The sequence below is a fragment of the Streptomyces sp. NPDC048295 genome, assembly GCF_040652135.1.
In the GTDB taxonomy this organism is placed as follows: Bacteria; Actinomycetota; Actinomycetes; order Streptomycetales; family Streptomycetaceae; genus Streptomyces.
On record NZ_JBEZLL010000003.1, the window covers coordinates 390,574 to 439,370 of the forward strand.

44 protein-coding genes and 1 riboswitch (1 of these 45 running past the window's edge) are annotated in these 48,797 nt (G+C 72.5%); of the genes, 27 read left to right on the forward strand and 17 right to left on the reverse strand.

Features of this window, described 5'->3' with window-relative positions; translation table 11 throughout:
• Nucleotides 1-208: the 5' portion of a chorismate mutase gene (locus AB0D53_RS06415; RefSeq protein ID WP_362440851.1), read on the reverse strand. The gene continues 110 nt to the left of window position 1, outside the view; the window shows 208 of its 318 coding nt (coding positions 1-208); it begins with the start codon at nt 206-208; the stop codon falls past the left edge of the window.
• A gap of 365 nt (nt 209-573) precedes the next feature.
• On the opposite strand from AB0D53_RS06415, the gene guaA reads away from it, so the two are divergent.
• The 5 genes from guaA to AB0D53_RS06440 all read left to right on the forward strand — a co-directional run bounded on the left by guaA (nt 574) and on the right by AB0D53_RS06440 (nt 5,772).
• Nucleotides 574-2,169 (forward strand): glutamine-hydrolyzing GMP synthase, encoded by a 1,596-nt coding sequence (guaA, locus tag AB0D53_RS06420; protein ID WP_362440854.1) that lies wholly within the window; start codon nt 574-576, stop codon nt 2,167-2,169.
• A 114-nt stretch (nt 2,170-2,283) separates the two neighbouring features.
• On the forward strand, nt 2,284-2,889 hold the full coding sequence (locus tag AB0D53_RS06425; RefSeq protein WP_362440857.1) for a Uma2 family endonuclease: 606 nt from the start codon (nt 2,284-2,286) through the stop codon (nt 2,887-2,889).
• 101 nt (nt 2,890-2,990) lie between these two features.
• The gene (locus AB0D53_RS06430) at nt 2,991-3,773 is read left to right on the forward strand and encodes a class II aldolase/adducin family protein (protein ID WP_362440860.1); all 783 of its coding nucleotides are present in this window, start codon (nt 2,991-2,993) and stop codon (nt 3,771-3,773) included.
• Between the two features lie 112 nt (nt 3,774-3,885).
• Nucleotides 3,886-5,154 carry a hypothetical protein gene (locus AB0D53_RS06435; RefSeq protein WP_362440863.1) on the forward strand — a complete coding sequence of 423 codons (1,269 nt, stop codon included), beginning with the start codon at nt 3,886-3,888 and terminating at the stop codon, nt 5,152-5,154.
• Nucleotides 5,155-5,262: 108 nt separating this feature from the next.
• Nucleotides 5,263-5,772 carry a DoxX family protein gene (locus AB0D53_RS06440; protein WP_362440866.1) on the forward strand — a complete coding sequence of 170 codons (510 nt, stop codon included), beginning with the start codon at nt 5,263-5,265 and terminating at the stop codon, nt 5,770-5,772.
• Here the strand turns inward: AB0D53_RS06440 and AB0D53_RS06445 are convergent.
• Together AB0D53_RS06445 and AB0D53_RS06450 are read right to left on the reverse strand one after the other, a co-directional pair.
• Nucleotides 5,679-5,942 (reverse strand): hypothetical protein, encoded by a 264-nt coding sequence (locus AB0D53_RS06445; RefSeq protein WP_362440869.1) that lies wholly within the window; start codon nt 5,940-5,942, stop codon nt 5,679-5,681. The two genes, AB0D53_RS06440 and AB0D53_RS06445, sit on opposite strands and share 94 nt — an antisense overlap.
• On the reverse strand, nt 5,929-7,263 hold the full coding sequence (locus AB0D53_RS06450; RefSeq protein ID WP_362440872.1) for a PspC domain-containing protein: 1,335 nt from the start codon (nt 7,261-7,263) through the stop codon (nt 5,929-5,931). Before AB0D53_RS06450 ends, AB0D53_RS06445 begins: the two co-directional genes overlap by 14 nt.
• Before the next feature lie 192 nt (nt 7,264-7,455).
• Here AB0D53_RS06450 and AB0D53_RS06455 point away from each other — a divergent pair, with 192 nt between their 5' ends.
• On the forward strand, nt 7,456-8,754 hold the full coding sequence (locus tag AB0D53_RS06455; protein ID WP_362440875.1) for a PspC domain-containing protein: 1,299 nt from the start codon (nt 7,456-7,458) through the stop codon (nt 8,752-8,754).
• The gene (locus AB0D53_RS06460) at nt 8,738-9,433 is read left to right on the forward strand and encodes a response regulator transcription factor (RefSeq protein WP_362440878.1); all 696 of its coding nucleotides are present in this window, start codon (nt 8,738-8,740) and stop codon (nt 9,431-9,433) included. The genes AB0D53_RS06455 and AB0D53_RS06460 overlap by 17 nt, the downstream gene beginning before the upstream one ends.
• A gap of 62 nt (nt 9,434-9,495) precedes the next feature.
• Here AB0D53_RS06460 and AB0D53_RS06465 read toward each other — a convergent pair whose 3' ends face one another.
• Both AB0D53_RS06465 and AB0D53_RS06470 read right to left on the reverse strand, forming a co-directional pair.
• Nucleotides 9,496-10,257, reverse strand: a complete 762-nt coding sequence (locus AB0D53_RS06465; protein WP_362440881.1) for a GNAT family N-acetyltransferase — start codon at nt 10,255-10,257, stop codon at nt 9,496-9,498.
• 75 nt (nt 10,258-10,332) lie between these two features.
• On the reverse strand, nt 10,333-11,394 hold the full coding sequence (locus tag AB0D53_RS06470) for a C40 family peptidase (RefSeq protein WP_362440884.1): 1,062 nt from the start codon (nt 11,392-11,394) through the stop codon (nt 10,333-10,335).
• Between the two features lie 314 nt (nt 11,395-11,708).
• Between AB0D53_RS06470 and AB0D53_RS06475 the strand changes: the two genes are divergently transcribed.
• Entirely contained in the window at nt 11,709-12,062 is a 354-nt protein-coding gene (locus tag AB0D53_RS06475; protein ID WP_362440887.1) for a hypothetical protein, read from the forward strand.
• A gap of 55 nt (nt 12,063-12,117) precedes the next feature.
• Here the strand turns inward: AB0D53_RS06475 and AB0D53_RS06480 are convergent, their stop codons facing one another.
• Complete coding sequence (locus tag AB0D53_RS06480) at nt 12,118-13,263, reverse strand: NlpC/P60 family protein (RefSeq protein WP_362440890.1); 1,146 nt, start codon at nt 13,261-13,263, stop codon at nt 12,118-12,120.
• Nucleotides 13,262-13,426: riboswitch (cyclic di-AMP (ydaO/yuaA leader) on the reverse strand. Its footprint overlaps the gene before it by 2 nt.
• A 247-nt stretch (nt 13,427-13,673) precedes the next feature.
• Between AB0D53_RS06480 and pcrA the strand changes: the two genes are divergently transcribed.
• Nucleotides 13,674-16,136 (forward strand): DNA helicase PcrA, encoded by a 2,463-nt coding sequence (pcrA, locus tag AB0D53_RS06485; protein ID WP_362440894.1) that lies wholly within the window; start codon nt 13,674-13,676, stop codon nt 16,134-16,136.
• A 39-nt stretch (nt 16,137-16,175) separates the two neighbouring features.
• Here the strand turns inward: pcrA and AB0D53_RS06490 are convergent, their stop codons facing one another.
• Both AB0D53_RS06490 and AB0D53_RS06495 read right to left on the reverse strand, forming a co-directional pair.
• Nucleotides 16,176-17,699: a M23 family metallopeptidase gene (locus tag AB0D53_RS06490; RefSeq protein ID WP_362440897.1), complete on the reverse strand. Its 1,524-nt coding sequence runs from the start codon at nt 17,697-17,699 to the stop codon at nt 16,176-16,178.
• A 233-nt stretch (nt 17,700-17,932) separates the two neighbouring features.
• Nucleotides 17,933-18,853, reverse strand: a complete 921-nt coding sequence (locus tag AB0D53_RS06495; RefSeq protein ID WP_362440900.1) for an alpha/beta fold hydrolase — start codon at nt 18,851-18,853, stop codon at nt 17,933-17,935.
• 321 nt (nt 18,854-19,174) lie between these two features.
• Between AB0D53_RS06495 and AB0D53_RS06500 the strand changes: the two genes are divergently transcribed.
• The gene (locus AB0D53_RS06500; protein ID WP_329818731.1) at nt 19,175-19,588 is read left to right on the forward strand and encodes a cobalamin B12-binding domain-containing protein; all 414 of its coding nucleotides are present in this window, start codon (nt 19,175-19,177) and stop codon (nt 19,586-19,588) included.
• Between the two features lie 45 nt (nt 19,589-19,633).
• Here AB0D53_RS06500 and AB0D53_RS06505 read toward each other — a convergent pair whose 3' ends face one another.
• Both AB0D53_RS06505 and AB0D53_RS06510 read right to left on the reverse strand, forming a co-directional pair.
• Nucleotides 19,634-21,241, reverse strand: a complete 1,608-nt coding sequence (locus tag AB0D53_RS06505) for a DUF5691 domain-containing protein (RefSeq protein WP_362440903.1) — start codon at nt 21,239-21,241, stop codon at nt 19,634-19,636.
• A 22-nt stretch (nt 21,242-21,263) separates the two neighbouring features.
• Entirely contained in the window at nt 21,264-22,673 is a 1,410-nt protein-coding gene (locus tag AB0D53_RS06510; protein WP_362440906.1) for an SWIM zinc finger family protein, read from the reverse strand.
• A 154-nt stretch (nt 22,674-22,827) separates the two neighbouring features.
• Here AB0D53_RS06510 and AB0D53_RS06515 point away from each other — a divergent pair, with 154 nt between their 5' ends.
• The 6 genes from AB0D53_RS06515 (at nt 22,828) to sucD (ending at nt 30,341) form a co-directional block, all read left to right on the forward strand.
• Nucleotides 22,828-23,052 (forward strand): hypothetical protein, encoded by a 225-nt coding sequence (locus AB0D53_RS06515; protein ID WP_362440909.1) that lies wholly within the window; start codon nt 22,828-22,830, stop codon nt 23,050-23,052.
• 111 nt (nt 23,053-23,163) lie between these two features.
• Nucleotides 23,164-24,276 carry an AAA family ATPase gene (locus AB0D53_RS06520; protein ID WP_362440912.1) on the forward strand — a complete coding sequence of 371 codons (1,113 nt, stop codon included), beginning with the start codon at nt 23,164-23,166 and terminating at the stop codon, nt 24,274-24,276.
• Nucleotides 24,273-26,741 (forward strand): DUF5682 family protein, encoded by a 2,469-nt coding sequence (locus AB0D53_RS06525; RefSeq protein WP_362440915.1) that lies wholly within the window; start codon nt 24,273-24,275, stop codon nt 26,739-26,741. Before AB0D53_RS06520 ends, AB0D53_RS06525 begins: the two co-directional genes overlap by 4 nt.
• Nucleotides 26,738-28,012 (forward strand): VWA domain-containing protein, encoded by a 1,275-nt coding sequence (locus AB0D53_RS06530; protein ID WP_362440918.1) that lies wholly within the window; start codon nt 26,738-26,740, stop codon nt 28,010-28,012. The genes AB0D53_RS06525 and AB0D53_RS06530 overlap by 4 nt, the downstream gene beginning before the upstream one ends.
• A 241-nt stretch (nt 28,013-28,253) precedes the next feature.
• Nucleotides 28,254-29,435 (forward strand): ADP-forming succinate--CoA ligase subunit beta, encoded by a 1,182-nt coding sequence (gene sucC, locus AB0D53_RS06535; protein WP_072486624.1) that lies wholly within the window; start codon nt 28,254-28,256, stop codon nt 29,433-29,435.
• Between the two features lie 21 nt (nt 29,436-29,456).
• Nucleotides 29,457-30,341, forward strand: a complete 885-nt coding sequence (gene sucD / locus AB0D53_RS06540) for a succinate--CoA ligase subunit alpha (protein WP_093544207.1) — start codon at nt 29,457-29,459, stop codon at nt 30,339-30,341.
• 125 nt (nt 30,342-30,466) lie between these two features.
• On the opposite strand, the gene AB0D53_RS06545 is transcribed toward sucD, so the two are convergent.
• Entirely contained in the window at nt 30,467-31,804 is a 1,338-nt protein-coding gene (locus AB0D53_RS06545; RefSeq protein ID WP_362440921.1) for a helix-turn-helix domain-containing protein, read from the reverse strand.
• Nucleotides 31,805-31,929: 125 nt separating this feature from the next.
• Here AB0D53_RS06545 and AB0D53_RS06550 point away from each other — a divergent pair, with 125 nt between their 5' ends.
• Nucleotides 31,930-33,528, forward strand: coding sequence for a DUF6350 family protein (locus AB0D53_RS06550; protein WP_362441061.1), 1,599 nt, complete (start codon nt 31,930-31,932; stop codon nt 33,526-33,528).
• Here AB0D53_RS06550 and AB0D53_RS06555 read toward each other — a convergent pair.
• Nucleotides 33,525-34,412: a hypothetical protein gene (locus AB0D53_RS06555; protein ID WP_362440924.1), complete on the reverse strand. Its 888-nt coding sequence runs from the start codon at nt 34,410-34,412 to the stop codon at nt 33,525-33,527. The two genes, AB0D53_RS06550 and AB0D53_RS06555, sit on opposite strands and share 4 nt — an antisense overlap.
• A 319-nt stretch (nt 34,413-34,731) precedes the next feature.
• On the opposite strand from AB0D53_RS06555, the gene purN reads away from it, so the two are divergent.
• Both purN and purH read left to right on the forward strand, forming a co-directional pair.
• Nucleotides 34,732-35,388, forward strand: coding sequence for a phosphoribosylglycinamide formyltransferase (gene purN / locus AB0D53_RS06560; protein WP_362440927.1), 657 nt, complete (start codon nt 34,732-34,734; stop codon nt 35,386-35,388).
• Nucleotides 35,375-36,928 (forward strand): bifunctional phosphoribosylaminoimidazolecarboxamide formyltransferase/IMP cyclohydrolase, encoded by a 1,554-nt coding sequence (purH, locus tag AB0D53_RS06565; RefSeq protein WP_362440930.1) that lies wholly within the window; start codon nt 35,375-35,377, stop codon nt 36,926-36,928. The genes purN and purH overlap by 14 nt, the downstream gene beginning before the upstream one ends.
• A gap of 69 nt (nt 36,929-36,997) precedes the next feature.
• On the opposite strand, the gene AB0D53_RS06570 is transcribed toward purH, so the two are convergent.
• Entirely contained in the window at nt 36,998-37,738 is a 741-nt protein-coding gene (locus AB0D53_RS06570; RefSeq protein ID WP_362440933.1) for an RDD family protein, read from the reverse strand.
• A 225-nt stretch (nt 37,739-37,963) separates the two neighbouring features.
• Between AB0D53_RS06570 and AB0D53_RS06575 the strand changes: the two genes are divergently transcribed.
• The 5 genes from AB0D53_RS06575 (at nt 37,964) to AB0D53_RS06595 (ending at nt 42,669) form a co-directional block, all read left to right on the forward strand.
• Nucleotides 37,964-38,824, forward strand: coding sequence for a bifunctional methylenetetrahydrofolate dehydrogenase/methenyltetrahydrofolate cyclohydrolase (locus AB0D53_RS06575; protein WP_362440937.1), 861 nt, complete (start codon nt 37,964-37,966; stop codon nt 38,822-38,824).
• Nucleotides 38,825-38,853: 29 nt separating this feature from the next.
• The gene (locus AB0D53_RS06580) at nt 38,854-39,459 is read left to right on the forward strand and encodes a DUF3017 domain-containing protein (protein ID WP_362440940.1); all 606 of its coding nucleotides are present in this window, start codon (nt 38,854-38,856) and stop codon (nt 39,457-39,459) included.
• Nucleotides 39,460-39,887: 428 nt separating this feature from the next.
• Nucleotides 39,888-40,019 carry a hypothetical protein gene (locus AB0D53_RS06585; RefSeq protein ID WP_362440943.1) on the forward strand — a complete coding sequence of 44 codons (132 nt, stop codon included), beginning with the start codon at nt 39,888-39,890 and terminating at the stop codon, nt 40,017-40,019.
• A 162-nt stretch (nt 40,020-40,181) separates the two neighbouring features.
• Nucleotides 40,182-41,171 (forward strand): malate dehydrogenase, encoded by a 990-nt coding sequence (locus AB0D53_RS06590; RefSeq protein WP_362440946.1) that lies wholly within the window; start codon nt 40,182-40,184, stop codon nt 41,169-41,171.
• Nucleotides 41,172-41,292: 121 nt separating this feature from the next.
• On the forward strand, nt 41,293-42,669 hold the full coding sequence (locus AB0D53_RS06595) for a radical SAM protein (RefSeq protein ID WP_362440949.1): 1,377 nt from the start codon (nt 41,293-41,295) through the stop codon (nt 42,667-42,669).
• 4 nt (nt 42,670-42,673) lie between these two features.
• Here AB0D53_RS06595 and AB0D53_RS06600 read toward each other — a convergent pair whose 3' ends face one another.
• Both AB0D53_RS06600 and AB0D53_RS06605 read right to left on the reverse strand, forming a co-directional pair.
• Nucleotides 42,674-43,408: an isocitrate lyase/phosphoenolpyruvate mutase family protein gene (locus AB0D53_RS06600; RefSeq protein ID WP_362440952.1), complete on the reverse strand. Its 735-nt coding sequence runs from the start codon at nt 43,406-43,408 to the stop codon at nt 42,674-42,676.
• An 84-nt stretch (nt 43,409-43,492) separates the two neighbouring features.
• Entirely contained in the window at nt 43,493-44,008 is a 516-nt protein-coding gene (locus AB0D53_RS06605; RefSeq protein WP_362440954.1) for a carboxymuconolactone decarboxylase family protein, read from the reverse strand.
• A 47-nt stretch (nt 44,009-44,055) separates the two neighbouring features.
• Between AB0D53_RS06605 and AB0D53_RS06610 the strand changes: the two genes are divergently transcribed.
• Nucleotides 44,056-45,459 carry a PLP-dependent aminotransferase family protein gene (locus AB0D53_RS06610; RefSeq protein ID WP_362440957.1) on the forward strand — a complete coding sequence of 468 codons (1,404 nt, stop codon included), beginning with the start codon at nt 44,056-44,058 and terminating at the stop codon, nt 45,457-45,459.
• Here AB0D53_RS06610 and AB0D53_RS06615 read toward each other — a convergent pair.
• Nucleotides 45,456-46,307 (reverse strand): hypothetical protein, encoded by an 852-nt coding sequence (locus AB0D53_RS06615; RefSeq protein WP_362441064.1) that lies wholly within the window; start codon nt 46,305-46,307, stop codon nt 45,456-45,458. The two genes, AB0D53_RS06610 and AB0D53_RS06615, sit on opposite strands and share 4 nt — an antisense overlap.
• Before the next feature lie 126 nt (nt 46,308-46,433).
• On the opposite strand from AB0D53_RS06615, the gene AB0D53_RS06620 reads away from it, so the two are divergent.
• Nucleotides 46,434-46,709, forward strand: coding sequence for a hypothetical protein (locus AB0D53_RS06620; RefSeq protein WP_362440960.1), 276 nt, complete (start codon nt 46,434-46,436; stop codon nt 46,707-46,709).
• Between the two features lie 5 nt (nt 46,710-46,714).
• Nucleotides 46,715-47,896, forward strand: coding sequence for a glutathionylspermidine synthase family protein (locus AB0D53_RS06625; RefSeq protein ID WP_362440963.1), 1,182 nt, complete (start codon nt 46,715-46,717; stop codon nt 47,894-47,896).
• Nucleotides 47,897-47,918: 22 nt separating this feature from the next.
• On the opposite strand, the gene AB0D53_RS06630 is transcribed toward AB0D53_RS06625, so the two are convergent.
• Entirely contained in the window at nt 47,919-48,704 is a 786-nt protein-coding gene (locus tag AB0D53_RS06630; protein WP_362440966.1) for an SMI1/KNR4 family protein, read from the reverse strand.
• Nucleotides 48,705-48,797: the final 93 nt, after the last annotated feature.

The following is a 48,797-nucleotide window of genomic DNA, read 5'->3' on the forward strand; positions in this document are numbered from 1 at the left end:
TCCGGCGGCCGCCGGAGGTGATCCGGGCCTCCTGGATGACCGCCGAGACGGCCATCCGCTCCTGGACGAGCCCGATGATCCGGTCGTCGAGCGTGTCGATGCGGGCCCGCGCGTCGTCGATGAGCACGGCGGCCTCCTCGGTGCGCGCACCGGTCTTCTCGGCGGTGGTCTTCGCGGCGGTGCTCTTCGCGGGGACGGTGCTGGTCATGGTGGTGACTCCTCGTGGGGTGCGGTCCCCGAGGCCGGCCGGTCCGTGAACGCCAAGACGCCCCGGGCCTTTCGGCCCGGGGCGCCTGGAACGTTGCTTGTCAGTGGATCAAGCAGCACGACCATGGCAGCCGGCGGGCCGGATGCCATAGGTAAAGACGAAGGTCGTGTGCTGACGCATGGAACCCAGTATGGCCCCGGCGCCGGGGACGGACCAACACGGGGCCCGGATGCTGAGACGCCGGTTCCGGGCCGGCCCGGACGCGGTCCGCCCCCGTACCCCTGTACGGGCGGGACGACGGCCGACTCCGCAACCCCGGTAGAATCGACAAAACAGACCCCCCCTTCACCGCCGGAAGGCCGCCCGTGCCAGCAGCACCCCTCGCCGCCCCCGACGCCACCACAGACGTGGTTCTCGTCGTCGACTTCGGCGCGCAGTACGCCCAGCTCATCGCCCGACGCGTCCGTGAGGCCCGGGTCTACAGCGAGATCGTTCCGTCCACCATGCCGGTGGCCGAGATGCTGGCCAAGAACCCCCGGGCGATCATCCTGTCCGGCGGCCCCTCCTCGGTGTACGCGGAGGGCGCGCCCTCCCTCGACCGTGCGCTCTTCGAGGCCGGGGTCCCGGTCTTCGGCATGTGCTACGGCTTCCAGCTGATGGCCACCACGCTCGGCGGCACCGTCGACGACAACGGTGCCCGTGAGTACGGCCGTACCCCCCTCACCGTCTCCAAGACCGGCTCCACGCTCTTCGAGGGCACGCCCGCCGAGCAGTCGGTCTGGATGTCGCACGGCGACGCCTGCTCCGCCGCCCCCGAGGGCTTCACCGTCACCGCGTCCACCGACGTCGTGCCGGTCGCCGCCTTCGAGAACGACGAGAAGAAGCTCTACGGCGTCCAGTACCACCCCGAGGTCCTGCACTCCACGCACGGCCAGCAGGTCCTGGAGCACTTCCTCTACCGCGGCGCCGGCATCGAGCCGACCTGGACCACGACCAATGTGGTCGAGGAGCAGATCGCACTGATCCGCGAGCAGGTCGGCACCAAGCGCGCCATCTGCGGCCTGTCCGGCGGCGTGGACTCCGCGGTCGCCGCGGCCCTCGTGCAGAAGGCCATCGGCTCCCAGCTGACCTGCGTGTACGTGGACCACGGTCTGATGCGCCAGGGCGAGAGCGAGCAGGTCGAGAAGGACTTCGTGGCCTCCACCGGAGTCCAGCTGAAGGTCGTCGACGCCGAGGAGCGCTTCCTGACCGCGCTGGCCGGGGTCTCCGACCCCGAGCAGAAGCGGAAGATCATCGGCCGCGAGTTCATCCGCGTCTTCGAGCAGGCCCAGGCCGAGATCGTCGCCGAGGGCGCCGCCGACGGCGAGGAAGTCGCCTTCCTCGTCCAGGGCACCCTCTACCCGGACGTCGTCGAGTCCGGCGGCGGCACCGGCACCGCCAACATCAAGTCCCACCACAACGTGGGCGGCCTCCCCGAGGACATCGAGTTCCAGCTCGTCGAGCCGCTGCGCCAGCTGTTCAAGGACGAGGTCCGGATGGTCGGCCAGGAGCTCGGCCTGCCGGAGGAGATCGTCCAGCGCCAGCCGTTCCCCGGCCCCGGCCTCGGCATCCGGATCGTCGGAGAGGTCACCAAGGAGCGGCTCGACCTGCTCCGCGAGGCCGACGCGATCGCCCGCGAGGAGCTGACCGCGGCCGGCCTGGACCGCGACATCTGGCAGTGCCCGGTGGTCCTGCTCGCCGACGTCCGCTCGGTCGGTGTCCAGGGCGACGGCCGCACCTACGGCCACCCGATCGTCCTGCGCCCGGTCTCCTCCGAGGACGCCATGACGGCCGACTGGTCGCGCCTGCCCTACGAGACGCTCGCCCGGATCTCGACCCGCATCACCAACGAGGTCGCCGACGTCAACCGCGTCGTGCTCGACGTGACGAGCAAGCCGCCGGGCACCATCGAGTGGGAGTGACCCCTCCCGCAAGGTCAATGCCGATGCCGTCGCTCATTCGTTTGGGCGGCGGCATCGTCGTATGAGCTGGGTACGTTGGCTGAGGAGACGAGACTCTGCCCCATGGGAGCAATCATGAGCGCCGCACCCGAGTACGAGTTGGACGAGAAGTACAACTACCCCGTCCCCCCTCCCCAGGGCTGGACCGCAGATGATCTCGACCGGCTTCCGAACCTGCCGCGGCGCACTGAGCTGATCGATGGGAGTCTCGTCTTCATGAGTCCGCAGACCAGGTTCCACATGCGGACCATGCGTCTGCTGGAGACGTCTCTCCTTGAACAGGTGCCGGACGATCTCGATGTCTTTCGTGAATTCAGCGTCAGGCTGGACAGCCGGAACCGGCCGGAGCCGGGCGTGCTGGTGGTTCCGCGGGGGGCGGATACGGGCCCCAAGCAGACCTCGCTCAGGCCGGAGGACGTCATCCTGGCGGTGGAAGTCGTCTCGGAAGAGTCCGCGGACAGGGACAGGGAGGTCAAGCCCCGGAAGTACGCGGCTGCCGGGATCGTGCACTTCTGGAGGGTGGAGGCGGGCGGGGACGGCCTGCCCATCGTGTACGTCTACGAGCTCGACCCCGCGCTGAAGGCCTACACGCCGACAGGCATCCACCACAACAAGCTGAAGCTGGACGTTCCCTTTCCCCTGGAAATCGACCTCACGGAGATCAATCAGCGGAGGCGGTAGAGGAAGCGAACGGGCATTCCTCCCCGTGGTATCCCTGGCCACTTGCGGCAACCGGCGGTAACTTCCGGTCCCGTACGCCCTGGGAGCCCCGAGGAGCCGCCATGTCCGAGCCCATGCCCGCCCCCGCGCCCGTGCCCGTGGACCAGCTCCACTTCGCGATGCCGCCCGTCCATGAATCCGTGGCCGACGAGCGCGCCCACCGGAAGGAACGGCTGGCCGGGGCGCTCCGGCTGTTCGGGGAGTACGGGTACGAGGACGGCGTCTCCGGGCACATCACCGCACGGGACCCCGGGTTCACCGACTGTTTCTGGGTCAACCCCTTCGGGGCCCCGTTCGACGGGCTCACGCCGGACGAGCTGATCCTGGTCAACGGCGAGGGGCAGGTCGTCGAGGGGCGCCACCACGTCAATCAGGCGGCGTTCGCCGTCCACGCGCAGGTGCACCGGGCCCGCCCGGACGTCGTCGCCGTCGCGCACACCCACTCCGTACACGGGCGGGCCCTGTCCGCGCTGGGCGAGCTCATCGAACCGATCACCCAGGACTCCTGCGCCTTTTACGAAGACCATGTCCTGTACGACGCGTACACCGGAGTCGTCGTGGACGAGGACGAGGGGCGCAGGATCGCCACCGCGCTCGGCGGGCACAAGGCGATCGTGCTGCGCAACCACGGGCTGCTGACCGTCGGCGACTCGGTGGACGCGGCCGCCTGGTGGTTCATCGCGCTGGAGCGCTCCTGCCAGGTGCAGCTGGCCGCGCGGGCCGCCGGGAAGCCGGTCCTGATCGAGCACCGCGACGCGGTCGCCACCCATGACCAGCTGGGCAGCGACCTGGTGGCGTGGATCAACTACCAGCCCCTGTGGCGCCGGATCAGTCGCACATTCTGACGATACGCGCCGAGGGCCGCCCCGATGCGGCCCCCGGCCCGGCCGTACGGCACAATTCGCTGCAATAGCAGCAGAGTTGGCTGCGTCTGGGCTTGAAGGGGCGGCGTTCTCAGTGGTGTTGGACGAGGCGAGGGCGAGCAGCGCGCACGGCGGCGGCTGCACGTGCGGCGACTGCCCGCACGGAGCGCGCGAGGGCCACCGGCGCGCGGTGGCCGCGTTCCTGGCCAAGCGGGACGAACTCGCCGCCGGCCAGGGGCTGCCGCCCGGCGTCGCGCACTCCGCCTCGGCGACCCGCCAGTGGGTCTCGGACGAGCTGACCCAGTCCGCCAGGGCCGTCGCCGAACGAGGCCGGGAGGCGGGCGACGCCTGGCTGTACCGGGTGTGGCTGCGCACCCTGATCGCGGTGTGGGGCGGCGTCGCCCTGCTGGTCATCGGCGAGTCCGCCACCGCCATCGGCGCGGGCTGGACCAACGCCCGTACGGCGGGGCTGGTCGCCGGACTCGTCACCGCGGGCCTGCTGACCGGCGCCGCCCATCTCCACCGTGCCCGCGGCGGCCTCCTCGCCCCGCTGATCGGCGAGGACAACCGGCTCTCCACCTCCCGGGCGGTCGCCGTCTCCTGGGTGCTGCTCGCGGTCTTCTCCGTGCTCGTGCTGGCGCTCCAACTGGCGGGCGCCTCCGGGCACGCCGAGCGCGACGCACTCATCGAGGGGCTGGACCTGGCCCGGGGCGCCGGCGTGGTGACCGTGCTCGCGCTGGTGTGCGCCGTCGCCGTCGTCGTACGCCGGGTGGTGACCGTACGGGCCCTGTCCGGACGCCTGCAGAAGCTGCGGGCCGACCGGCCGCGCGCCGCCGATCTGCTCACCGACGACTCCGGGCGGGGCAGCTTCACGGATGTGCAGTACGTCCTGGTGAGCACGGTCGCCGTACTGTTCGCCGCGGTCCGCCTCGCCCGCCGGCCCGAGCAACTGCCCGACCTGCCCTGGGGCCTGGCGCTGCTGGTCACCGTCTCGGCGTTCGCCTACTTCGCCGGGAAGTACGCGGAGGGCGGGCGCCCGGTGATCCTCTCGGTGGTCCGGGCCCGCGAGGCCGGGGACCTGGACGCGCCGGTCCGCACCGGCGACGACATCGAGATCCGCGGTGCGGGCTTCGTACCGCCCGGCGCCGGGACACCGGACCGGCTGGCCCGCATGGTCGTCCGGATCGGCCGGGTCCATGTGCATGTGCCGCTGATCCCGGTCGCCGGCGGCTTCGCCAACCCGACGGACGGCGTCCTGACCGTGCCGGTCCCGGTGGAGGTCGAGCCGGGAGTGGTGGAGGTGCAGGTCGTGACCGCCGCCGGAGTGGAGACGAACCGGGTCGAGATCGATGTGACGGACTGACCGCTGCGCCGGACGGCGGGCACCCGGCCGGACGACCCACCGGGTGAGCGGCGCGTCCGCCGCGTACGTAAGGTCTGGTGACGGGTCTACGGAAGGCGGTGCGGCCACATGCAGGGATACGGCACGAACGTACGGGGTCTGGGCGAGTCGAGAGGGCTCAAGGACCTGGCGCGGGAACACGCCCTGCTGCCGCTGCGGATCTTCCTGGGCGTCACCTTCGTCTACGCCGGGCTCGACAAGCTGACGGACAGTTCCTTCTTCCGCGCGAGCGGCCCCGGCTCCATCGGCGAGACCATGCACGCGGTACGCGACTCGTCCGCGATCCCGGCCCTCGTCGACCTCGCGCTGAAGAGCCCCGGCGCCTTCGGGTACGCCATCGCGATCGGTGAACTCGTCGTCGGCCTCGCCACCTTCTTCGGGCTCTGGGCACGGCTCGCCGCGCTCGGCGGGGCGCTGATCTCGCTGAGCCTGTGGCTGACCGTGAGCTGGCAGGTCTCGCCGTACTACTTTGGCAACGACCTGGTCTATCTCATGGCCTGGTTGCCGCTGGTGCTCGGCGGGGCTGCGGCGTTCTCCCTGGACGCCCTTCGCGCGACACGGCGGCGGCGGATCAGGTAGTTCACCCAGGTCGTGGTGGCGGCCAGCAGGAGGCCGCCGAAGAACAGCGGGAAGAAGAAGACCCACGGGGCGTCCCAGGCCCCCGTGGCGTCCGCCGCGTATCCCGCGGCCAGGGCGAGCATGACCACGCCCGCCACCGCCCGGCCGGGACGGATCTCATGACGCAGCACGGGTGACCTCCACCTGTCCGATGCCGACTTCGAGCGTGAGTTCCACGGTGCCCGCCGGTCTGCTGCCCGGCGACGGCGGAAGCGTGCGGTGCTCCCGCCGCTCGGCGTCGACGTCCACCTCGCGCGGCCCCACCGGGGCCGCGCCCGATCCGCTGACCGGCAGCGTGATGTCGCCGATGCCCGCCCGCGCGTCCACCTTCACCGTCACGTCCTCCGGTACGACGACGACCGCGCGGCCGACCCTGACCTTCACCCCCGTCGTGACGGTGTCGCCCCGGGGGACCGCGATCCCGGTCAGGTCCAGCCGGGCCACTCCCGAGCCCAGCCGGTAGTGCGGCTGGACCGCGGCCACCGAGGCCGGCCGCCACCCCTCGCGCACCCATTGGGTGGTGATGTCCTTGGGCAGCGCGGACGCGCCCGCCAGCAGGGCCGCCGTGATCATCGCCAGCATGACCGTGCCGAATCCCGTCCGGCCCAGGAACGAGCTGACCAGCATCCCGAGCCCGAACACCGCGAGCGCACCGGCCAGGCCGAACTGCAGACTCGTACCGAGCGGCTGGGACTGCCAGCTCAGCCCCGTGCCCAGACCGCCCGCGATCAGCGCGAACAGGAACACCAGCCCGCCGATCGAGGTCGGGCCCCTGGTGCCCGCCTCCCGCCGGGGCGCGCGGAACGGGTCCTTCGGGGCGGCACCCGCGGGGCTCGGAGCACGGGGCGGGAGCGCCGCGTCGGCCGGACCCCACAGATAGCCCGCGCCCACCGGCCCCGTCGTCCCGTCCTTGACGATCGGGTCCCGCCACCACGACGGGCTGCCCGGCGACGGCGGCGCCTTCACCTCGGGGGGCGCGTCAGCCACCGCCTGCGCGGTCGCCGGATGCAGCGGGTCCTCGGGCGCCGCGGTCCTGCGGTGCTGCGTCCACACGGCGAAACCGACGACCGCCAGCGACAGCATCGCGGAGAACGCCAGCGTGCCGCCGTTGCCCAGCATGGACAGGAAGAGACCGCAGCCGATCAGCGCGATCAGCACCGCGATCAGCGAGGCCCCCTCCACCCGGCCGGACAGCAGCCTGCGCGCCTCGTTCTCCTCCTCGCCGTCCACCGGGACCAGCAGCCAGGCGAAGCCGTAGAAGATCAGCCCGATGCCGCCGGTCACGGACAGCACACCGAGCACGATCCGGAAGATCACCGGGTCGACGTCGCAGTACCGGCCGAGACCGCCGCACACCCCGGCCACCACCTTGTGCTGCGGACTGCGCCGCAGCAGAGGTGCCGGACCGGGGGGCGGAGCGACACCGGGGGAGGCGTCCTGGGGAACGGTCATGGCTCCATGGTGACTGGCCCGGAGCCCGTCCGGGACCCGCGCCGACCCTGGCCGATCCCTGATATTGGCCGGCCGGGCCCTGAGGGTTCCCCGGTGCCGGGCCCCGGGGGCCGACGGCCCGCGGGGCACTCAGGGTCGTCTAGGGGGCCGACCCTGATGCCGCCACCCGCCCGGACATGTGACGATCGGGTCATGCCAGCCGCCACGACCCGAGCCGCCAGCTCCCGCACCACGGACCCGGAGGAGCCCCCGCTGCGCAAGCTGTACCGCAGCGCCGACGGACGGCTGCTGGGCGGCGTCGCGCGCGGTCTCGCCGGGCACCTCGGGCTGCCCGTCGTCTGGGTGCGGTTCGTCTTCCTCGGCCTGTTCTTCGCGGACGGCCTCGGCGCGCTGCTCTACGCCGTGTTCTGGATCGTCGTCCCGCTCGGCGTCGGAGGCGTCGAGACACCGAGCTCGGTCTTCGTGACCGCCCCGGACGGCAGCCGCCGGCTCCGCAAGCCCGACAGGGGCCAGGTCTTCGCCCTGATCGCGCTGGTCTTCGGCGCCATGATCTTCGTCGGCAACGTCGACATGGGCAGCGGGGCCAACCGCTACATCTGGCCCACGCTGCTGATCGGCGCCGGTTCCGTACTGGTGTGGCGGCAGGCGGACAACGCCCGGCGCGCCCGCTGGATGGAGGTCGGCAGCCGGCGCCGGGTCCTGCATCTGGCCCGGGGGCTCGCCGGGGTCGCCCTGGTCGGCCTGGGCCTGGCCGTCTTCATGGTGGTACGCGGCTCCGCGGCCCAGCTCGGCAACGTCATGACCGCGGCCATCGCCGTCCTCACCGGCATCGCGCTGCTGGCCGGCCCCTACCTCGTCCGCATGACCCAGGACCTCTCCGAGGAACGCCTGATGCGCATCCGGGCCCAGGAACGGGCCGAGGTGGCCGCCCATGTCCATGACTCGGTGCTGCACACCCTCACCCTGATCCAGCGCAACGCGGACGACGTGGGTGAGGTCCGCAGGCTCGCCCGCGCCCAGGAACGGGAACTGCGCAACTGGCTGTACAACCCCGAGGGCACCGGCAAGGACGAGGACGACGAGCCCGGGACCCTCGCCGAGGCGGTCAAGCGCGCCGCCGCCGAGGTCGAGGACAAGCACGGCGTCCCGCTGGAGGTCGTCGTGGTCGGCGACTGCCCGCTGGACGAGAAGCTGACCGCCCAGATGCAGGCCGCGCGCGAAGCCATGGTCAACGCCGCCAAGTACGGTGGCGAGGGCGGTGCCGTGCAGGTCTACGCGGAGGTAGAGGGCCGTACGGTCTTCGTCTCGGTGCGCGACCGGGGCCCGGGATTCGACCTGGACTCCGTACCGGGGGACAGAATGGGCGTACGAGAATCAATCATCGGCCGGATGCAGCGCAACGGCGGTACGGCGCGACTGCGTTCGGTGCCCGGCGGGGGCACGGAAGTCGAGCTGGAGATGGAGAGGGCGAGCGATGACGGAGACCACTGAGCCGGCCGGGGGCCCGGAGCGCCGGGTACGGGTCGTGCTCGTCGACGACCACCGGATGTTCCGCACCGGCGTCCAGGCCGAGATCGGCCGCACCGAGGAGACCGGTGTCGAGGTGGTCGGCGAGGCCGCCGACGTCGACCAGGCGGTCACCGTGATCACGGCGACCCGGCCGGAGGTCGTCCTCCTCGACGTGCATCTGCCCGGCGGCGGCGGCGTCGAGGTGCTGCGCCGCTGCGCCCCGATGATGGGGGCCGTGGAGAACCCGGTGCGGTTCCTGGCGCTGTCCGTCTCGGACGCCGCCGAGGACGTCATCGGCGTCATCCGCGGCGGTGCCCGCGGCTATGTCACCAAGACCATCACCGGCACCGACCTGGTCGACTCGGTCTTCCGGGTCCAGGACGGCGACGCGGTGTTCTCGCCCCGGCTGGCCGGCTTCGTCCTCGACGCCTTCGCCTCCACGGACGCGCCGCCGGTCGACGAGGACCTGGACCGCCTCACCCAGCGCGAGCGCGAGGTGCTGCGGCTGATCGCGCGCGGCTACGCGTACAAGGAGATCGCCAAGCAGCTGTTCATCTCGGTGAAGACCGTCGAGTCCCATGTCTCGGCGGTGCTGCGTAAACTCCAGCTGTCCAACCGGCACGAGCTGACCCGCTGGGCGACGGCGCGACGGCTGGTCTGAGCCGGGCGGACGACGGTCCGGGCCCGCCGACGGGCTGATCCCGTCGGCGGGCGGCGGCCCCGTCAGGCCGGTTCGAGCGAGATGTTCAGCTTCTCGCCGATCCTGCGGAAGCCGATGCCCGCGTAGATCCGCTCCACATCGGCGTCGCCCGGCTCCAGCCACACCACCCGGCAGCCGCGCCCGAAGGCGGTCGCGGTCAGGTGGGCGGAGAGCGCGGCGCCGATGCCGCGGCGGCGGTAGGCGTCGGCGACGGCGAGACCGGCCAGTTCGGTGAGGCCGTCGACCGGGACGGAGCAGCCGCCCGCGCCGGCCGGCACGCCGTCGACCGTGGCCAGGGCCGCGACCCCGCCGTCCCGGGCCGCGGTGCGCAGCCACTGCGCCACGCCGTCCTCGGGCTCGCCGGTCCCGCCGTATCCGTGGTGCTGGACGAGCGCGGCGGCGGCGAACTCCGCGTCGGTGGCCGGTTCGCCGATCGTGAGGTCCGCCACCGGCTTCGGCGTCAGCAGCTCGCCCGGTGCGCAGGCCATGACCGGGGCCCGGTTCTCCACGGTGAACCCGGCGGCGAGCAGCGCGGGTTCGACCGCGGGCGCCGATCCGGGCAGGAACTCCAGCCGGGGCAGCCGGTCGTGCTCCCGGAACGCCGCGATCAGCGCGTCGAGATCGTCGGCGGTCGGCTCGGCCCCCTGGTCGGGTATGGCGTAGTTGGCGTACTTGAGCGACCAGCCGGGGTTGTACCGCACCGTGAAGGGCCCGACCCGGAGGTGGTCCGGGGAGCGCTGGGCGAGCGTACGGGCATGGGTCTGGACATCGGCGTCCATGGGCATGTGGGTCGTCCTCCGGCCGGTTGGTCGACGGCGGGCCGACCCGATGGCGGGCCGACCCGGATCGGAGTCGGGAGCCTATGCCACCCGGGTGGCTCCGGCGAAGGGCATCTGGTCGATCGGCGCGACCCGGACCGGCGCTCCGGGGCGCGGGGCGTGGATCATCTGGCCGTTGCCGATGTAGAGCCCGACATGGCTGATGCCGGAGTAGAAGAACACCAGGTCGCCCGGGGCGAGTTCGGAACGCGGGATGTGCCGGCCGGCGTTGATCTGGGTGTACGTGGTCCGGGGGAGCGAGACCCCGGCGGAGCGCCAGGCGGCCTGGGTGAGCCCGGAGCAGTCGAACGAGGAGGGGCCGGTGGCGCCCCAGACGTACGGCTTGCCGAGCGCCCCGTACGCGAACGCGACGGCTTCGGCGGCGCGGGCGTTCGGCGCCCGGACGGGGCCGCGTGCGGTGGAGCGGTCGGCGCGGCCGGCGGAGCGCGCGCCGTCGGCCGATCCGTGGTCGGAGTTCTCGTAGGCGGTGCGCTCGGGCGGGCTCAGCCGGTCGAGGAGCCGCTGCGCCTCGGCGAGCTTGGTCGTGATCGTCGCCTTGTGCTTCTTCAGCTCGGCCCGGCGGGCGGCCAGCGCGGCCAGCTCTCCCTCGGCCTGGGCGCGCAGCGTGGCGATCTGGGCGACCTGCCGCCGGACCTTGTTGAGCGCGGCGGCCTGGCGGTCGCCGATCCGGTCCACGTACGAGGCCCGCTCCAGGTACTGGTCCGGGTCGGAGGAGAGCGCCAGTTGCACGGACGTGTCGAGGCCGCCGGTGCGGTACTGCGCGGCGGCGAACGAACCCAGTTCGTCGCGCGAGGCGTTGAGGCGCTCGGTCCTGCGGGCGGCCTCGTCGCGCAGCTCGTCGAGGGCGTTCTCGGCGGCGGACGCCTTCTCCTTCGCGCCGTTGTACTGCTCGGTGGCGACCTCCGCGTCGTGGTACAGCCGGTCCACCTCGGTCTTGACCTGGACGGGGGTGCGCTGCGGGTCGGCGTGCGCCGGGCCGGGCATCACGGCGGCGGTGGCGGCCCCGGCGAAGGCCAGGGTCGCCGCGGTGCGGGCAGCAGGGCCGGTGTACGGGCGCTGCTTGGGTTTTCGATGCGCTGCCACGAGGGCGTGCGTCCTTCCTGACGACTGCCCGCCGGGGGATGCCGACGGGCCCGCCACAACTCTCGGCGGGGCGACCGGTGCACTGTCCGCGTACGGAGCGGCGGTGGAGCCGGCCACCTGCTCAGCGACGCTAAACCCGGGGCACGGGCAGGAGTCGTAATGACGCTTATTGTCTTGATTTGGCGTGGCAATGTCGTCGAGTGATCGGAAAAATTGCACCAGAGTAAGGCAATTGGTACAGACGCGAGTGAAGTGGTCAGGAAGGTATACCTGCCTGCCGAGTGGTGATATGGCCGGAGCTAGGCTGCGGCCTCATGGACGTACTCATTCATGTCTTCGTCGCCCTGCACATCATCGGCATCGCCTCCCTGCTGGGCGGTTTCCTGACCCAGATGAAGGCGATGGGCGCGGGCACGGCCCGGTTCGTCCCGGCGATGCTGCACGGCGCGCTGACCATGCTGGTCACCGGCGTCGCACTGGTCGGGCTGAACGAGGCCGACGGCAACCACGTGAACAACATCAAGATCGGCGTCAAGCTGCTGGTCCTGGTCGTCGTCCTCGCGCTCGTCTACATCAAGCGGGACGAGGAGACGGTCGACAAGGGCGCCTTCGCGGCGGTGGGCGGACTGACGATGCTCAACATCTTCATCGCCACGCTCTGGACCTGATCCCGCCCGCGCCGCACCGCCCCGGCACCGGGGCGGTACGGCGCGTGGAGGCCCGCTACGCGGGCCGCACGCTGCCGTAGATCGGCATGTAGTAGATCGACTCCTCGCGCACGTTCGCCCCGGGCTTCGGTGCGTGGATCATCATCCCGTCGCCCTTGTAGATGCCGACGTGGCTGATGTCGTCGTAGAAGAACACCAGATCCCCCGGCCGCAGGTCCGCGGTGGCGACCCGGGTGCCGATCTTGACCTGGTCCCACGTGGTGCGCGGGATGTCGACCCCCGCCGCCTTCCACGCGGCCCGGGTGAGGCCGGAGCAGTCGTACGACGCCGGGCCCGTCGCGCCCCAGACGTACGGCTTGCCGATCTGGGCCCTGGCGAAGGCGAGCACCTTCTCCGCCTTGGTCGTGGCGCCGCTGTCCGAGCCGGTGCCCGTCCCCGTACCGCCGCCCGACTCCTTCGCGGCCTCGTCGGCCTTGCGGTCGGCCTCGGCCTTCGCGGCGGCCTGCTGCTTCGCCAGCTCCTGCGCCTTGCGCCTGGCCTCGGCCTCCTTCTTCCGCTCGATCGCCGCGAGCCGCGCCTTCTCCTCGGCGGTCAGCTTCGACAGCAGCGTGCGCGCCTCGCCCAGCTTCGTCTGCACGTCCTGCTTGCTGGTGCGCAGCGTGCTCTGCGTCGTCGTCAGCGTCTCCAGGCTCCGCACCGCTTCGGCGCGCTTCTTCGACGCCTTGGCCTGCTGCGTACGGAAGTCCGTGATCGCCTGCTGCTGCCGGCTGGTCATCCGGTCCATCAGCTGGCTCTGGTCGAAGTACGACTGCGGGTCGTCGGCCAGGAAGAACGTGGCGCTCGGTGTGATGGAACCGCTGCGGTACTGCGCGGCCGCGTAGGCGCCGAGCGTCCTGCGCGCCTCGTTGAGCTTGTCGGCGCGCTCGGCGACGTCGTCCAGCAGGGCGTCGACCTTGGCGCGCTGGGCGGCGGAGGCTTCCTTCGCCTGGTTGTACTGCTGGGTCGCGGTCCCCGCCTGCCGGTAGAGGTCGTCGACCTTCTTCTGTACGTCCTCGACGCCGGGCTTCGGATCGGGTGCGGCCATGGCGCTCTGCGTGGAGAGCAGGGTCACGGACGCCAGCGCCGCGGTGGTGAGACCGACGGCCGGTGCGGTGGTGCGCACCCGGGTGCGCGGCTTGCGATGGGATGCCAAGGCCGGCATCTCCTTCCGTGGACCGCCTACCGGGTTAGCTGTCGGGTTCGGGCGGAACGGAAGGCTGCCCTACGGTCCGAGTGGGGGATAAGGACCGATTCACCCCGGTACTGCTCATGGGTCCCCGGTTCCGAACTCCCCTGAGGGCGGCCGGATTCGGCGGAGGCGCCCGCTCGGCGTGGTTCGCCTCAAGGGGGTACGGGCCGCCCGGTCGAGCACGCTAGCCAACCCATGGTGCTGCTGTGAAGGTTGATGTTCGATATGCCCGATACATTTTCGTGACCTTGCCGGAATGGGGCGGTGGAGGCCCGGAATTCCTCACGGGCTGTGGGTGCGCCCCTCCGCTGGGTGTCCGTCGCGGTGCGCGGTTCGCCATGCGGCCTCCGGGTGTCGGTGGGGCGGCCTAGACTCGACTAGCGATGAGCAGCCTCTTTGACGACAGCTTCCTGGCCGGCCTCCAGCACTCGGAGGAAGAGCCCCCGCCGCCCCCCGAGGACTCCGCACCCGAAGCGGTGCCGGAGGACCTCTTCGCGGGCGTGTTCGACGGGCCCCCGCCGCCCAGGGACGCCTACTACCGCGACGGCGCGCACCGCCCCGTCATCGACGCCGCGGCGCTCCTCGACGGGCTGAACACGGAGCAGCGCGCCGCCGTGGTCCACGCGGGCTCCCCGCTGCTCATCGTCGCCGGGGCCGGCTCGGGCAAGACCCGGGTGCTGACCCACCGGATCGCCCACCTCCTCGCGGAGCGCGGGGTGCACCCCGGCCAGATCCTGGCGATCACCTTCACCAACAAGGCCGCGGGCGAGATGAAGGAGCGCGTCGAGCAGCTCGTCGGACCGCGCGCCAACGCGATGTGGGTCATGACCTTCCACAGCGCGTGCGTACGCATCCTGCGCCGCGAGTCGAAGCGGCTCGGTTTCACCTCGTCGTTCTCGATCTACGACGCCGCCGACTCCAAGCGGCTGATGGCCCTGGTCTGCCGCGATCTCGACCTCGACCCGAAGCGCTTCCCGCCGAAGTCGTTCACGGCCAAGGTCTCCAACCTGAAGAACGAACTGATCGACGAGGAGACCTTCGCCGGCCAGGCCGCGGACGGCTTCGAGAAGACCCTCGCCCAGGCCTACGCGATGTACCAGTCCCGGCTGCGCGAGGCCAACGCGCTGGACTTCGACGACATCATCATGACGACGGTCCACCTGCTCCAGGCGTTCCCGGACGTCGCCGAGCACTACCGCCGCCGCTTCCGCCACGTCCTGGTCGACGAGTACCAGGACACCAACCACGCCCAGTACACCCTGGTGCGCGAGCTGGTCGGCCCGGCGGGCGAGGGCGACGCCCCGGCGGAGCTGTGCGTCGTGGGTGACGCGGACCAGTCGATCTACGCCTTCCGCGGCGCGACCATCCGCAACATCCTCCAGTTCGAGGAGGACTACCCGAACGCGACGACGATCCTCCTGGAGCAGAACTACCGCTCCACGCAGACGATCCTCTCCGCCGCCAACGCGGTCATCGAGCGCAACGAGAGCCGCCGCCCCAAGAACCTCTGGACGAACGCCGGCACGGGCGCCCGGATCACCGGCTACGTCGCCGACACCGAGCACGACGAGGCGCAGTTCGTCGCCGACGAGATCGACCGGCTGACCGACGCGGGCGACGCCAAGGCCGGCGACGTCGCGATCTTCTACCGTACGAACGCGCAGTCCCGTGTCTTCGAAGAGATCTTCATCCGTGTCGGCCTGCCCTACAAGGTCGTCGGCGGCGTGCGCTTCTACGAGCGCAAGGAGGTCCGGGACATCCTGGCCTACCTGCGCGTCCTCGCCAATCCGGAGGACACCGTCCCGCTGCGCCGCATCCTCAACGTGCCCAAGCGCGGCATCGGCGAGCGCGCCGAGGCGATGATCGACGCGCTGTCCCTGCGCGAGAAGATCACCTTCCCGCAGGCGCTGCGCCGGGTCGACGAGGCGTACGGCATGGCGGCCCGGTCGGCCAACGCCGTCAAGCGGTTCAACACGCTGATGGAGGAGCTGCGCACCGTCGTCGAGTCGGGCGTGGGTCCCGCGGTGGTCCTGGAGGCCGTCCTGGAGCGCACCGGCTACCTCGCCGAGCTCCAGGCGTCCACCGACCCGCAGGACGAGACCCGGATCGAGAACCTTCAGGAACTGGCCGCCGTGGCCCTCGAATTCGAGCAGGAGCGCGGAGCGGCCGAGGAGGAGGGCACCGGCACGGCCGCGGGCACCGGCACGCTCGCCGAGTTCCTGGAGAAGGTCGCGCTCGTCGCCGACTCCGACCAGATCCCCGACGAGGACGAGGACGGCTCCGGTGTCATCACGCTGATGACGCTGCACACCGCGAAGGGCCTCGAATTCCCGGTCGTCTTCCTGACCGGCATGGAGGACGGCGTCTTCCCGCACATGCGGGCGCTGGGACAGGTGAAGGAGCTGGAGGAGGAGCGGCGGCTCGCCTACGTCGGCATCACCCGGGCCCGCGAGCGCCTCTATCTGACCCGGGCCGCGATGCGCAGCGCGTGGGGCCAGCCCTCGTACAACCCGCCGTCGCGGTTCCTGGACGAGATCCCGGACCAGCACCTGGAGTGGAAGCGGACCGGGCCGATGGCGGCCCCGGCCGGACCGACCTCGGGGATCACGTCCTCGCTGTCCTCGTCGCGTTCGCGCTCCGGACCCTCGGGTTTCGCGACCCGGCGGACCTCGGACAAGCCGACGATCACGCTGGCCGTCGGGGACCGGGTCACGCACGACCAGTTCGGGCTCGGCACGGTCACGGCGGTCGAGGGCCTCGGCGACCAGGCGAAGGCCACGGTCGACTTCGGCGACGAGCGCCCGAAGAAGCTGCTGCTGCGGTACGCGCCGGTCGAGAAGCTGTAGCCGGAGCGGGCGGGGGCCGTGGCCCCCGCCCCGCGGGGATCAGGTCGGGTTGAGGCCGTGGCTGCGCAGCCACGGCAGCGGGTTCACTGCCGCTCCGCCACCGGGCCGCACCTCGAAGTGCAGGTGCGGGCCGGTCGAGTTCCCGGTGTCGCCCGAGTACGCGATGACATCACCGGCCTTGACCGGGCCCGAGCGGATCTTGGTGCTGCTCAGGTGGCAGTACCAGGTCTCGGTCCCGTCGGCCATGGTGACGATGGCCATGTTCCCGTAGGCGCTGTTCAGCTGGGTGCGCACGGTGCCGTCGGTCGCGGCCATCACGGGCGTGCCCTCCAGCACGGGGAAGTCGATGCCCGTGTGCACGGACATCCAGTTGACGCCCGCCTGGCCGAAGTACGCGCTGAGGCCGTGCTGCTTGACCGGCAGGACGAACTTCGGGCGCAGGGCCTCCTTGCGGGCGGCCTCCTCCTCGCGCTTCTTCTTCTCCGCGGCCTGCCGCTCCCGCAGGTCGATGCGTTCCTGGGTGCGGCTCGCGCGGTCGGCGAAGTTCTCCGCGTCGGCGCTGAGGTTGGCGAGCTGGGTGTCCAGCTTGTTGTTGGCCGCACCCGCCTTGACGGAGCCGGGGTCGGCCGCCGCCATCGTGGTGCTGTCGTCCTTCTTGTCCTCGCCGCCGAGCCCGCCGACGGAGGCAGCGGCGATTCCGGCCACGCTCATCACGCAGGCGGAGGGGATGGCGACGGTGAGGAGCGCGGAACGCTTCGCGGGGGAACGCCGACGGCTGCGGCCGGCGCCGCCGCTGCGGGTGGCGGAGCGGCCGAGGGGGCGGTGCGGGCCGGGCGCGGCCTCTGCGGCGTCCGCGATGGCCGCGACGCTGATGGTGGCCGCGTCATGTACATCCACGACGTCCGCCGCGGTGTCCGGGGCGTCGGCGCCGTCTGCGGCATCGGCGACGTAGGGCGCGTACGGGTCGTAGGAGCCCGGGTCGGTGTAGGTCTCGTGTGTTCCGGGCGCGTCGTGTGCCGACGGCGCCTCGTAGGACACCTGTGCGGTTTCCGTGGTGTGCGCGAGGTGCTGTTCGTGCTCGGGCGTGGCGCCGGTGTTCCAGGCGGTGGCGTCGTACGCGCCGGTGTCGTACGCGGCCGTTCCACCCGTGGCCCACGGGTCGTTCGTGTGCCAGCCGCTGGTGTCCCACTGGCCCGTGGCGTCCGGGGCGCCGCCCTGTGCCGGGATGCCGGTGAACGTGGCGGTGGCCGTGTTCGCTTCCGTGCCGTAGTCGGCCGCGGGCGTCCAGACGGCCGTCGTCTCGTACGTCGGCCCCGCCTCGTACTGCTGGGGCTGCGCGGCGTACGGGGCGTAGGCGTCGTACGAGGTGGTCGGGTGTGCACCCGTGTCCCACCGGGTGGAGTCGTACGCGCCGCCGTAGCCGGACTGCCCGGCTCCGTAGCCGCTGCCGTAGGCGCCGTCGTGACCGCCGGGGAGCGAGCCGAAGAGGGGATCGCTGTCGAAGCCGCCGGTCGCCTCGCTGTCGTATCCGGCGTACCCGGCGTGGGGGTGCTGGTCGTTCACCAACTTCTCTCTCGCCTCGGCAGCAGGACCTGTGCTCTGGGTTCCGGCGGGGGAATCCCAGGGGGAGCAGTGGCCGCGACTGTACCCGGCGGTACGTGACGCCGACAATCTTCGGCGGGCACGGGCGGCTCAGGAAACGGGCAATCGGCCGTCTTTCGACGGACTGCGCACAGAGCCTTGGCTCTATGTTCGAAACGCGTTCTATTTGTGGGGTCCCTGTCGGGCCGTGGGGCTCATGCGGCTCCCGCGGATCCTCCGATTCCGCCGGTTTCTCCGAATCCGGTGGCCCCGGTGGTTCCGGCCGTCGGTTCGCGGGACTCCAGCGCCTGCCGGACCGCGGCGGCCACGGCCGGATGCACCGGCAGGGCGAGATGGCCGATTCCGGTGACGCGCACGTTCTGCGCGTCGAGGTCCGGATGGTCGATGCGGCCCGCCTCGGCAGGCACGATCACCCGGTCGAGCTCGCTCCAGAAGCTCACGAACCGGGTACGGCAGCCGGGCGCGGGCCGGCGCAACTCCTCGATCGGCGCGGACCCCGTGCGCATCTGCCGCACGATGGGGTGGGCGCTCGCCAGCGGGGCGACGGCCGTGCCCGCGTGCGGTGTGCCGAGGGTGACCAGGGTGCGGACCCGCTGGTCACCGCCGAGTCGCTGTACGTAGTAGCGGGCGATCAGACCGCCGAGGCTGTGCCCGACGATGTCGACCCGGTGGTGTCCGGTACGCGCGCAGATCTCCTCGACATGGCGCCCGAGCAACTCGGCCGCTGTCCGGATGTCGCAGGTCAGCGGCGAGTAGTTGAGCGATTCCAGGTGGCGCCAGCCGTGCCGGGCGAGGGAGCGGCGCAGCAGGACGAAGACCGAACGGTTGTCGATGAAGCCGTGCAGCAGGACGACGGGCGGCCGTTCGTCGCCCTCGGCCGGGAGGACGGAGGCCGCGGCCGGGGCGGTGGGGGTGGAGCCGGGAGGTGTGGTGTGCGGCCCGTCCGGGAGGGGCGCGGCGCGCCGTTCCCCCGTGATGCCGGTGGGGTAGAGCAGCGCGTGGCCGGCGAGGACCACCAGCTCCAGCGCGGTGGCCTTCAGCAGCGCGGTCGGCAGCAGAGCGGGGACCTGACACGGCCGGCCCAGTGGTGGCGGAAGGAAAGGCAGGACCTTCATGGCCGACCTCCTGCTTCGGCGGGCGGGGGAGGCGGCCGGATGGCGACCGGCGCGCAGTCGGCCGGTGGACCGGGCAGGCCCGTACCACCGTGCCGTGCGGCTGACGGCGCGGTGGTACGGCGACCTCGTCGCGGCTCCCCTGGCGGCCGGTCCCGCACGGCAGTTCTGCCGCATGACGCGGGGACGGCGCCCGGTGAACATGTCCCACGTGTGATTTCCCCCTCCCCGTCCACCGCGAAACGACGGCTTGCGGGATGCTGTAGATAACGTTCGTTCACATCCCCGGCCCTTCAGGCACGGGAGAGGCATGTGGAGGCAGTGATGGGTGTGACCGGTCCGATCCGTGTGGTGGTGGCGAAGCCGGGCCTGGACGGCCATGATCGCGGGGCCAAGGTGATCGCCAGGGCGCTGCGTGATGCGGGTATGGAGGTCATCTACACCGGGCTCCACCAGACGCCCGAGCAGATCGTGGACACCGCGATCCAGGAGGACGCCGACGCGATCGGGCTCTCGATCCTCTCCGGTGCACACAACACGCTCTTCGCCAAGGTCATCGAGCTGCTGAAGGAGCGCGAGGCGGAGGACATCAAGGTCTTCGGCGGAGGCATCATCCCGGAGGCGGACATCGCACCGCTGAAGGACCAGGGCGTCGCGGAGATCTTCACCCCGGGCGCCACGACGGTGTCGATCGTCGAGTGGGTCAACGCGAACGTCCGCCACCCCGCGGAGGCCTGACCCGCCGGGCCCGGGGCTCATGGCTCCGGGCCGGGTCCGGTTCCGTCAGGCCGGGATCAGCTCCGAGTCCATCGCCGCGCGCAGCCGCAGGGTGGAGACCAGTCGTTGGAAGGCCTCGGACCAGTAGCCGTTCGCGCCCGGTGAGGCGTCCTCCGGTTCGTCCGGAGTGGTGGTGAGGACCTCCAGGCGGTCCGCCTCGGCCGGGTTCAGACAGCGTTCGGCGAGACCCATCACGCCGCTGAAGCTCCAGGGATAGCTGCCCGCGTCCCGGGCGATGTCCAGGGCGTCGACGACGGCGCGGCCCAGCGGTCCGGCCCAGGGCGTCGGGCAGACCCCCAGGATCTGGAAGGCCTCCGACAGGCCGTGTGCGGCGATGAAGCCGGCCACCCATCCGGCCCGTTCGGCCGCGGGCAGTATGGCGAGGAGCTTCGACCGCTCGGCGAGCGACGCCGTGCCGGGGCCGTTCGACGGCGGGGCGGAGGGGGTGCCGAGCAGCGCGCGGGCCCACTCGGGGTCACGCTGCCGCACCGTGGCCCGGCACCAGGCCGCGTGCAGTTCCTCGGCCCAGCCGTCCGCGACCGGAAGGGCGACCAGCTCCCGCGCGGTACGGCCGGCGAACCGCGCCGGCCAGGTGGCGAGCGGCGTGGCCTCCACCAACTGGCCGAGCCACCACGACCGTTCCCCCCGCCCGGACGGGGGCACCGCCACCACCCCGTCGCGCTCCATCGAGGCGTCGCATTCGTGCGGTGCCTCCACGGCGACCGAGGCCTCGTCGCCGGTGAGGCCGGGGCTCACACAGGACAGCGCGCGCGACGCCATCCGGCCGGCCAGCGCCGACTCCGGCAGCGCGGACAGCAGCTCGGCGGCGGTCGAGCGGACATTGCGGCTGCGGTCGGAGAGGGCCTGCTCCAGGAAGGGTTCGTCCAGCGGGGACAGCCCGGTGCGCAGCGAGTCGAGGAACATCAGCCGGTCCTCGGCCCGCTCGGTGCTCCAGGTGCTCGCGAGCAGTGCGAGCGCTTCGGCGGGATCATGGGCCCGGACCGCCGCGAGCAGTGCGACCCGCTCGGCGAACAGACCCTCCTCCCACAGCCGGGCCACCGCTTCCGGCTCCGTCGGGCCGGGCAGCGACGAGCCGCCCGAGGAGCCGCGCAACGCGAACTTCCACTCGGGGTTCAGCCCGGCCAGCCACAGCCCGCGCGGCCCGGCGAAGGCCATGGCCGGAGGCCGCAGGTCCGTACGGGCCCTGGCCGCGTCGAGCAGGGCCGGCAGCAGCGCGGCCGGGGCCCGGAAACCCTGCCGGTTGGCGGTGGCCAGCCACTGCGGGATCAGCTCCGTGAGGTCGGGAGCCGTACCGCGTCGGCCGCCCGAGCCGCCCGCGGCCGACCGGTCGGCCAGCAGCTGGGCGAGCCTGCGCCGCGCGGCCGGGGGCAGCGCCGGCCGCGGGTCGACGGGCGCCGGCTCGGGCCGGGCGGCCGGGGCGGCGGGCAGGAGGCCCGCCCTGCGCCGCACGGTGTGGAGTGCCGCCGCGTCCAGCAGTCCGGCGGGCCCGCCGTCCGCCCCGGCGGGGCGGCGGTCGGTGCCGAGCAGCGCCGTGGTGACGAGCTCTTCCCACGGGGCGGGTGCGGACGGGGCGGGTGTGATGGTGCCGGACATGGGTCCCCCTTCGAATCCGACGTCAGATGAGCGGCACGGTCCCGCACGCCGCGTCGTCACCGGACCCGGCGGACCAGGCCGCGAACGGGTCGAAGCCGCGGTGGCCGCATTCGCCGAAGACCGTGACCGGCGCGCCGCCGGAGAGGGCGACGAGCCTCCACAGACCGGGCCGGGACAGCGCCGCCGGTGCGAGGGGCAGGGCCGCCCCGCCCGACGCGTCCGCCAGTTGCCAGCCGTCCCCCGACGGCACGGGTATGACATCGCGCAGCGCCACCGGCCAGGCGTCCAGCCAGGGGTCCTCCCGCAGGGCGTGTCCGTACGCCTCGATCGCGGCCGCTGCCGTGTCCCCCGGAGGCGGGGTGCCGGCCGGCGACGGCACCCCGAACTGCCGCCCCAGCTCCGCCCGTAGCTGCCCGGCGCCCGGATAGGGCGTGAGCTCGGCGTCGAGCGTGCCGCCCACCGGCAGTGCGAGCCCGGGGGAGCGCCCGGCCGCCCCGAAGGAGAGCAGCAGCGCCGTGCGGCCGGTCTCCCTCCCGTGCAGCCAGATGCGGCGCGTGACGATCTTGCCGTCCGGGGTGTCGTACTGGGCGAGGACCAGCCAGTGGTCGCGGACCGGCGGACCCTCGGCAGGGGCCGTCAGCCCCACCCGGGTGCGGACCGTGGCGGCCAGCGGCTCCGGCAGCCGGTCGATCCCCAGCCAGGCGCTGTCCAGCAGATGCAGCAGCGCGCACTCCTCCAGCAGCCGCACCGGCCAGCCCGGACCGGATGCCGCGACGGCACCCAACTCCCGTACGCGGGCAGCCAGTCCGGGTGCCTGGGCGTCGACCATGCGGGCCGCCGTCTCCTCCCAGAGCCCGTACCCCGGCTGATCGGCCGCCGCCAGCCCCCCGCGCAGCAGATCGGCCAGCCGCTCCTCCAGCTCCTGCGCGCCGCCGGTGATCCGCTCTGCGCGGCGCTCGGCCCGCCGCCGGGCGGCCTCCGGATCGGCCGGGCCCGCGGCCGAAACGCCGTCCGCCGTGCGCTGCTCCGCTCTCTCACCCTTCCCGGCCGACCGCTCGCGGCGGCCCGTCAGCCACTCACCGGCCCAGTCCGGCACCCCGCCCGGCGGCAGGGCCGATTCGTCCGACGCCCAGACCAGCAGCAGGCCCAGTGCGTGCTTGCACGGAAACTTCCGGCTGGGGCAACTGCACGTGTACGCGGGGCCGGTGGTGTCGACCACCGTCCGGTACGGCTTGCTCCCGCTTCCCCCGCACAGCCCCCACACCGCACCCGAACCGTCACACCCGCCGCCCGACCAGGGACCGGCCGAACCCAGCTTGCTCCCCGCCTTGCGTGACGCCTCGTCAGGAGCGAGGGCCAGTACCTGCTCCACCGTCCAGCGCGCCACCGGGCCGGCGGTGCGCAAGGGTTCTCCCCCGTGAGATAGCAGCATGGGAACGACGGTAGAACGCACCACTGACAATCGCCCTGACCTGCTGTTTCGTCAGCATGTGCATCCGTGACCGCCGCACCGGTGTCCGCGCCGCCCCGACCGTCGTCCGCTCGGGTGCCGACGGGATCCGGTTCCACGGCTGCGGGGCAAGGCCATGGAACCGAAGGCCGGGACGGCCGAGCCGCCCGCCCTGCCCCGGCGGAAGACCGTCACGCCGCGCGGGATCCTGCCGCCCGCGGTCATGCCGGTCGCCGTCGGCGGGAACGGGCCGGACGTCTCCTGCTCGGTCACGCACAAGGGCAAGGCCGTCAAGGAGTCGAGGAGGGAGGGCATGCCCGCCGCGGGCGGCTGCGTGGCCGTCCCGCCGGCGGCCGGCTGAACGCCCCTTCCACAGCCCGTGAATCGGCCCCGGCCTGCGGGCGGGGCCGATTGTCAGTGCCATGGTGCACGGTGGGAAACGCATCGGGTCGACCGATCCGGAGGGGGATCCATGACCGTGTCCGAAACCACCGCCACCGTCGGCGTACAGGCTCTCCGGCCGCATGCCGAGGACGCCTTCGCCCATGAGCTGAAGGCCCTCGCCGCGGCCGACGACCGCCCGCGGCCCGCCCGTTGGAAGCTTTCCCCGTGGGCCGTCGCCACCTACCTGCTCGGTGGCACCCTGCCGGACGGCACCGTGATCACACCGAAGTACGTGGGTCCGCGCCGCCTCGTCGAAGTCGCCGTGACCACCCTCGCCACCGACCGGGCACTGCTGCTCCTCGGCGTCCCGGGCACCGCCAAGACCTGGGTCTCGGAGCACCTCGCGGCCGCCGTCAGCGGTGACTCGACACTGCTCGTCCAGGGCACCGCGGGCACCCCCGAAGAGGCCATCCGCTACGGCTGGAACTACGCGCAGCTGCTCGCGCACGGGCCCAGCCGCGACGCCCTGGTGCCCAGCCCGCTCATGCGCGCCATGTCCGACGGCACGACCGCGCGGATCGAGGAGCTCACCCGTATCCCCGCCGACGTGCAGGACTCGCTCATCACGATCCTGTCGGAGAAGACACTCCCCGTTCCCGAGCTGGGGCAGGAGGTCCAGGCGGTCCGCGGATTCAATGTCATCGCCACCGCCAACGACCGCGACCGCGGGGTCAACGAACTCTCCAGCGCGCTGCGCCGCCGGTTCAACACCGTCGTGCTCCCGCTGCCCGCCACCCCTGACGCCGAGGTCGACATCGTGTCCCGGCGCGTCGAGCAGCTCGGACGCTCGCTCGACCTCCCGGCCGCACCGGACGGCATGGCCGAGATCCGTCGCGTCGTCACGGTCTTCCGTGAACTGCGCGACGGAGTGACCTCCGACGGCCGTACCAGGCTCAAGTCCCCCTCGGGGACGCTGTCGACGGCCGAGGCGATCTCCGTCGTCACCAACGGCCTGGCCCTCGCCGCCCACTTCGGCGACGGGACGCTGCGCCCCGGCGACGTGGCGGCGGGCATCCTCGGCGCGGTGGTCCGCGACCCGGCGGCCGACCGCGTGGTCTGGCAGGAGTACCTGGAGACGGTGGTCCGCGAGCGGGACGGGTGGAAGGACTTCTACCGCGCCTGCCGCGAGGTGTCCGTATGACCCGGGCCCCACGTCCCGCGGGACCGCTGCTGCTGGGGGTGCGGCACCACGGACCGGGCTCGGCCCGTGCCGTCCGCGCGGCGCTGGATGCCGCCCGCCCCCGGGCGGTGCTCGTCGAAGGGCCCCCGGAGGCAGACGCGTTGCTGCCGCTCGCCGCCGACGAGGGGATGCGGCCGCCGGTCGCGCTGCTCGCCCATGCCGTCGACGACCCGGGACAGGCGGCGTTCTGGCCGCTGGCCGCGTTCTCGCCCGAATGGGTCGCGATCCGCTGGGCCCTTGAGCACGGTGCCCCGGTCCGGTTCATCGACCTGCCCGCGGCGAACTCCCTGGCCATGACACGGGCCGAGAAGAACGAAGCGGACGAGGACGGGGAGCGCACACCCGATGCCGATGCCGATGCCGATGCCGGTGTCGGTGCCGGGGGCCCGGCCGCCGGGCCGGCCCCGGTCGACCCCCTCGCCGTGCTCGCCGAGGCGGCGGGTTACGACGACCCGGAGCGCTGGTGGGAGGACGTCGTCGAACACCGCACCCGGGGCGGCGAAGCCGTCGACCCGCGGGCGCCGTTCGCCGCGCTCGCCGAGGCGATGACCGCCCTGCGCGAGGTGTACGGCGACGGCGGCCACCCCCACGACGCCGTCCGCGAGGCACATATGCGCATTCAACTCCGCAAGGCGGCCAAGGATTTCGGCGACGAGGTCGCGGTCGTCTGCGGTGCCTGGCACGTACCCGCGCTCGGCACCCGGACCACCCTCGCCGCCGACCGCGCCCTGCTCAAGGGACTGCCCAAGGTCAAGGCCGAACTGACCTGGGTGCCCTGGTCGCACCGGCGGCTCGCCCGGCACAGCGGATACGGGGCGGGGATCGATTCGCCCGGCTGGTACGGACACCTCTTCGACGCCGCGGACCGCCCGGTCGAGCGGTGGATGACGAAGGTCGCCGGGCTCCTGCGCGACGAGGACCGGTTCGTCTCGTCCGCCCATGTCATCGAAGCCGTCCGGCTCGCCGAGGCACTCGCCGCCATGCGCGGCCGCCCGCTCGCCGGACTGCGCGAGACGACCGACGCGATCCGGGCCGTGATGTGCGAGGGCTCCGACGTGCCGCTCGCGCTAGTCCAGGACCGGCTGATCGTCGGCGAGACCCTCGGCCGGGTGCCGGACACCGCCCCCGCCGTCCCCCTCCAGCGCGACCTCACCCGTCGACAACGCACGCTCCGGCTCAGACCCGAGGCGCAGGAAAGGGAGCTGGAGCTCGACCTGCGCAAGGACAACGACGCGGCCCGCAGCAGACTGCTCCACCGGCTGTGTGTCCTCTCCGTCGGCTGGGGCGAGCCCGCCGAAGGCCGCGCCGGCACCGGCACCTTCCGGGAGAGCTGGCGGCTGCGCTGGGAACCCGAGCTGTACGTACAGGTCGCGGAGGCCGGGACCTGGGGCACCACCGTGCTCTCCGCGGCGACCGCCAAGGCCGGTTCCCGGGCCGCCTCGGCGACCGCGCTCGCCGAGATCACCGCCCTCGCCGAACAGTGCCTCCTCGCGGAACTGCCCGACGCGCTCCCCGTGGTGATGCGGGCCCTCGCCGACCGAGCCGCGCTCGACGCCGACGTGGGCCATCTCGCCGACGCCCTGCCCGCGCTCGCCCGCACCCTGCGCTACGGGGACGTGCGCTCCACGGACACCGCGGCACTCGGCGAGGTCGCGGCCGGGCTCGCCGAGCGGATCTGTGTCGCGCTGCCACCCGCCTGCACCGGGCTCGACGCCGACGGCGCCGAGGAGATGCGCGGCCGGGTGGACGGGGTCCACACCGCGATCGGCCTGCTCACTGCGGCCGTACGGACCGGTGCCGGCACGGACGCCGGCGGCCCGGACCCGGACGGACTGCGCGAGCGCTGGACCGCCGTACTGCACAGGCTCGCCGCCCGGGACACGGTCGCGGGGGTCGTCCGTGGGCGCGCGACGCGCCTGCTGCTCGACGACGGGCGCCTCGCGGAGGACGACGCGGCACGGCTGATGGGCCTGGCCCTGTCGCCCGGCACGCCCCCGGCCGACGCCGCGGCGTGGATCGAGGGGTTCGTCGGCGGAGCCGCCGGCGGAGGCATGCTGCTCGTCCACGACGAGCGGCTGCTCGGCCTGGTCGACGCCTGGCTCACCGGGGTGCCCGCCGACCTCTTCGCCGACGTACTGCCGCTGCTGCGCCGCACGTTCTCGGCGTACGAAGCGGGTGTGCGGCGCACCCTGGGCGAGCTCGTGAGGAGGGGCCCGGCCACCGGGGGACCGGCAGCCGCCGGCCTCGGCACGGTGCCCGGGGCGACGGCGTCCGGATACGCCCCGGGACCGGACGAGGCCCGGGCCGGCGCGGTCGAGCCGGTGCTGCGGCTGCTGCTCGGACTGCACGACGATCCGGACCCGGACGGCGACGCCCCGCCCGGGAGCGCCGCGAACGCCGAGGAACCGCTGGGGGCGACGGGATGACCACGACCACGACCACGGCCGCCGGGACGGCCGGCATCGCACCGCCCCCGGCGCACACCCCACCGCCCACGCACGCCCCACCGCCCACGGACACCGGCCCGCACACCGGCCCGGCGGACGACGAGCGGCTGCGGCGGTGGCGGCTGGTCCTGGGCGCGGACGGCGCGGAGAGCACCGGCCGCACCCTCACCGGGCGCGACGCCGCGATGGACGCCGCACTGACCGCGCTCTACGGAGACGGGGGCAGGCCCGGCGGCCGGGGCAGGAACAGCCGCTCGGCCGGACTCGGGGCCTCCGCCCCCTCCGTGGCCCGCTGGCTCGGCGACATCCGCACGTACTTCCCCAGCTCCGTCGTCCAGGTCATGCAGCGTGACGCGATCGACCGGCTCGGTCTTGCCGCGCTGCTCCTCGAACCGGAGATGCTGGAGGCGGTCGAGGCCGACGTACACCTCGTGGGCACGCTCCTCTCGCTCAACAAGGCCATGCCCGAGACGACGAAGGAGACCGCGAGAGCGGTCGTGCGCAAGGTCGTCGAGGACCTGGAGAAGCGGCTCGCCTCCCGCACCCGGGCCACGCTCACCGGCGCCCTGGACCGCTCGGCGAGGATCAGCCGCCCCCGTCACCACGACATCGACTGGGACCGCACCGTCCGGGCCAACCTCAAGAACTACCTCCCCGAGCACGGCACCGTCGTCCCCGAGCGGCTCATCGGCTACGGACGGGCCGCCCGGTCCGTGAAGAAGGACGTGATCCTCTGCATCGACCAGTCGGGGTCGATGGCCGCCTCCGTCGTGTACGCGTCCGTCTTCGGCGCCGTGCTCGCGTCCATGCGCACCCTGCGGACCAGGCTCGTCGTCTTCGACACGGCGGTGGTCGACCTCACCGACCAGCTCGACGACCCGGTGGACGTGCTCTTCGGCACCCAGCTCGGCGGCGGCACCGACATCAACCGCGCGCTCGCGTACTGCCAGTCGAGGATCAGCCGCCCCGCCGACACGGTGGTCGTCCTCATCAGCGACCTCTACGAGGGCGGGATACGCAACGAGATGCTGAAGCGGGTCGCCGCGATGAAGGCCTCCGGCGTGCAGTTCGTGACGCTGCTCGCGCTGTCCGACGAGGGCGCGCCCGCCTACGACCACGAGCACGCCGCCGCGCTCGGCGCCCTGGGCGCACCGGCCTTCGCCTGCACCCCGGACCTCTTCCCCGAGGTGATGGCGGCGGCCATCGAGAAGCGGCCGCTTCCCGTACCGGACAAGGAGGCCCACCGCTGACACGCTGCCGTTCCGCCCACCGGTACACGGCCACCGGCGTGATCTGTGACCGTAATCACCGCTCAGGTGCGATCTCTGATTTATGGTCCTGCGGACCACGGGGATAACCTGCGAGATGGACATGCCGCGTATCCGGGGTCACCGTGTGCGCATTCCTAGTGACCGAGCAGTCACGTTGCCCCTCGCGGCACGCCCACGCAGAAAACCAACCGCGAGACCATTGATTAAGGGACGGACGCGCGTGGACCTGTTCGAGTACCAGGCGAGGGACCTCTTCGCCAAGCACGGTGTACCGGTGCTGGCCGGTGAAGTCATCGACACGCCTGAGGCAGCCCGCGAGGCGACCGAGCGGCTGGGCGGCAAGTCGGTCGTCAAGGCGCAGGTGAAGGTCGGCGGCCGTGGCAAGGCCGGCGGTGTCAAGCTGGCCGCCACCCCCGACGAGGCGGTCGCCCGCGCGACCGACATCCTCGGCATGGACATCAAGGGCCACACGGTCCACAAGGTGATGATCGCCGAGACCGCGCCGGAGATCCTTGAGGAGTACTACGTCTCGTACCTCCTCGACCGCACCAACCGCACCTTCCTGGCCATGGCCTCGGTGCAGGGCGGCATGGACATCGAGGAGGTCGCGGAGAAGACCCCCGAGGCCCTCGCGAAGGTCCCGGTCAACGCCGTCGACGGCGTCGACATCGAGAAGGCCCGCGAGATCGTCGCCCAGGCGAAGTTCCCGGCCGAGGTCGCCGAGAAGGTCGCCGAGGTCCTGGTGACGCTGTGGGACACCTTCGTCGCCGAGGACGCGCTCCTCGTCGAGGTGAACCCGCTCGCCAAGGTCGCCTCCGGCGACATCCTCGCGCTCGACGGCAAGGTGTCTCTCGACGAGAACGCCGACTTCCGTCAGCCCGAGCACGAGGCCCTCGAGGACAAGGCCGCGGCCAACCCGCTCGAGGCTGCCGCCAAGGCCAAGAACCTCAACTACGTCAAGCTCGACGGCGAGGTCGGCATCATCGGCAACGGTGCCGGTCTGGTCATGTCGACCCTGGACGTCGTCGCGTACGCCGGTGAGAACCACGGCAACGTGAAGCCCGCCAACTTCCTCGACATCGGTGGCGGCGCCTCCGCCGAGGTCATGGCGAACGGCCTGGAGATCATCCTCGGCGACCCGGACGTCAAGTCCGTCTTCGTCAACGTCTTCGGTGGCATCACCGCCTGCGACGAGGTCGCCAACGGCATCGTCCAGGCGCTCGCGCTGCTCAAGTCCAAGGGCGAGGAAGTCACCAAGCCGCTGGTCGTGCGCCTCGACGGCAACAACGCGGAGCTGGGTCGCAAGATCCTCTCCGACGCCAACCACCCGCTGGTCCAGCGCGTGGACACCATGGACGGCGCGGCCGACAAGGCCGCCGAGCTCGCCGCGGCTGCGAAGTAAGGAAGAGGGACTCAGACCACCATGGCTATCTTCCTCACCAAGGACAGCAAGGTCATCGTCCAGGGCATGACCGGTGCCACGGGCATGAAGCACACCAAGCTCATGCTCGGTGACGGCACCAACATCGTCGGCGGCGTGAACCCGCGCAAGGCCGGCACGTCCGTCGACTTCGACGGCACCGAGGTACCCGTCTTCGGCTCCGTCGCCGAGGCGATGGAGAAGACCGGCGCGGACGTGTCCGTCCTCTTCGTGCCGCCGGCCTTCGCGAAGGCCGCCGTCGTCGAGGCGATCGACGCCGAGATCCCCCTCGCGGTCGTCATCACCGAGGGCATCGCCGTCCACGACTCCGCCGCCTTCTGGGCGTACGCGGGCTCGAAGGGCAACAAGACCCGGATCATCGGCCCGAACTGCCCCGGCCTGATCACCCCCGGCCAGTCCAACGCCGGCATCATCCCGGGCGACATCACCAAGCCCGGCCGCATCGGTCTCGTGTCCAAGTCCGGCACGCTGACCTACCAGATGATGTACGAGCTCCGTGACATCGGCTTCTCGTCCGCCGTCGGTATCGGTGGCGACCCGGTCATCGGTACGACGCACATCGACGCCCTCGCGGCGTTCGAGGCCGACCCCGAGACCGACCTGATCGTGATGATCGGCGAGATCGGCGGCGACGCCGAGGAGCGTGCGGCCGACTTCATCAAGGCCAACGTCACCAAGCCGGTCGTCGGCTACGTCGCGGGCTTCACCGCCCCCGAGGGCAAGACCATGGGCCACGCCGGCGCCATCGTCTCCGGCTCCTCCGGCACCGCCCAGGCGAAGAAGGAGGCCCTCGAGGCCGCCGGCGTCAAGGTCGGCAAGACGCCGACCGAGACCGCCAAGCTGGCCCGCGAGATCCTCGGCGCCTGATCGCTCCGCCACACCCGGAGCGGCACCGCAGTATCGCGTCACCGCACAGACGGCGCGGGTCCGTACCCGATCAAGGGGTACGGACCCGCGCCGTTTCCGTGTCTCCGTCGCGTCACCTCAGCGGCTCAGCCCGCCCCGGGGACCAGCCGTGCCGGACCCTGTACGAGCTCGCCGTGGAGGTTCTTCCGCAGCTTCAGGTCCTGCGGCGTCAGCTTCTGCGGGCCACCGCGCGGCGGTACCCCGCCGACCTGCTGGGCGGGCGACTCCGGGGTCTCGTACCGGGTCGGGGCCGTACCCAGCGTGAACAGCGTCAGCCCGATGATCAGCACGGTGAAGGAGATGGCGGCCCGGGTCCACAGCTGGGCCTTGCGCTCGCTGTCGGTGCGGACCGTGACGGGCGAGGGCAGCGAGTCGGAGGGCTGGGCCAGGGCGAGCGCCCCCAGCCGCTCGTTCAGGAGCGCCGACTGCTCGGCGGGCGAGGACGGCTCCGCCAGCTCGGGCAGCCGCTCGGCGACCGCGGCGCGGGCGTTCATCAGCCGGCCCGCCGCCGCCGGGGTGCTCGCCTCCGTCTCCGCCGCCGTCTCCGGCAGATCCAGGCCGACACCGTCGTAGAGCAGCAGGGTGGCCCGGTACGAGGGCGGCAGGGCGAGCAGCGCGTCGAGCAGGGCGCGCGGACCGGGTTCTGCCGGTGGCGGGTCCGGCCGGCGGTGGGTGCGGCGCAGACGGTGCCACGGCGATATGGCGTACTCGTACGCGGCGGCCCGCACCCAGCCCACCGGGTCCCGGTCCACCGCGACCTCGGGCCAGCGCTCCCAGGCCAGCGCGAAGGCCCGTGCGACGGACTCCCGGGAGAGGCTCCGGCGCCCGGTCAGCAGGAAGGTCTGCCGGAAGATGGCCGCGGCGCAGTGCCCGTACAGGGCATCGAACGCCTCGGCGGGGGCCTCGGCTTCGGCCCCGGGGGCCGGTTCGGGCGTCGCCGATACGCCGTTGGAGGCGGGGGCCGGTCCGGGCGTCGCGGACGGGCCGGGCGGATCGGGGGTGGTGCCGGGCTCGGTCGGGGCCATGGCGGTGCTCCCGGTGGCTTCGACGGGGGTCGGCGCCGGCGGCTTCTTTGACGTCACAGGCTTGGACAGCCTGGCGATCGTCGTCGGTGCCGCCGGGCGGGCCGCACGTTTGGCGGCGGCCTTCGGCCGGGTGTTCGCAGCGGCCGGTTTGGTCCGGGCGCTCGGCGGCGTGGCCTGCGGGCTCGGCCGGCTGCCATTGATCAGCCTGGCGTATGCCTCACGTTTCCGCCCCCGGGGAGTGGTGCGGCCGGTCTCCCAGGAACGGACCGTGGCGCGGGTGACGCCCACGACCGTCGCGACCTGCTCTTCACTCAGTGACTTCGCCTTACGCAGTCTGCGTCGCTCCTTGGGGGAGGGGAGCGGGTGGGCGGAAGCCGTATCGGCCGGGCCCTGTGTCATGAAGGACCCTCCGCAGGGCTGCACCGGGTAGAAAAGTACATAAACGTATATTGAGCGACACAACGGCCGTTCGCCTGTTACGCGGAATAAGCGCGTGTCGTTGGGAACATGACCCGGTGACCCAAGTGACCGAAGGCAACCCGTCGTTGTCGGCAGAGCAGGGCCGGTCCGCCGTGCTGGCCCTCGCCCTTCTGCGTGGAGCGGTTGCGGCCGGGCTCGGACTGGCCTCCGTCGTCGTCCTCGTCATGGTGCTGTGGATCAGCTCCCCGGCCCCCGACAGCAACCCCGGCGGCGCACTCCACGCGGCGGCCGGGCTCTGGCTGCTCGCCCACGGCGCCGAGCTGATCAGGACCGGCACCCTCAGTGGGGTCCCCGCCCCGGTGGGTCTCGTTCCGCTGCTGCTCGCCGTGGTCCCGGTGTGGCTGGCGCACCGGGCGGCGCGGGACGTCCTGGTGCCGGAAGAGGGGCGTCCGGCGCTTTCCGCGGTGGGTGCGTTCGTCCTGGTCGTCAGCGGATATCTGCTGGTCGGGGCAGTTGTCGCGTACTGCGTGCGGGACGGCTCGCCGGCCGTGCGCCCGTCGTCACTGTTCTTCCCGTCGGCCTTCGTGGTGGCGGGTGCGGCGGCGGCCGGGGTCTGGACGGCCGCCGGCCGGCCGGTCGGCCCGCCGCCGTCCTGGGCGCCGGTGCGCCTGCACGAGGCACTGGCGCACCGCCGGTTCAGGGAGCGCGCGGGGACGGTGTGGCGGTCGGCGGCGGCCGGGGTGGCGGTGCTGCTCGGCGGCGGGGCGCTGCTCGTCGCGGTGTCGCTGGTGTGGCACGCGCACTCCGCCCAGCAGTCGTTCGTCCAGCTCTCGGGCGACTGGGCGGGCCGGGTCGCGGTGCTCCTGCTCGCGCTGGTCCTGGTGCCGAACGCGGCGGTATGGGGCGCGGCGTACGGGCTGGGGCCGGGTTTCGCCCTCGGTACGGCGTCCACGGTCACCCCGGTCGCCTTCACGGGGCGTCCGGCGCTGCCCCGCTTCCCGTTGCTGGCCGCGGTGCCCGCCGAGGGCCCGGGAACGGTCCTGAACTGGTCGGCCGTCGCGGTGCCGGTCGCGGCCGGGGTGACGGTCGCCTGGTTCACGGTACGGCGGGCCGTGCCCCCGAACGCCGCGCGCGAGGAGGTGTGGAGCCTGCGGGAGACCGCGCTGGCGGCCGTCCTCGCCGCGGTGGGGTGCGGGGCCGGTACGGCGGTGCTGGCGGCCGCGGCCGGAGGGCCGCTCGGCACCCGGGCGCTGGCGGAGTTCGGGCCGGTGTGGTGGCTCACGGGTGCGGCGGCGCTGGTGTGGACGGCGCTGATCGGCGTCCCCGCGGCGCTGCTGCTCCGGGCCTGGCGGCTGCGGGGGCCCGACGGGGGCGTGTGGTGGCGCCGGGCGGACGCGGTGCCCGCGGAGGGGGAGCGGGCCGGGGCGGCGTACGTCGCCGGGGTTCCGCGCGCGGCGTCGGGGAGCGGCGTGAAGCCGGAGCGGGCGCCGGGAGGCGGTTCCGCGCCCCTGCCCGTGGCCTCCCCGGCGACCGGCGCCGCGTCGGCACCCGCCTCGGTGTCCGTGCCGCCCGCCGCCCGCATCCGTGCCCCTGACGAGGACGAGGACTTCGCGCCGTACGACTTCCTGCCGACCGGACCCTGGAACGAGCGGACGGCCCGGCCGGGGGAGGCCGGGCCGTCCGGGACGGGCGAAGGGGCCTAGTTCTTGACGCCGAAGAACGGCTCCAGCGGCTTCGGCAGCTGGTCGTTGCAGGCCACCTGGCCGGCCTTGGTCAGGGCGTCGTTCACGCAGGTGTAGTAGTCGCGGTAGACCAGCTGCACCGTGAACGTCGTCGCGACGATCGAGAGCGCCAGCAGTGCCGTCACCAGACCGCTGACCGCGGCCGTGGTCTGCTGCCGGCCGCCGGTCGGCGCGGCCGGCGCGGATCCGGGCGCCGGAGCGGAACCGGAGGCCCGTGCCGGGCCCGACGCCTGGCCGGCGCCACCGGCCGCCGCCTCGGACGCGGCCCTGGGCTTCGCCCGGAGCGAGCTGACCGCCCAGTACACGGCGAGTGCGCCGAGCAGCAGGGCGATCTCGGGGAAGTCGAAGAGTGCGAAGAAGAAGGCCCACATGCCGGAGAGCAGCGCGTAGCGCGCGCGGCGCTGGGCGGGGTCGGTGGGGTCCCAGCGCAGCCCGCCGGGGCTGCCCTCGGGTCCGCCCTGACCGCCCGGCCCGCTCTGGCTCCCGGGCCGGCCGCCGAAGCCGCCGCTCTGTCGGCCGGGCTGCCGGCTGCTCCACTGGCCGCCCCGGGCCGGCCGGTCGTCGGAGGAGCCGCCCTCGGGGGATCCCTCGCCGTTCCCGTCGCCCTGGCCGTTCCCGTTCCCGGTGTTCGCGGGGCGGCGGGGCTGCCAGGGCTGGTCGGGACGGTTCTCCGGCGGTGCGGCGAACGGGTTGTCGTCCGCCCGGCCGGAGGAGCCCGGCGCACCGGACGAGCCGGCGGCGGAAGAAGAGGAGGGGCCCGTGGGGGACTGGCGTTCTCGCATCAGCAGTGAGGTCCGCTCGGGCAGCGGCTGGCGGAAGGCGGTGCGGCGGCGTCGGTCCGGCATGTGGTGAACGTCTTCCCCATCTCGTCATTTCCGCCCTGCGGACGGTTCGCTGTCCCCTGACGCTACCTCCCGGTCAGGAGGGGCCGAAAGCTGGGAGCGGGGCCCGAGCGGCCGATATCCGTCACCCGGGTCCGCTCCCTCTCCCCGGAGCCGGGCCACCGGCCGCCCACCCCCGTCCCGAGGGAGTCCTCCGAGGTGCCGGTATCGTTGCTGACGGTCGGCCTGTTCGTAGAGTTCCCCGTATCGAGGGGCTCAGTTCTTTCGTACGACCATACAAATCAGCGTCGCTCTGCTTCACCACGCGAGAAAGGGCCCAGCCGTGGCCTCCCCGCCCCCCTCCACCGCCCCGGCACGCCTGGTCGTGCTGGTCTCCGGTTCGGGTACGAACCTTCAAGCCCTGCTCGACGCCATCGGCGACGATCCCGAGGGCTTCGGCGCGCAGATCGTCGCGGTCGGCGCCGACCGCTCCGGCATCGCGGGACTGGAACGGGCGGAGCGCGCCGGACTGCCGACCTTCGTGTGCAGGGTCAAGGACCACGCCACCCGCGAGGAGTGGGACGCCGCACTCGCGGCCGAGACGGCCGGGTACCGCCCGGACCTCGTGGTGTCCGCGGGGTTCATGAAGATCGTGGGCAAGGAGTTCCTCGCCCGGTTCGGCGGCCGGTTCATCAACACCCACCCCGCCCTGCTCCCCAGCTTTCCCGGTGCCCACGGGGTGCGTGACGCACTCGCGTACGGCGTGAGGGTCACCGGGTGCACCGTCCACTTCGTCGACGACGGCGTCGACACCGGTCCGATCATCGCGCAGGGCGTGGTCGAGGTGACCGAGGACGACACGGCGGAGGGCGAAGCCGCTCTCCACGAACGCATCAAGGAAATCGAGCGCAAGCTGCTCGTCGAGGCCGTGGGGCGGCTCGCCCGTGGCGGCTATCGCATTGAGGGACGAAAGGTTCATCTCGGTCATGTCGGTGAATAAGCCCATCCGTCGCGCCCTGGTCAGCGTCTACGACAAGACGGGGCTGGAGGACCTCGCCCGCGGTCTGCACGAGGCGGGTGTCGAGCTCGTCTCCACCGGCTCCACCGCCGGGAGGATCGCCGCCGCCGGAGTCCCGGTCACCAAGGTCGAGGAGCTCACCGGCTTCCCCGAGTGCCTCGACGGCCGCGTCAAGACGCTGCACCCGCGCGTCCACGCCGGCATCCTCGCCGACCTCCGCCTGGACGCCCACCGCGAGCAGCTCGCCGAGCTGGGCGTGGAGCCGTTCGACCTGGTGGTCGTCAACCTCTACCCGTTCAAGGAGACCGTCGCCTCCGGCGCCTCCGCCGACGAGTGCGTGGAGCAGATCGACATCGGCGGCCCGTCCATGGTCCGCGCCGCCGCCAAGAACCACCCGTCCGTGGCCGTCGTCACCAGCCCCGAGCGGTACGCCGACGTCCTCGCCGCGGTCAAGGCCGGCGGCTTCGACCTGACCGCCCGCAAGCGCCTGGCCGCCGAGGCGTTCCAGCACACCGCCGCCTACGACGTGGCCGTGGCCTCCTGGTTCGCCGACGACTACGCCGCCGCCGACGACTCGGGCTTCCCCGACTTCTTCGGTACGACGTACGAGCGCAAGAACGTCCTGCGCTACGGCGAGAACCCGCACCAGCCCGCCGCGCTCTACACCTCCGGCGCCGGCGGCCTGGCCGAGGCGGAGCAGCTGCACGGCAAGGAGATGTCGTACAACAACTACACGGACACCGACGCCGCGCGCCGGGCCGCGTACGACCACGCCGAGCCGTGCGTCGCGATCATCAAGCACGCCAACCCGTGCGGCATCGCGATCGCCGACGACGTCGCCGAGGCCCACCGCAACGCGCACGCCTGCGACCCGCTGTCGGCCTTCGGCGGTGTCATCGCCGTCAACCGTCCGGTGACCGTCGCCATGGCCGAGCAGGTCGCGGAGATCTTCACCGAGGTCATCGTCGCCCCGGCGTACGAGGACGGCGCGGTCGAGATCCTGGCCCGCAAGAAGAACATCCGCGTGCTGCGCTGCCCCGACGCCCCGACCGCCCCGGTCGAGGTCAAGCCGATCGACGGCGGTGCGCTGCTCCAGGTCACCGACCGCCTCCAGGCCGAGGGCGACGACCCGGCCAACTGGACCCTCGCCACCGGTGAGGCCCTGAGCGCGGACGAGCTGAAGGAGCTCGCCTTCGCCTGGAAGGCCTGCCGCGCGGTCAAGTCCAACGCGATCCTGCTCGCCAAGGACGGCGCCTCGGTCGGCGTCGGCATGGGCCAGGTCAACCGCGTCGACTCCGCGAAGCTCGCCGTCGAGCGGGCGGGCGAGGAGCGCGCCCGCGGTGCGTACGCCGCCTCCGACGCGTTCTTCCCGTTCCCGGACGGGCTGGAGATCCTGACCGCCGCAGGCGTCAAGGCCGTGGCCCAGCCCGGCGGTTCGGTCCGTGACGAGCTGGTCGTCGAGGCCGCGGAGAAGGCGGGCGTGACGATGTACTTCACGGGCACGCGGCACTTCTTCCACTGACGGTTCCTCAGCACGAAGGGCCGGAACTCCGCGAGGAGTTCCGGCCCTTCGTGTCGTGCGCGGTGCGTGTTACTTCTTGATCACCAGGGTGCCGGCGGCACGGTCGTGCCAGCCCTGCAGCTTCCCGGAGTTGTCGAAGAACGGCGAGAGGTAGACCAGCAGCGCGCCGATGTAGCAGAGGAACACGCCGACGATCGGGATGATCCAGCGGATGAAGCCGGCGCCGAGGCCCGGGTTCAGGCCGGTGTTCTCCTTGACGACCTTCACACCGAGGGCCATCTTGCCGAGGGTCGAGCCGAGCAGCGAGATCATCAGCCACTCGTAGAGCAGCGTGATCAGACCGAAGATGAGGACCATGCCGAGCATGGTGGCGATGATGCCGCTGCTCGCGTCGTTCACACAGGACTGGTAGCCCGGGTCCAGGGAGGAACCGCAGTCGTCGACGCTCTTGGCTATGCCCATCGCACCGGCCAGGCCGATCGCGCTGAGGATGCCGTAGAGGACACCGATGACCGCCGCGTCGATGCAGCGCGCGCCGAGGCGGCGTCCCATCGAGGCGACCTGGACGGTGCCCAGGACCGGGACGTTGATGTACCCGTTGTTGGCCTGGAGGGTGCCCGGCGCCTGCTGCGGGTAGCCGTAGCCCGGCTGACCCGGCTGCTGCGGGTAGCCGTAGCCCGGCTGGCCCTGCGGCGGCACGCCCTGCGGGGCCTGCTGCGGGTAGCCGTAACCGGGCTGGCCCTGCGGCGGCTGGTTCGGCTGCTGGCCGTAGGGGTTGTTCGGATTCGGGTTCGGGTCGCCGAAACTCATCTGGGCGTTCCTCCAACGTGCATGCGGGGACGATGCGGCCGCACGGAGGAAAGAAAGGTCAGTGGTCCGCCCCCCGGTACTACTGCGGCACTGCGGCAATAATCGTTATAAATGAAATGTAAGTTTGTCCAGTCGTGGCCCTTGCTTGTTGCGCAAGCGCAACATCGCGCCAGCGCCCACGGCGTGAATTGGTATGCGGGCGGGGTCATCCGCGAGTATGGGGACATGACTGCCCAGATTCTCGATGGCAAGGCCACCGCAGCCGCGATCAAGTCCGATCTCACCGTCCGCGTGGCGGCCCTCAAGGCGCAGGGCATCACCCCTGGCCTGGGAACCCTGCTCGTCGGGGACGACCCGGGCAGCCGGTGGTACGTGAACGGCAAGCACCGTGACTGCGCGCAGGTCGGCATCGGCTCCATCCAGCGCGAACTCCCCGACACCGCCACCCAGGAGGAGATCGAGGACGTCGTACGGGAGCTCAACGCCGACCCCGACTGCACGGGCTACATCGTGCAGCTTCCCCTCCCCAAGGGGATCGACACCAACCGCGTCCTGGAACTGATGGATCCGGCCAAGGACGCCGACGGCCTCCACCCGATGAACCTCGGCCGGCTCGTGCTGAACGAGACGGGCCCGCTGCCCTGCACCCCGCAGGGTGTCGTCCAGCTGCTCCGCCACCACGACGTGGAGATCAACGGGGCGCATGTCGTGGTCGTCGGCCGCGGTGTCACCATCGGCCGCTCCATCCCGCTGCTGCTGACCCGCAAGTCCGAGAACGCCACCGTCACCCAGTGCCACACCGGTACGCGTGACCTCTCCGCCCAGCTCAGGCAGGCCGACATCATCGTCGCCGCCGCCGGGGTGCCGCACATCATCAAGCCCGAGGACGTGAAGCCGGGCGCCGCCGTGCTCGACGTCGGCGTCAGCCGGGACGAGAACGGCAAGATCGTCGGGGACGTCCACCCGGGCGTGGCCGAGGTCGCCGCCTGGATCTCCCCGAACCCGGGCGGTGTCGGCCCGATGACCCGCGCCCAGCTGCTCGTCAACGTGGTCGAGGCGGCCGAGCGCAACGCCGCCGCCGTCTGAGCCGGCCGACCCGATCCGGAAGGAACCCCATGGGTGCTGGTACGAGTCCGGTCGACCCGGCCGCCGAGGCGGACGGCACGTCCGCGGTGCCGTCACGCGCGGACGAGGGGACATCGGGCGAGAGGCCGTCGGACGAGTCGACGGCCGGCAAGGAAACGTCGGACGGGACCGCGCCGTCACCGGACGCGGCCGCCTCCGGTGACGGCGCCGCCGGCGGGCCGGCGGCCGGTGGGAAGCGGCCGTCGCGGCGCTTCCCGTCCTTCACCCGGGACACCGCGCGCCCCGAGGGCGGCGGCCGGGCCGCGTCCGGGGACGCACCCGCCCCGGCCCGCCAGTGGCCGCTGCTCGCCGTGCTCTGCACGGCCGGGATCGGGCTGCTGATCGTGGCGGTCGACCCGTTCGCCGAGGCCTTCCGGGTCGGCACGATGCTGATCGGCTTCGCCCTCATCGGCGGCGCCGTACTGCGGCTCGTGGTGCCGTCGGTGGGCATGCTGGCGGTGCGTTCGCGCTTCACCGACCTGGTGACGTACGGGCTGCTCGGCTTTCTCATCGTGATGCTCGCGCTGGTGGCGCAGCCCAAGCCGTGGCTGGACATTCCGTTCCTGGAGCACGCGGTCCACTTCACCATCCGCTGAGCCCCGCCGGTACGGCCGGCCGTACTGCTCGGAAGCGGTGTCCGTCCCCTCCCCCGAGAAGGGACGGACACCGGTATCGGGGCCCACCGGAACGTAGACGCCCCGGAATGCGGTGACTTGAGCGGCCTTGCCCCGTCCGCAGTTCAGCCTGGTCGACGGGGTGAGGCCGGTTCAAGGGATGCCTGCGGCCTGTGGCACGGAAGTGACCATTCCGCCACTGTGTGATCGTCAGGCAACGGAGACCCGGGCCCGAGGGCGGAGCGAGGGGCGCGTGGTGGTCCGGTACGAGGTTCCGAACGCCCCCGTGCGCCCCGTACCGACAACCCCTCATCCTTCCTGCGCGCCCGCCGCGACGCCTCGTCGCACGGCGCTGGCGGACGGACTCCCGGCTTCCCCGGCGGCGGCCGAAGACGGACTGCCGTGTCCTCGTGACCGCGGCCGGTGCGCTGCTCGTGCTCGCCGTGGCGGTGCCGCTGACCGGCCCGGGGCGCCTGCGGCGGGCCGTACGGGCGCCGTCGCCGGGCTGCCGCCTCCCGGGTGACCGGGGTTCGGCCGGGTGAGCGCTGTGTGACGGGTTGTGTGCGGTGCCACAGGGGGCAGGGCGGCCGGGGTGTTCCGGGTCGGATAGCCTGACCGCTGGATATCTCTTCACATCAAGATTCAGGGATGTCCAGCACCAGGGGCCAGGAACCCCCACCGCCAGCTGTCTAACGGAGATCGCCATGACCCGCACTCCCGTGAATGTCACCGTGACCGGCGCAGCCGGCCAGATCGGCTACGCGCTGCTCTTCCGCATCGCCTCCGGCCACCTGCTCGGCCCGGACGTGCCGGTCAACCTGCGTCTCCTGGAGATCCCGCAGGGCCTGAAGGCCGCCGAGGGCACCGCGATGGAGCTCGACGACTGCGCCTTCCCGCTGCTGCGCGGCATCGAGATCACCGACGACGCCAACAAGGCGTTCGACGGCGCCAACGTCGCCCTGCTGGTCGGCGCCCGCCCGCGCACGAAGGGCATGGAGCGCGGCGACCTGCTCTCCGCCAACGGCGGCATCTTCAAGCCGCAGGGCAAGGCCATCAACGACAACGCCGCGGACGACATCAAGGTCCTCGTCGTCGGCAACCCGGCCAACACCAACGCGCTCATCGCGCAGGCCGCGGCCCCGGACGTACCGGCCGAGCGCTTCACCGCGATGACCCGCCTCGACCACAACCGCGCGATCTCGCAGCTGGCCGCCAAGACCGGCGCCGCCGTCTCCGACATCAAGAAGCTGACGATCTGGGGCAACCACTCGGCGACCCAGTACCCCGACATCTTCCACGCGGAGATCGCCGGCAAGAACGCCGCCGAGCTCGTCGACGACGAGGCCTGGCTGGCCGACACCTTCATCCCGACCGTCGCCAAGCGCGGCGCCGCGATCATCGAGGCCCGTGGCGCGTCCTCGGCCGCCTCCGCCGCCAACGCCGCCATCGACCACGTGCACACCTGGGTCAACGGCACCGCCGCGGGCGACTGGACCTCCATGGGTATCCCCTCGGACGGCTCCTACGGCGTCCCCGAGGGCATCATCTCGTCCTTCCCGGTCACCACGAAGGACGGCGTGTACGAGATCGTCCAGGGCCTGGAGATCAACGACTTCTCCCGTGCGCGCATCGACGCCTCGGTGCAGGAGCTCACCGAGGAGCGCGACGCGGTTCGCGAGCTCGGCCTGATCTGATCCGTACGCCTCTTCACGCGTACTCCGGCCGCCCCCGGCAGCACCTGCTGCCGGGGGCGGCCGCGTACCCGGGCAGCCGCGGCCGGGAACTGACCGCACCGCTTCCCGAGTCTGGGCTGTCATGCGCGTGACGATGATCCTTCCGGCCCTGACCGAGGCGACCAGCCCGCTGTTCCGGCCCATCAAGTACTCGCTCTTCCCGCCGCTCGGCCTGGCGACCCTCGCCGGGTACCTCGACCCGGACGACGAGGTGACGCTCCTCGACGAACACGTCGAACGGGTCGACATCGAGGCGCTCGACAGCCCCGACCTCCTGGTCGTCCAGCCGTACATCACCTCCGCCCGGCGCGGCTACGAGATCGCCGACCACTTCCGTGCCCGGGGCGTCCACGTCGCCATGGGCGGCCTCCATGTGACCTCGCTCCCGGACGAGGCCGCGGCACACGCCGACACGGTCTTCACCGGGCCGGGCGAGGACACCTGGCCGCTGTTCCTCAAGGAATTCCGCGACGGGGTGCCGGCCCGGCGCTACGACTCGAAGCTGCGCACCCTGGCCGGACTGCCGCCGGTGCGGCGCGACCTGATCAAGCGACAGCTGTATCTCGTACCGAACTCGATCGTCGTCTCGCGCGGCTGCCCGCACCACTGCGACTTCTGTTACAAGGACGCCTTCTTCGAGGGCGGGAAGTCCTTCTACACCCAGGCCGTGGACGAGGCGCTCGCCGAGATCGAGCGGCTGCCGGGCCGGCACCTGTACTTCCTCGACGACCATCTGCTCGGCAACCGGCGCTTCGCCGAGGCGCTCTTCGACGGGATGGCCGGAATGGGACGGCTCTGGCAGGCCGCCGGCACCGTGAAGTCCGTGCTCCAGCCGGATCTGCTGGAGCGTGCCGTGGACGCCGGACTGCGCAGCCTGTTCGTCGGCTTCGAGACCGTCAACAGCGCGAACCTCGCCGAGCGGCGCAAGGACCAGAACATCGGAAAGGACTACGCGGCCGCCGTCCGCCGGCTCCATGACGCCGGGGTCATGGTCAACGCCAGCTTCGTCTTCGGACTGGACCACGACGGCCCGGACGTCTTCGACCGCACGGTGGAGTGGGCCGTCGGGCAGGGCATCGAGACGGCCACCTTCCACATCATGACGCCGTATCCCTCCACCGGTCTGTGGAAGCAGATGGAGGCCGAGGACCGGATCGTCCACCGGGACTGGGACCTCTACGACACCCGCCACGTCGTCTACCGCCCGAAGGGCATGACGCCGGGCCGGCTGGAGGACGGGTACTGGCGGGCGTACCGCGACTTCTACAGGTGGTCCAGCATATGGCGCGGTGCGGCGGCCCAGCCGGGCACGCACGAACGGCTCAGGCACCTGGCGTACTCGGGCGGCTGGAAGAAGTTCGAGCCGGCCTGGGACGCCCTGATCCGCTCCCGCAACGTGGTGCGGGCCATGCCGATGCTGGAGCGGACCCTGGCGGCCTTCGGCGGCAGACGGGCCTGAGCGCTCAGCTCCTCCGCAGCTCGTCCGCGATCTCGCGCACGGCCGCCATGGCCCGGCGCTGCAGCCCGGGTCCGAAGGTGATCCGGGTGGCGCCCAGCTCCCCCAGCCGGCGCGGGGGCGGCCCGTCCGGCCCGGCGAAGGTGTTGAGCGGGGCCGGGACGGCGGCGGCCAGGGCGGGCAGCGCCTGGGGCGGGGCCATGATCGGGTACACGCAGTCCGCGCCCGCCGCCACGTACAGCAGTGCGCGGCGGACCGTCTCCGTCTCCAGGTCGGTGCCGTCGGGGACGCCGCGGACGTAGGTGTCGACACGGGCGTTGATGAAGAGCGCGTCGCCCGCGACCGCCCGCACCTGCGCGAGCCGGTCCGCCTGCCGCTGGGCGTCGACGAGGGCGCCGTCGGCGGAGTCCTCCAGATTGCAGCCGACGGCCCCGGTGCCGAGGAGCCGCTCGACGAGTTCCTCCGGCGCCAGCCCGTAACCCGCCTCGATGTCCGCCGAGACGGGCACGGAGGCCGGGACGGCGCGCACGATCCTGGCCACGGCCGCGAACATCTCGGCGGCGGGCGTGGCCCCGTCCTCGTAACCGAGCGAGGCCGCGCCCCCCGCGCTGGGCGTGGCGAGCGTCGGGAAGCCCGCGTCGGCGAAGACGCGCGCACTCGCCGCGTCCCACGGGCCGGGGACGACCAGCGGGTCGCCGGGGGTTCGGCCGTGGTGCAGGGCGCGGAGGACGGAAGCGGTCACGCGGGGCTCCTGTGGGGTGTCGAGCGGTGGCGTTCGGCGCGCGTACGGGCCTGCCCGGCAGACCCATGGGGCCGGCCCGTCGGGTCAGTGCTTGATGTCGCCCGACCTGTAGTGGCCGGGGACCATGCGGGTGGTCACGGCGAAGCGGTTCCAGGCGTTGATCGTCGTGATCGCGGCGACGAGATGGGCGAGCTCCGTCTCGTCGAAGTGCTTCGCTGCCTTCTCCCACACCTCGTCCGGCACGAAACCCTCGGTCAGCACCGTCACCGCCTCGGTCAGCTCGATGGCCGCGATCTCCTTGGGCGTGTAGAAGTGCTGCGACTCCTCCCAGGCGCTGAGCTGGATGATCCGCTCGACGGACTCACCGGCCGCGAGCGCGTCCTTGGTGTGCATGTCGAGGCAGAACGCGCAGTGGTTCAGCTGCGAGGCGCGGATCTTCACCAGCTCCGCCACGACCGGGTCGAGGCCCTTACGGGAGGCCCTGTCCAGCTGGACCATCGCCTTGTAGACATCGGGGGCGAGCTCGGCCCACCGCTGCAGGCGGGGGGTGTGCTCGGGGTTGAGCCCGGAGGTCGGGTGGCTGTGCTCGTTCGTCGTCATGGCTACGACGTTACGGGGCGGGTGGCGCACCGGTATGGTCCATTTACATGACAGATTCATGGGCCACTTTCGGTGCCGACCTGCATCTCGAAACGACCGGTGCGATGGGGCTCCGGGCCGGGCTCATGGACGCCCTGCGCGAGGCCGTACGGACGGGGCGGCTGGTGCCCGGCACCCGGCTGCCGTCGTCCCGCGGCCTCGCCGCCGACCTCGGCATCGCCCGGAACACCGTCGCCGACGCCTACGCGGAACTGGTCGCCGAGGGCTGGCTCACCGCCCGGCAGGGCTCGGGCACCCGGGTGGCGCAGCGGGCCGAGCCGCGCCGGCCGGCCACCAGGACCACGCGGGCGCGCGCGGCGAGCTCCAGGCCCGTCCACAACCTGCTGGGCGGCTCGCCCGACCTCTCGACCTTCCCGCGCGCCGACTGGCTCAAGGCCTCCCGGCGCGCCCTGACGGCCGCACCCAACGACGCCTTCGGCTACGGCGATCCGCGCGGGCGCATCGAGCTGCGCACCGTGCTCGCCGGCTATCTGGCACGGGTCCGCGGGGTGTATGCGGACCCGGAACGGATCATGATCTGCGCCGGTTTCGTGCAGGCGATGAAGCTGATGGGGCCGGTGCTGCGCAAGCGGCGGGTGCGGGAAGTGGCCGTCGAGTCGTACGGGCTGGACATCCACCGGAACCTGCTCTCGGACGCCGGGCTGCGGCTGCCCTGTCTGCCGGTCGACGGGCTCGGGGCGAGGACCGGCGAGCTGGCCGGGATGCGGGGCGTGGGCGCGGTCCTGATGACGCCCGCCCACCAGTTCCCCACGGGGGTGCCGCTCCACCCCGACCGGCGGGCCGCTGCCGTGGACTGGGCGCGCGGCACGGGCGGGCTGATCCTGGAGGACGACTACGACGGCGAGTTCCGTTACGACCGGCAGCCGGTCGGCGCGCTCCAGGGCCTGGACCCCGAACGCGTGGTGCACCTGGGGACGACGAGCAAGTCGCTGGCGCCCGGGCTGCGGCTGGGATGGATGGTGCTGCCGGAGTCGCTGGTGGGGGAGGTGGCCGAGGCCAAGGGGGTGAGCGACTGGTCGTCGAGCGCGCTGGACCAGCTGACGCTCGCGGAGTTCATCGGGTCGGGTGCGTACGACCGTCATGTGCGGTCGATGCGGCTGCGCTACCGGCACCGCCGTGACCAGCTCGTCGCGGCACTGGCGGAGCGGGCCCCCGACGTCCGGATCAGCGGGATGGCGGCCGGGCTGCACGCCGTGCTCGAACTGCCGGAGGGCAGCGAGGCGTCGGTGCTCCGGGCGGCGGCGTGGCAGGGGCTGGCGGTGGAGGGCATCTCGCGCTTCCGGCACCCGGACGCGGCACCGGGCCGCGACGCGCTGGTCATCGGCTACGGAACACCCACCGACAGCGCCTGGGCGGGTGCGCTGGACGCGCTCTGCCGGGTGCTGCCCTAGAACTGGGCCCTGTCCGGACCCGGGGTGTCCGCCGGGGCCTCGCCGAACCGGGCCAGGGCCAGCGCGCCCGCCACCGCGACCACGAAACCGGCGACCGCCAGCCACTCCAGGCCCTCACGGGTGCGGTCCCCGAGCCAGACGACGCCCACCAGCGCGGGGCCGATCGTCTCGCCGATCACCATGCCGGCCGTCGCCGTGGTCACCGAACCGCGCTGCAGGGCCGAGGTGAGCAGCAGGAACGCCGAACCGCCGCCCAGCAGCAGCGCGTAAGCCGCGGGGTTGGTGAGCAGCGCCGACGGGGTCACGTCGTCGATCAGCCGGACCGTGACCTCCACCACCCCGAAGCCGCAGCCCGCGCCGAGCCCCAGCACCAGCGCCCGCGGGCGCTCCGGGAGGCGCCCGGCCGCCGCGCCGATCAGCAGGACTCCGAGCGCGATCCCCAGCATCCACCAGCCCAGGGCCGCCGAACCGGCCTCGTGGCCCTCGCCGCCGGAGGAGAGCCCCAGCATGGCGAGACCGGCGCAGACGACACCGACCGCGCCCCACTCGACGGGGCTCAGCCGCACCTTCAGCAGCCGGGCGGCGACCACCGCCGTCACCGCGAGACTCGCGGCCAGCGCGGCGCCCACCGCGTAGATCGGCAGCGAACGGAGGGCGACGATCTGGAGGACGAAACCGCAGCCGTCCAGGGCGAGTCCGGCGAGGTAGCGCCACTGGCGCAGGGCGCGCAGCAGCAGCGCCGGATCGACCCCGGCGTCCGACCCCGGCTCGGCGGCGGCCCGCGCGGCGACGGCCTGGAGGACCGAGGCCGTACCGAAACAGACGGCGGCGCCGAGCGCGCAGATCATTCCCAGGAGCACAGGGGGACTCTACTTCGGGGAGGTTCGGTGCCCCGCTTCCTGCCGTACCCGGCGGCCCTTTAATCTGACGAACAGCCACACTGGCTTGATTCGTACGGCGGGGGAGACGGAAGCATGGCCACACGCAGACTGAGGTCGAGCACCGTGGTGCTCGGTGGCATGGGGGTGCTCGCGGCGATGATCACCTCCTGCGGTTCGGAGCCGGACAAGCGGTGCGTCGACCCGGTGACCCAGGACAGACTGCCGAGCTACGAGTGCAAGCGGAGCGACGGCAAGGGGTCGTACTACTACGGCGGCAGCAGCAAGAACGGCAAGGTGCAGGGCGGCAGCTTCGACAAGTCGGCCGTCGAGCGCGGCGGCTTCGGCTGCTCGGGCACCGGCGGCGGCTGACCCGCGTGGAACGCCGCACCGTACAGCCGCGCGAGGGCTGGCAGCAGACGGTGGAGGAACAGGGGATCGTCTTCCCGCTCACCCGTTACCCGGACGGATCGCTCCGCCCCTACTGGGACGAGAGCGCCTACTACGTCTTCTCGCTGTCCGAGGTCGAGGCGCTGGAGGACGTCGTCGAGGAACTGCACACCATGTGCCTGGCCGCGGCCGCGCACATCGTGGAGCGGGACCGCTTCGCCGAACTCGGCGTCACCGACCGGCGGCTGGCCTCGCTGATCGCCCAGTCCTGGCGGCGCCGTGACGAACTGCCCTCGCTCTACGGCAGGTTCGACCTGTGCTACGACGGCACCGGTCCGGCGAAGATGCTGGAGTACAACGCGGACACCCCCACCTCCCTGGTGGAGGCCGCGAGCGTCCAGTGGTTCTGGATGGAGGACCGCTTCCCGGGCGCCGACCAGTGGAACTCCCTGCACGAACGGCTCGTCGCGGCGTGGAGGCGGCAGGGCGCCCTGCTGCCGCCGGGGCCGCTGCACTTCGCGCACTCCGACGGGGACGAACTGGGCGAGGACCTGATGACGGTCGCCTATCTGCGGGAGACCGCCGCGCAGGCCGGCATCGAGACGGAGGCGCTCTCCGTCGAGCGGATCGGCTGGGACCGGCTGAGCGGGCGGTTCGTCGACGAGCGGCTCCGCTTCATCCGCAGCTGCTTCAAGCTGTACCCGTGGGAGTGGCTGGCGACCGACCGGTTCGGCCCGCAGGTGCTGGACACCCTCGACAACGGCGGCGGTACGGGGACGACCTGCTGGATCGAGCCCGCCTGGAAGATGCTGCTGTCCAACAAGGCACTGCTGGCGATCCTCTGGGAGCTCTACCCGGGCCACCCGAACCTGCTCGCCTCCTACCTCGACGGCCCCCGCGGACTCGCGGCGTCGGCCGGCTGGGCCGCCAAGCCGCTGCTCGGCCGCGAGGGGGCCGGGGTCACGATCCACGGGCCGGGAAGCCCGGCGGTGCCGCGGGACGAGCCGTGCTGCTACCAGGAACTGGCACCGCTGCCGGACTTCGACGGCAACCGTGCGGTGCTGGGCGCGTGGGTCGTCGAGGACGAGGCGGCCGGCCTCGGCATCCGTGAGTCGCACGGCCCGGTCACGGACGAGTACGCCCGCTTCCTGCCGCACGTCATCCTCTAGGGACTCCCGGGCCGGCCGCGGCTCAGGACGCCCCGCCCGCGCGCAGCCAGCCGAGCAGGTCGTCCGTCACCCGTTCCCCGGCCGCCGCCACGTCCCCGCCGATCGCGCCCAGGCCGAGCCGGTGGACGGAGACGCGGTCGCGGCCGTGGTGGCGCATGAAGAAGCCGTCGCCCCCGCTGTCGTCGCCGACCAGCACCCAGCCGGGCGCGTACCGGGCCACCTCGAAGGTCTCGTTGCGTTCCTGGACGAGGTGCGGACCGTAGACATGGACGCCGTTGCCGAGCAGCACGCCCGGCGTCGACCGCCAGAGCCGGGCGACCGCGGGATTGGGCCCGTCCCGCAGTCCGCGCAGCTGCGAGGCCCGGACGGCCAGGAAGCCGGCGAAGGACTCCGCCACCGGGTACTCGCAGCCGTCCGTGCCGTCGCGCCGGACCACCGGGTACTCCCCGCCCCCGGCCTCCCCGGCCCCGTCGAGGACGAAGCGGTACTCGTCGCCGCAGTCCGGCTCGACGGCGAAGCAGAGCCGGTCGCCGTTCAGCCGCCACCCGGCGGTGACGGCCTCGTACGGATCGTCCTCGGACCCGGCCGTGCCGTCCTCGGATCCGCCCGGCCACACCGTCGCGATGTCCGCGTCCCCGGCCCGCCCGTGGCCGTACTCGGCCAGCCACCACCGGTACGACGGCGGCAGCGGGCCGACCCGGGCCTCGGCCTCGCGGATCAGCGCCTCCGGTACGGCGGTGGCGTGCCTGCGGCCGAACCCCGGTGAATCCTCGACCAGGTCCCGCAGTTGTGTCAGGTCAGGTCTCACGGAGCGGATTCTGCCAGGGCGGCCCGCCGGGCGGGCCCGGGCCCCCCCCGGGGGCCGGCGCCGGGGGCCGGCGCCCCGCCCCGCGCGGGTCTG

Bases quoted from the DNA above. Each gene is read 5' to 3' on its own strand.
- AB0D53_RS06425 (WP_362440857.1), top strand. From the start codon at position 2,284: ATGAGCGCCGCACCCGAGTACGAGTTGGACGAGAAGTACAACTACCCC.
- AB0D53_RS06430 (WP_362440860.1), top strand. From the start codon at position 2,991: ATGTCCGAGCCCATGCCCGCCCCCGCGCCCGTGCCCGTGGACCAGCTC.
- AB0D53_RS06440 (WP_362440866.1), top strand. From the start codon at position 5,263: ATGCAGGGATACGGCACGAACGTACGGGGTCTGGGCGAGTCGAGAGGG.
- AB0D53_RS06450 (WP_362440872.1), bottom strand. From the start codon at position 7,263: ATGACCGTTCCCCAGGACGCCTCCCCCGGTGTCGCTCCGCCCCCCGGT.
- AB0D53_RS06455 (WP_362440875.1), top strand. From the start codon at position 7,456: ATGCCAGCCGCCACGACCCGAGCCGCCAGCTCCCGCACCACGGACCCG.
- AB0D53_RS06460 (WP_362440878.1), top strand. From the start codon at position 8,738: ATGACGGAGACCACTGAGCCGGCCGGGGGCCCGGAGCGCCGGGTACGG.
- AB0D53_RS06465 (WP_362440881.1), bottom strand. From the start codon at position 10,257: ATGCCCATGGACGCCGATGTCCAGACCCATGCCCGTACGCTCGCCCAG.
- AB0D53_RS06475 (WP_362440887.1), top strand. From the start codon at position 11,709: ATGGACGTACTCATTCATGTCTTCGTCGCCCTGCACATCATCGGCATC.
- AB0D53_RS06480 (WP_362440890.1), bottom strand. From the start codon at position 13,263: ATGCCGGCCTTGGCATCCCATCGCAAGCCGCGCACCCGGGTGCGCACC.
- pcrA (WP_362440894.1), top strand. From the start codon at position 13,674: ATGAGCAGCCTCTTTGACGACAGCTTCCTGGCCGGCCTCCAGCACTCG.
- AB0D53_RS06495 (WP_362440900.1), bottom strand. From the start codon at position 18,853: ATGAAGGTCCTGCCTTTCCTTCCGCCACCACTGGGCCGGCCGTGTCAG.
- AB0D53_RS06500 (WP_329818731.1), top strand. From the start codon at position 19,175: ATGGGTGTGACCGGTCCGATCCGTGTGGTGGTGGCGAAGCCGGGCCTG.
- AB0D53_RS06505 (WP_362440903.1), bottom strand. From the start codon at position 21,241: ATGTCCGGCACCATCACACCCGCCCCGTCCGCACCCGCCCCGTGGGAA.
- AB0D53_RS06510 (WP_362440906.1), bottom strand. From the start codon at position 22,673: ATGCTGCTATCTCACGGGGGAGAACCCTTGCGCACCGCCGGCCCGGTG.
- AB0D53_RS06515 (WP_362440909.1), top strand. From the start codon at position 22,828: ATGGAACCGAAGGCCGGGACGGCCGAGCCGCCCGCCCTGCCCCGGCGG.
- AB0D53_RS06520 (WP_362440912.1), top strand. From the start codon at position 23,164: ATGACCGTGTCCGAAACCACCGCCACCGTCGGCGTACAGGCTCTCCGG.
- AB0D53_RS06525 (WP_362440915.1), top strand. From the start codon at position 24,273: ATGACCCGGGCCCCACGTCCCGCGGGACCGCTGCTGCTGGGGGTGCGG.
- AB0D53_RS06530 (WP_362440918.1), top strand. From the start codon at position 26,738: ATGACCACGACCACGACCACGGCCGCCGGGACGGCCGGCATCGCACCG.
- sucD (WP_093544207.1), top strand. From the start codon at position 29,457: ATGGCTATCTTCCTCACCAAGGACAGCAAGGTCATCGTCCAGGGCATG.
- AB0D53_RS06545 (WP_362440921.1), bottom strand. From the start codon at position 31,804: ATGACACAGGGCCCGGCCGATACGGCTTCCGCCCACCCGCTCCCCTCC.
- AB0D53_RS06555 (WP_362440924.1), bottom strand. From the start codon at position 34,412: ATGCCGGACCGACGCCGCCGCACCGCCTTCCGCCAGCCGCTGCCCGAG.
- purH (WP_362440930.1), top strand. From the start codon at position 35,375: ATGTCGGTGAATAAGCCCATCCGTCGCGCCCTGGTCAGCGTCTACGAC.
- AB0D53_RS06570 (WP_362440933.1), bottom strand. From the start codon at position 37,738: ATGAGTTTCGGCGACCCGAACCCGAATCCGAACAACCCCTACGGCCAG.
- AB0D53_RS06575 (WP_362440937.1), top strand. From the start codon at position 37,964: ATGACTGCCCAGATTCTCGATGGCAAGGCCACCGCAGCCGCGATCAAG.
- AB0D53_RS06580 (WP_362440940.1), top strand. From the start codon at position 38,854: ATGGGTGCTGGTACGAGTCCGGTCGACCCGGCCGCCGAGGCGGACGGC.
- AB0D53_RS06590 (WP_362440946.1), top strand. From the start codon at position 40,182: ATGACCCGCACTCCCGTGAATGTCACCGTGACCGGCGCAGCCGGCCAG.
- AB0D53_RS06595 (WP_362440949.1), top strand. From the start codon at position 41,293: ATGCGCGTGACGATGATCCTTCCGGCCCTGACCGAGGCGACCAGCCCG.
- AB0D53_RS06605 (WP_362440954.1), bottom strand. From the start codon at position 44,008: ATGACGACGAACGAGCACAGCCACCCGACCTCCGGGCTCAACCCCGAG.
- AB0D53_RS06610 (WP_362440957.1), top strand. From the start codon at position 44,056: ATGACAGATTCATGGGCCACTTTCGGTGCCGACCTGCATCTCGAAACG.
- AB0D53_RS06615 (WP_362441064.1), bottom strand. From the start codon at position 46,307: ATGATCTGCGCGCTCGGCGCCGCCGTCTGTTTCGGTACGGCCTCGGTC.
- AB0D53_RS06620 (WP_362440960.1), top strand. From the start codon at position 46,434: ATGGCCACACGCAGACTGAGGTCGAGCACCGTGGTGCTCGGTGGCATG.